The organism is Actinoplanes auranticolor (assembly GCF_018332655.1).
GTDB classification, from domain to species: Bacteria; Actinomycetota; Actinomycetes; order Mycobacteriales; family Micromonosporaceae; genus Actinoplanes; species Actinoplanes auranticolor.
Genome location: NZ_BOQL01000063.1, coordinates 54,350 through 109,287, shown reverse-complemented (window position 1 = coordinate 109,287; position 54,938 = coordinate 54,350). Strand labels below are relative to the sequence as shown.

At 71.4% G+C, this 54,938-nt stretch carries 55 protein-coding genes (2 of these 55 running past the window's edge); 36 read left to right on the top strand and 19 right to left on the bottom strand.

What is annotated here, in order from left to right:
• Positions 1-270 carry the end of a cysteine hydrolase family protein gene (locus Aau02nite_RS35910; RefSeq protein WP_212993073.1) on the top strand. 345 nt of this gene lie to the left of the window's left edge, so only the last 270 of its 615 coding nucleotides appear in the window; the start codon falls outside the window, past its left edge; it ends in the stop codon at positions 268-270.
• 3 nt (positions 271-273) lie between these two features.
• On the opposite strand, the gene Aau02nite_RS35905 is transcribed toward Aau02nite_RS35910, so the two are convergent.
• Together Aau02nite_RS35905 and Aau02nite_RS35900 are read right to left on the bottom strand one after the other, a co-directional pair.
• Positions 274-927 (bottom strand): MBL fold metallo-hydrolase, encoded by a 654-nt coding sequence (locus Aau02nite_RS35905; RefSeq protein WP_212993072.1) that lies wholly within the window; start codon positions 925-927, stop codon positions 274-276.
• A 1-nt stretch (position 928) separates the two neighbouring features.
• Positions 929-1,627 carry a maleylpyruvate isomerase family mycothiol-dependent enzyme gene (locus Aau02nite_RS35900; RefSeq protein ID WP_212993071.1) on the bottom strand — a complete coding sequence of 233 codons (699 nt, stop codon included), beginning with the start codon at positions 1,625-1,627 and terminating at the stop codon, positions 929-931.
• Between the two features lie 207 nt (positions 1,628-1,834).
• On the opposite strand from Aau02nite_RS35900, the gene rsgA reads away from it, so the two are divergent.
• From rsgA to whiA, 8 genes are all read left to right on the top strand, one after another.
• Positions 1,835-2,875, top strand: coding sequence for a ribosome small subunit-dependent GTPase A (gene rsgA, locus Aau02nite_RS35895; RefSeq protein ID WP_212993070.1), 1,041 nt, complete (start codon positions 1,835-1,837; stop codon positions 2,873-2,875).
• Positions 2,876-2,897: 22 nt separating this feature from the next.
• On the top strand, positions 2,898-4,694 hold the full coding sequence (locus Aau02nite_RS35890) for a glycosyltransferase 87 family protein (protein WP_212993069.1): 1,797 nt from the start codon (positions 2,898-2,900) through the stop codon (positions 4,692-4,694).
• Positions 4,695-4,804: 110 nt separating this feature from the next.
• Positions 4,805-7,762, top strand: a complete 2,958-nt coding sequence (uvrA, locus tag Aau02nite_RS35885) for an excinuclease ABC subunit UvrA (RefSeq protein WP_212993068.1) — start codon at positions 4,805-4,807, stop codon at positions 7,760-7,762.
• Between the two features lie 220 nt (positions 7,763-7,982).
• Complete coding sequence (locus tag Aau02nite_RS35880) at positions 7,983-8,531, top strand: Rieske (2Fe-2S) protein (protein ID WP_212993067.1); 549 nt, start codon at positions 7,983-7,985, stop codon at positions 8,529-8,531.
• Positions 8,532-8,676: 145 nt separating this feature from the next.
• Positions 8,677-10,998 carry an excinuclease ABC subunit UvrC gene (gene uvrC / locus Aau02nite_RS35875; protein WP_246595684.1) on the top strand — a complete coding sequence of 774 codons (2,322 nt, stop codon included), beginning with the start codon at positions 8,677-8,679 and terminating at the stop codon, positions 10,996-10,998.
• 416 nt (positions 10,999-11,414) lie between these two features.
• Positions 11,415-12,311, top strand: a complete 897-nt coding sequence (gene rapZ / locus Aau02nite_RS35870; RefSeq protein ID WP_212993108.1) for an RNase adapter RapZ — start codon at positions 11,415-11,417, stop codon at positions 12,309-12,311.
• Between the two features lie 50 nt (positions 12,312-12,361).
• Complete coding sequence (locus tag Aau02nite_RS35865; protein ID WP_281421111.1) at positions 12,362-13,525, top strand: gluconeogenesis factor YvcK family protein; 1,164 nt, start codon at positions 12,362-12,364, stop codon at positions 13,523-13,525.
• A 42-nt stretch (positions 13,526-13,567) separates the two neighbouring features.
• On the top strand, positions 13,568-14,548 hold the full coding sequence (gene whiA / locus Aau02nite_RS35860; protein WP_184996434.1) for a DNA-binding protein WhiA: 981 nt from the start codon (positions 13,568-13,570) through the stop codon (positions 14,546-14,548).
• A 4-nt stretch (positions 14,549-14,552) separates the two neighbouring features.
• Here the strand turns inward: whiA and Aau02nite_RS35855 are convergent, their stop codons facing one another.
• Positions 14,553-15,458 carry an aminoglycoside phosphotransferase family protein gene (locus Aau02nite_RS35855; protein ID WP_212993066.1) on the bottom strand — a complete coding sequence of 302 codons (906 nt, stop codon included), beginning with the start codon at positions 15,456-15,458 and terminating at the stop codon, positions 14,553-14,555.
• A gap of 418 nt (positions 15,459-15,876) precedes the next feature.
• Between Aau02nite_RS35855 and gap the strand changes: the two genes are divergently transcribed.
• From gap to Aau02nite_RS35830, 5 genes are all read left to right on the top strand, one after another.
• Entirely contained in the window at positions 15,877-16,872 is a 996-nt protein-coding gene (gap, locus tag Aau02nite_RS35850; RefSeq protein ID WP_212993065.1) for a type I glyceraldehyde-3-phosphate dehydrogenase, read from the top strand.
• A gap of 5 nt (positions 16,873-16,877) precedes the next feature.
• Positions 16,878-18,074 (top strand): phosphoglycerate kinase, encoded by a 1,197-nt coding sequence (locus Aau02nite_RS35845; protein WP_212993064.1) that lies wholly within the window; start codon positions 16,878-16,880, stop codon positions 18,072-18,074.
• On the top strand, positions 18,074-18,865 hold the full coding sequence (gene tpiA, locus Aau02nite_RS35840; RefSeq protein WP_212993063.1) for a triose-phosphate isomerase: 792 nt from the start codon (positions 18,074-18,076) through the stop codon (positions 18,863-18,865). The genes Aau02nite_RS35845 and tpiA overlap by 1 nt, the downstream gene beginning before the upstream one ends.
• A gap of 87 nt (positions 18,866-18,952) precedes the next feature.
• Positions 18,953-19,207, top strand: coding sequence for a preprotein translocase subunit SecG (gene secG, locus Aau02nite_RS35835; RefSeq protein ID WP_212993062.1), 255 nt, complete (start codon positions 18,953-18,955; stop codon positions 19,205-19,207).
• A 178-nt stretch (positions 19,208-19,385) separates the two neighbouring features.
• Positions 19,386-19,733, top strand: a complete 348-nt coding sequence (locus Aau02nite_RS35830) for an RNA polymerase-binding protein RbpA (RefSeq protein ID WP_203763021.1) — start codon at positions 19,386-19,388, stop codon at positions 19,731-19,733.
• A gap of 6 nt (positions 19,734-19,739) precedes the next feature.
• Here the strand turns inward: Aau02nite_RS35830 and Aau02nite_RS35825 are convergent, their stop codons facing one another.
• Positions 19,740-20,354, bottom strand: a complete 615-nt coding sequence (locus Aau02nite_RS35825; RefSeq protein ID WP_246595683.1) for a GNAT family N-acetyltransferase — start codon at positions 20,352-20,354, stop codon at positions 19,740-19,742.
• Positions 20,355-20,473: 119 nt separating this feature from the next.
• Here Aau02nite_RS35825 and Aau02nite_RS35820 point away from each other — a divergent pair, with 119 nt between their 5' ends.
• From Aau02nite_RS35820 to Aau02nite_RS35810, 3 genes are read left to right on the top strand one after another with little or no spacing between them, the layout of a single operon-like run.
• Positions 20,474-20,884 carry a hypothetical protein gene (locus tag Aau02nite_RS35820; protein WP_212993060.1) on the top strand — a complete coding sequence of 137 codons (411 nt, stop codon included), beginning with the start codon at positions 20,474-20,476 and terminating at the stop codon, positions 20,882-20,884.
• A 14-nt stretch (positions 20,885-20,898) separates the two neighbouring features.
• Positions 20,899-21,483 (top strand): RNA polymerase sigma factor, encoded by a 585-nt coding sequence (locus Aau02nite_RS35815; RefSeq protein WP_212993059.1) that lies wholly within the window; start codon positions 20,899-20,901, stop codon positions 21,481-21,483.
• Positions 21,480-21,956 (top strand): hypothetical protein, encoded by a 477-nt coding sequence (locus tag Aau02nite_RS35810; protein WP_212993058.1) that lies wholly within the window; start codon positions 21,480-21,482, stop codon positions 21,954-21,956. Before Aau02nite_RS35815 ends, Aau02nite_RS35810 begins: the two co-directional genes overlap by 4 nt.
• A 9-nt stretch (positions 21,957-21,965) precedes the next feature.
• Here Aau02nite_RS35810 and pgl read toward each other — a convergent pair whose 3' ends face one another.
• The 5 genes from pgl to tkt form a co-directional block, all read right to left on the bottom strand.
• On the bottom strand, positions 21,966-22,736 hold the full coding sequence (gene pgl, locus Aau02nite_RS35805) for a 6-phosphogluconolactonase (RefSeq protein ID WP_212993057.1): 771 nt from the start codon (positions 22,734-22,736) through the stop codon (positions 21,966-21,968).
• 69 nt (positions 22,737-22,805) lie between these two features.
• A complete protein-coding gene (locus tag Aau02nite_RS35800; RefSeq protein WP_212993056.1) occupies positions 22,806-23,822 on the bottom strand; it encodes a glucose-6-phosphate dehydrogenase assembly protein OpcA in 1,017 nt (338 codons plus the stop codon).
• The gene (gene zwf / locus Aau02nite_RS35795; RefSeq protein WP_212993106.1) at positions 23,819-25,336 is read right to left on the bottom strand and encodes a glucose-6-phosphate dehydrogenase; all 1,518 of its coding nucleotides are present in this window, start codon (positions 25,334-25,336) and stop codon (positions 23,819-23,821) included. The genes Aau02nite_RS35800 and zwf overlap by 4 nt, the downstream gene beginning before the upstream one ends.
• A 168-nt stretch (positions 25,337-25,504) precedes the next feature.
• Entirely contained in the window at positions 25,505-26,647 is a 1,143-nt protein-coding gene (gene tal, locus Aau02nite_RS35790) for a transaldolase (RefSeq protein WP_212993055.1), read from the bottom strand.
• A 9-nt stretch (positions 26,648-26,656) separates the two neighbouring features.
• Complete coding sequence (tkt, locus tag Aau02nite_RS35785; protein ID WP_212993054.1) at positions 26,657-28,840, bottom strand: transketolase; 2,184 nt, start codon at positions 28,838-28,840, stop codon at positions 26,657-26,659.
• Positions 28,841-29,046: 206 nt separating this feature from the next.
• On the opposite strand from tkt, the gene Aau02nite_RS35780 reads away from it, so the two are divergent.
• The 3 genes from Aau02nite_RS35780 (at position 29,047) to Aau02nite_RS35770 (ending at position 31,834) form a co-directional block, all read left to right on the top strand.
• The gene (locus Aau02nite_RS35780) at positions 29,047-30,009 is read left to right on the top strand and encodes a heme o synthase (protein ID WP_438841206.1); all 963 of its coding nucleotides are present in this window, start codon (positions 29,047-29,049) and stop codon (positions 30,007-30,009) included.
• A gap of 228 nt (positions 30,010-30,237) precedes the next feature.
• Positions 30,238-30,534, top strand: coding sequence for a hypothetical protein (locus Aau02nite_RS35775; protein ID WP_203763057.1), 297 nt, complete (start codon positions 30,238-30,240; stop codon positions 30,532-30,534).
• 391 nt (positions 30,535-30,925) lie between these two features.
• Positions 30,926-31,834, top strand: coding sequence for a helix-turn-helix domain-containing protein (locus Aau02nite_RS35770; RefSeq protein ID WP_212993053.1), 909 nt, complete (start codon positions 30,926-30,928; stop codon positions 31,832-31,834).
• A 4-nt stretch (positions 31,835-31,838) separates the two neighbouring features.
• Here the strand turns inward: Aau02nite_RS35770 and Aau02nite_RS35765 are convergent, their stop codons facing one another.
• Positions 31,839-32,777 carry a COX15/CtaA family protein gene (locus Aau02nite_RS35765; protein WP_212993052.1) on the bottom strand — a complete coding sequence of 313 codons (939 nt, stop codon included), beginning with the start codon at positions 32,775-32,777 and terminating at the stop codon, positions 31,839-31,841.
• A gap of 107 nt (positions 32,778-32,884) precedes the next feature.
• On the opposite strand from Aau02nite_RS35765, the gene Aau02nite_RS35760 reads away from it, so the two are divergent.
• From Aau02nite_RS35760 to Aau02nite_RS35725, 8 genes are read left to right on the top strand one after another with little or no spacing between them, the layout of a single operon-like run.
• Positions 32,885-33,625, top strand: coding sequence for a helix-turn-helix transcriptional regulator (locus tag Aau02nite_RS35760; protein WP_212993051.1), 741 nt, complete (start codon positions 32,885-32,887; stop codon positions 33,623-33,625).
• Positions 33,622-35,055, top strand: a complete 1,434-nt coding sequence (sufB, locus tag Aau02nite_RS35755; RefSeq protein ID WP_212993050.1) for a Fe-S cluster assembly protein SufB — start codon at positions 33,622-33,624, stop codon at positions 35,053-35,055. The genes Aau02nite_RS35760 and sufB overlap by 4 nt, the downstream gene beginning before the upstream one ends.
• 40 nt (positions 35,056-35,095) lie before the next feature.
• Entirely contained in the window at positions 35,096-36,229 is a 1,134-nt protein-coding gene (sufD, locus tag Aau02nite_RS35750; protein WP_212993049.1) for a Fe-S cluster assembly protein SufD, read from the top strand.
• Positions 36,226-36,558, top strand: a complete 333-nt coding sequence (locus Aau02nite_RS35745; RefSeq protein WP_212993048.1) for a non-heme iron oxygenase ferredoxin subunit — start codon at positions 36,226-36,228, stop codon at positions 36,556-36,558. The genes sufD and Aau02nite_RS35745 overlap by 4 nt, the downstream gene beginning before the upstream one ends.
• Positions 36,555-37,319, top strand: coding sequence for a Fe-S cluster assembly ATPase SufC (sufC, locus tag Aau02nite_RS35740; protein ID WP_212993047.1), 765 nt, complete (start codon positions 36,555-36,557; stop codon positions 37,317-37,319). Before Aau02nite_RS35745 ends, sufC begins: the two co-directional genes overlap by 4 nt.
• Positions 37,320-37,333: 14 nt before the next feature.
• Positions 37,334-38,563 (top strand): cysteine desulfurase, encoded by a 1,230-nt coding sequence (locus tag Aau02nite_RS35735; protein ID WP_212993046.1) that lies wholly within the window; start codon positions 37,334-37,336, stop codon positions 38,561-38,563.
• Positions 38,560-39,021 carry a Fe-S cluster assembly sulfur transfer protein SufU gene (sufU, locus tag Aau02nite_RS35730; RefSeq protein WP_212993104.1) on the top strand — a complete coding sequence of 154 codons (462 nt, stop codon included), beginning with the start codon at positions 38,560-38,562 and terminating at the stop codon, positions 39,019-39,021. The genes Aau02nite_RS35735 and sufU overlap by 4 nt, the downstream gene beginning before the upstream one ends.
• Positions 39,018-39,458, top strand: a complete 441-nt coding sequence (locus Aau02nite_RS35725) for a metal-sulfur cluster assembly factor (protein WP_212993045.1) — start codon at positions 39,018-39,020, stop codon at positions 39,456-39,458. Before sufU ends, Aau02nite_RS35725 begins: the two co-directional genes overlap by 4 nt.
• Before the next feature lie 58 nt (positions 39,459-39,516).
• Here the strand turns inward: Aau02nite_RS35725 and Aau02nite_RS35720 are convergent, their stop codons facing one another.
• The 6 genes from Aau02nite_RS35720 to Aau02nite_RS35695 form a co-directional block, all read right to left on the bottom strand.
• A complete protein-coding gene (locus Aau02nite_RS35720; protein WP_212993044.1) occupies positions 39,517-39,981 on the bottom strand; it encodes a hypothetical protein in 465 nt (154 codons plus the stop codon).
• A gap of 80 nt (positions 39,982-40,061) precedes the next feature.
• On the bottom strand, positions 40,062-40,799 hold the full coding sequence (locus Aau02nite_RS35715) for an SDR family NAD(P)-dependent oxidoreductase (RefSeq protein WP_212993043.1): 738 nt from the start codon (positions 40,797-40,799) through the stop codon (positions 40,062-40,064).
• 42 nt (positions 40,800-40,841) lie between these two features.
• Positions 40,842-41,861: a zinc-dependent alcohol dehydrogenase gene (locus tag Aau02nite_RS35710; RefSeq protein WP_212993042.1), complete on the bottom strand. Its 1,020-nt coding sequence runs from the start codon at positions 41,859-41,861 to the stop codon at positions 40,842-40,844.
• The gene (locus tag Aau02nite_RS35705) at positions 41,861-42,703 is read right to left on the bottom strand and encodes a fumarylacetoacetate hydrolase family protein (RefSeq protein ID WP_212993041.1); all 843 of its coding nucleotides are present in this window, start codon (positions 42,701-42,703) and stop codon (positions 41,861-41,863) included. Before Aau02nite_RS35705 ends, Aau02nite_RS35710 begins: the two co-directional genes overlap by 1 nt.
• On the bottom strand, positions 42,700-43,572 hold the full coding sequence (locus Aau02nite_RS35700) for an SMP-30/gluconolactonase/LRE family protein (protein WP_212993040.1): 873 nt from the start codon (positions 43,570-43,572) through the stop codon (positions 42,700-42,702). The genes Aau02nite_RS35705 and Aau02nite_RS35700 overlap by 4 nt, the downstream gene beginning before the upstream one ends.
• On the bottom strand, positions 43,569-44,330 hold the full coding sequence (locus Aau02nite_RS35695) for an IclR family transcriptional regulator (RefSeq protein WP_246595680.1): 762 nt from the start codon (positions 44,328-44,330) through the stop codon (positions 43,569-43,571). Before Aau02nite_RS35695 ends, Aau02nite_RS35700 begins: the two co-directional genes overlap by 4 nt.
• Positions 44,331-44,389: 59 nt before the next feature.
• Here Aau02nite_RS35695 and Aau02nite_RS35690 point away from each other — a divergent pair, with 59 nt between their 5' ends.
• Positions 44,390-46,108, top strand: coding sequence for an IlvD/Edd family dehydratase (locus tag Aau02nite_RS35690; protein ID WP_212993038.1), 1,719 nt, complete (start codon positions 44,390-44,392; stop codon positions 46,106-46,108).
• A gap of 40 nt (positions 46,109-46,148) precedes the next feature.
• Positions 46,149-46,889 carry a maleylpyruvate isomerase family mycothiol-dependent enzyme gene (locus Aau02nite_RS35685; protein ID WP_212993037.1) on the top strand — a complete coding sequence of 247 codons (741 nt, stop codon included), beginning with the start codon at positions 46,149-46,151 and terminating at the stop codon, positions 46,887-46,889.
• Positions 46,890-46,892: 3 nt separating this feature from the next.
• Here Aau02nite_RS35685 and Aau02nite_RS35680 read toward each other — a convergent pair whose 3' ends face one another.
• The gene (locus Aau02nite_RS35680; RefSeq protein ID WP_212993036.1) at positions 46,893-47,585 is read right to left on the bottom strand and encodes a histidine phosphatase family protein; all 693 of its coding nucleotides are present in this window, start codon (positions 47,583-47,585) and stop codon (positions 46,893-46,895) included.
• Positions 47,586-47,898: 313 nt separating this feature from the next.
• Between Aau02nite_RS35680 and Aau02nite_RS35675 the strand changes: the two genes are divergently transcribed.
• Positions 47,899-48,600 carry a LysE family transporter gene (locus tag Aau02nite_RS35675; protein WP_212993035.1) on the top strand — a complete coding sequence of 234 codons (702 nt, stop codon included), beginning with the start codon at positions 47,899-47,901 and terminating at the stop codon, positions 48,598-48,600.
• 11 nt (positions 48,601-48,611) lie between these two features.
• Here Aau02nite_RS35675 and Aau02nite_RS35670 read toward each other — a convergent pair whose 3' ends face one another.
• Positions 48,612-49,295, bottom strand: coding sequence for a DNA alkylation repair protein (locus Aau02nite_RS35670; RefSeq protein WP_212993034.1), 684 nt, complete (start codon positions 49,293-49,295; stop codon positions 48,612-48,614).
• Positions 49,296-49,326: 31 nt separating this feature from the next.
• On the opposite strand from Aau02nite_RS35670, the gene Aau02nite_RS35665 reads away from it, so the two are divergent.
• Entirely contained in the window at positions 49,327-49,962 is a 636-nt protein-coding gene (locus Aau02nite_RS35665; protein WP_212993033.1) for an acVLRF1 family peptidyl-tRNA hydrolase, read from the top strand.
• Positions 49,963-49,974: 12 nt separating this feature from the next.
• Here the strand turns inward: Aau02nite_RS35665 and ypfJ are convergent, their stop codons facing one another.
• Positions 49,975-50,889, bottom strand: a complete 915-nt coding sequence (gene ypfJ / locus Aau02nite_RS35660; RefSeq protein WP_212993032.1) for a KPN_02809 family neutral zinc metallopeptidase — start codon at positions 50,887-50,889, stop codon at positions 49,975-49,977.
• A gap of 215 nt (positions 50,890-51,104) precedes the next feature.
• On the opposite strand from ypfJ, the gene Aau02nite_RS35655 reads away from it, so the two are divergent.
• The 4 genes from Aau02nite_RS35655 to Aau02nite_RS35640 form a co-directional block, all read left to right on the top strand.
• Positions 51,105-52,709 carry an ABC-F family ATP-binding cassette domain-containing protein gene (locus Aau02nite_RS35655; RefSeq protein ID WP_212993031.1) on the top strand — a complete coding sequence of 535 codons (1,605 nt, stop codon included), beginning with the start codon at positions 51,105-51,107 and terminating at the stop codon, positions 52,707-52,709.
• Between the two features lie 488 nt (positions 52,710-53,197).
• Positions 53,198-53,425: a helix-turn-helix domain-containing protein gene (locus Aau02nite_RS35650; RefSeq protein WP_015620263.1), complete on the top strand. Its 228-nt coding sequence runs from the start codon at positions 53,198-53,200 to the stop codon at positions 53,423-53,425.
• Complete coding sequence (locus tag Aau02nite_RS35645; RefSeq protein ID WP_212993030.1) at positions 53,422-54,201, top strand: enoyl-CoA hydratase/isomerase family protein; 780 nt, start codon at positions 53,422-53,424, stop codon at positions 54,199-54,201. Before Aau02nite_RS35650 ends, Aau02nite_RS35645 begins: the two co-directional genes overlap by 4 nt.
• 89 nt (positions 54,202-54,290) lie before the next feature.
• On the top strand, positions 54,291-54,938 hold the beginning of the coding sequence (locus Aau02nite_RS35640) for an ABC transporter ATP-binding protein (RefSeq protein WP_212993029.1). It continues 1,302 nt past the right edge of the window; 648 of the gene's 1,950 nt are visible here — the first part of the coding sequence; the start codon lies at positions 54,291-54,293; its stop codon lies beyond the right edge, outside the window.

Below are 54,938 nucleotides of genomic sequence, written 5' to 3'. Positions count from 1 at the left end.
GGCAAGCGCGGCCTGGACACCTTCGCCAGCACGAACCTCGACTTCATCCTGCGCTCGCGGGGCATCACCACGGTGATCCTGGCCGGTTTCCTGACCAACTGCTGCGTGGAGTCGACGATGCGCAGCGCGTACGAGAACGGCTACCGGGTCATCACACTGACCGACTGTACGGCGGCGACCTCGGCCGAGGAGCACGACAACGCGATCGCGTACGACTACCCGATGTTCTCCCTGCCGATGGAGTCGACCAAGGTCACCGCCGCCCTCTGAGCTTCACCAGCCGCGCTCGCGCCATTCCGGCAGGTGGGGGCGTTCCGTGCCCAGCGTCGAGTCCTTGCCGTGGCCCGGGTAGAACCAGGTGTCGTCGCCGAGGCGGCCGAAGAGCTTGCTCTCCACGTCGCCGATCAGCGAGGCGAAGTTCGTCTTGTCGCCGCGGGTGTTACCCACGCCGCCCGGGAACAGGCTGTCGCCGGTCCACAGGTGCGCCGTGCCGCCGGGGTCGTGGTGGAGCAGCACGATCGAGCCCGGGGTGTGCCCGACCACGTGGATCACCTCGAGGGTGCAGTCGCCGACCGCGATGGTGTCGCCGTCGCCGACTGTCCGGGTCACCACCGGGATCGCGTCGGCGTCGTCGGCGCCCGCGATCGACTCCGCGCCGGTGGCCTTGACGACCTGGGCCAGGGCGCCGGTGTGGTCCGGGTGGCGGTGGGTGGTGACGACCGCCGACAGGCCGGCCGGGCCGATCAGCTCCAGTAGGGTGTCCGCGTCATTCGCGGCGTCGATCAGCACCTGGGTGCCGTCCGCGCGGCAGATCAGCAGGTACGCGTTGTTGTCCATCGGGCCCACCGACACCTTGCGCACGGTCAGGCCGGTGAGCTCGCGGACGGCCGGCGCGCCGCCACGGGTCACGTCTCCGGTGTAGGTCATGTCACTTCCACCTCGGGGGCTCGGGCAGCACGCCGTCCGGTGACACCGTGAGGTCACCGCCGTCGGCGCGGCCGGCCAGCCAGGCCGCGATCGAGCGGGTCGGGCCGCTGATCTCCGGTGCCCCTTCCGGGTTGCCGATGGTCAGCGTGTGCTCGACGCCCTGCGGGCGCAGCACCAGGTCGAGGTCCGGCATGTTGGTGACGATCTCGCGCAGCAGCCGCAGCGCGAAGGCGTCCGACCAGTCCTCGGGGCTGTAGCCGCGGCCCAGGTCGACGTGGTGCACCTCCACCTCGCGCAGCCGGGCCCACGGCACCGCGGCCGCGGACGCGCCGGTCGGTGCCAGGAAGAACGTCCACGCCTCGGCCAGCATCGCGGCCGCCGCGTCGGCGAGGCGTTCGTGCGCCTCGCGCAGGTCGGCGATCTGCTCGGCCACCGGCCGTTCCGCACCGGCGTCGATACCGTCCATGCGGGCCGTCGGCGACGCGTAGGCCGGCGTCTCCACGCCGGTACGGGCCCAGGTCAGCAGGTTGGTGTAGGCGTCGGCGTTGCGGGCCACGTGGGTCAGGACGTGTCCGACGGTCCAGCCGGGGAGCGCGGACGGCGCGGTCATCGCGCTGTCGTCCAGCCCCTCGGCGGTACGGATCAGGCGCTCGGTGGCCTCGTCGACATCGGTCATCAGCACAAGCGGGTCAACCGTCACGAGACGACCCTAGTTGGTGGCCCGGGCGCGGGCGCCACGGAATTCGCTTTCGTGGCCGTAGCGGCGTCCGTACCGTCGGTGCAGACGCGCCAGACGATCGCGGAGGGGGTGGGAATCGTGCTGTTCGTCGTTCGTGCGTTCCGGCTTCGCCCGGAGGCTGCCGCCTGACGCCGGTCGGCGCGGCCTCCCCTTCACCTAAGGGTTCTCATGTCTGACCTGTCCGCGCTGGGCTGGGACGAGACACTCGCGTCCGCCTATCGTCCCTTCGACCGTCCCGACGCCACCGCGGCCCGCGTGCTGCGGGCCGACCGCGGCGTCTGCACCGTTCTCGATGCGTCCGGGGTGACCCGGGCCAGCCTGGCCGGCAGCGTGCTGCTCGGCGCCGCGCACGATCCGGCCAACCTGCCGTGTGCCGGTGACTGGGTGGTGCTGCGGCGCTGGCCCGACCGGCGTACCACCGTCGACTGTGTGCTCCCGCGGCGCACTGCGCTGATCCGCCGTACCTCGGACAAGGACTCCGCCGGCCAGGTCCTGGCGGCCAACATGGATGCCGTCGCGGTCGTCGAGCCGATGCACCCGGCACCCGACGACGCCCGCCTGGAACGGCTGCTCGCGCTGGCCTGGGAGTCCGGCGCGCAGCCGGTGATCGTGCTTTCCAAGAGCGACACCGCGCGTGATCCGCAGGCGGTCGCGCGCCAGCTCGGCGAGCTGGCGCCCGGGGTACGCGTCCTGCCGGTCAGCGTGCACCGCGGCACCGGCCTCCACGAGTTACGCCCCTACGTCACCCCGGGCCGCACCCTGGCTCTGCTCGGCCGCTCCGGCGCGGGCAAGTCGTCGCTGGTCAACGCCCTCGCCGGGACCGAGGTGATGGGCATCCAGGAGATCCGGCGCGCCGACGGCAAGGGCCGCCACACCACCGCGTACCGCAATCTCGTGGTGATCCCCGGAGGGGGAGCGGTCCTGGACACGCCGGGCATCCGCGGGGTGGGTCTGCTCGATACCGCCGCGGGCCTCGACCGGGCCTTCGCCGATGTGACGGCGCTGGCCGGGCGATGCCGCTTCGGTGATTGTGGTCACGACGGCGAGCCTGGTTGCGCGGTCGCGGCGGCGCTGGCCGACGGGACGCTGCCACCGCGGCGCCTGGAGAGCTGGCGCAAGCTGCACCGCGAGGTCGCCGTCGAGAGCAGCCGGCGGGCCGCCCGGCTGGCCCAGGCCGCGGGGTCGTCACGGCGCAGGCCGCGCCGCTGAGCGGCTCTGGCACAATTCACCGGTGCCCGCGGTGGAAGAGGTCCTGGACGAGCGCGGCCTCCCGGCCGCGGCGGTGCCCGCGCCCGCCCGGCGCCGCCGCTCCGATCTCGGGGCGCTGACCAGCTACCTCGCGCTCGCCGTACTGGTGCTGATCCAGCTCTGGATCGACCCGGCCGGCCGGGTGCTCTCGCACAACGACGACGACCACGGCTTCTTCGCCTTCGCCATGGCGCACGGCGAGCGGGTCCTCTTCCACGGGGCGAACCCGCTGTTCAGCGACCGGATGAACGTGCCCGGCGGCGTCAACATGATGGCCAACACCTCGGAGCTGGCGCTCAGCGTGCCGATGGCCCCGGTCACCCACTGGCTGGGCGTGGGCGTCACGGTGGTGCTGCTGCTCACTCTGGGCCTCGCCGGTACGGCCTTCGCCTGGTACTGGGTGCTGTCGCGGCACCTGGTCGAGAGCCGCCGCGCCGCCTGGATCGGCGGCCTGTGGTGCGGGTTCGCGCCGGCGATGGTGTCGCACGCCAACGGGCACATCAACTTCGTCTCGCAGTTCGTGGTGCCGTTCATCGTCTGGCAGGTGCTGCGGCTGCGCGAGCCCGGCCGGGCGGTCCGCGGCGGGGTCGTGCTCGGGCTGCTGGTGGTGCTGCAGGTCTTCATCAACGAGGAAGTCCTGCTGTTCACGGCGCTGACGCTGGGTGCGTTCGTGATCGCGTACGCGGCGCTGGCGTGGGCGGAGGTGAAGGGCTACTGGCGGCGGTTCGTGGCCGGGCTCGGTGTGGGGGTCGTCACCGCGGTGGTGCCGCTGGCGTACCCGCTGTGGTTCCAGTTCACCGGGCCGCAGAGTTACAGCGGGCAGCCGTTCGAGCCGGGCAAGTTCGTCACCGACCTGCTTTCCCTGGGCGCGTACGCGCGTCAGTCGCTGGCCGGCAACGCGGCGATCGCCCGGGAGCTGAGCGTCAGCCCGACCGAGGAGAACACGTTCTACGGCGTACCGCTGCTGGTGCTGCTCGTGGTCTCGCTCGTGCTGGTGTGGCGCAACCTGGCCGCCCGGGCCGCCGCGATCGCCGGCCTGGTCCTGCTGATCATGTCGATGGGCCCGGAGCTGCGGGTCGGCGGCTACGACACCGGCATCCCGCTGCCGTTCGCGCTGATCGCCCACGTACCGGTGATCGACCTGGTCAGCGTCACCCGCTTCGCGATGGTCACGACCACGATCATCGGCCTGCTGCTGGCGCTGGCCGCCGACCGGGTGCCCACGCTGAGCCGGCGCCGGCAGACCGCGTTCTGGGTCGGCCTGGCCCTGGCGATCGTGCCGGTGCTGCCCAAGCCGCTGCCGGTGGTCACGGCCGACCCGCTGCCGCCGTTCATCGCCCAGCAGATGTGGCGCGACTACGTCAGCGAGGGCCGCACTCTGGTGACCGTGCCGTTGCCGGAGGTCACCACCGGCCGCGCCGGGATGCGCTGGTTCGCCCTGTCCGGCCTGGATTACGCCGTCCCGCGTGGGTACTTCATGGGTCCGGCCGACCCGCCGCTGAACAACACCGGCTCCTGGAACGCCGCACCCCGGCGTACCTCCGACCTGTTACGCGTCGCGGGGGCGTACGGTCGGATGCCGGTGGTCACGGTGTCCGACCGGATGGCCGCCCGCAACGACCTGAGCTACTGGCGGGCCGCGGTGGTGGTGCTCGTGCCGGGCACCCCGCACCACGACCTGCTCGAAACGATCCTGACCGACCTGCTCGGGAAGGCTCCGCAGCAGGTCGGCGGGGTTCAGCTGTGGGACGTCCGGGACATCGTTCGCCCGTCCGGGTGACGGGAATGCCGATCCGGCCCACGGCGCTGTAGTTCGCTGGCGGAAAACTTGTCGTACCCCGTGGCTAGGGTGGCGGCGCCCATTGTCTTGACGTTACGGAGTGGCTGGCTGTGGCCGACCGACTGATCATTCGCGGCGCGCGGGAGCACAACCTGCGCGACGTCAACCTCGACCTGCCCCGCGACGCGATGATCGTGTTCACCGGTCTCAGCGGCTCGGGCAAGTCCAGCCTCGCCTTCGACACGATCTTCGCGGAGGGCCAGCGTCGTTACGTGGAGTCGCTGTCGTCGTACGCACGGCAGTTCCTCGGGCAGATGGACAAACCCGACGTGGACTTCATCGAGGGCCTGTCCCCGGCTGTCTCGATCGACCAGAAGTCGACCTCACGCAACCCCCGGTCGACCGTCGGCACGATCACCGAGGTGTACGACTACCTGCGGTTGCTCTACGCCCGTACCGGAATCCCGCACTGCCCGATCTGCGGTGAGCGGATCAGCAAGCAGTCGCCGCAGCAGATCGTCGACCGGGTCCTGGCGATGAAGGAGGGCACCCGGTTCATGGTGCTCGCGCCGGTCATCCGTGGCCGCAAGGGCGAGTACGTCGACCTCTTCGCCGAGCTGCAGTCCAAGGGCTACGCCCGGGCCCGGGTCGACGGCGTGGTGCACACCCTGGCCGAGCCGCCGAAGCTCAAGAAGCAGGAGAAGCACACCATCGAGGTGGTCGTCGACCGGCTCTCGGTGAAGGCGAGCAGCAAGCAGCGCCTCACCGACTCGGTCGAGGCGACCCTGGCGCTGTCCGGCGGCATCGTCCTGCTCGACTTCGTCGACCTGCCCGAGGACGACCCCCACCGCGAGCGCCGCTTCTCCGAGCACCTGGCCTGCCCGAACGACCACCCGCTGGCGATCGAGGACCTCGAGCCCCGGGTCTTCTCCTTCAACGCGCCCTACGGCGCCTGCCCGGAATGCACCGGCCTGGGCACCAAGAAGGAGGTCGACCCGGAGCTGATCGTCCCGGACGAGGAGCGCAGCCTGCGCGAGGGCGCGATCCAGCCCTGGTCCGGCGGCTCCACCCTGGAGTACTTCCTGCGGCTGCTGGAGGCCCTGGCCAAGGCCGAGAAGTTCAGCATCGACACCCCGTGGCGGCAGCTGCCGAGCCGGGCGCAGAAGACGATCCTGTACGGCTCCGAGGACCAGGTCCACGTCCGCTACCGCAACAAGTACGGCCGTGAGCGCTCCTACTACACCGGCTTCGAGGGCGTGGTGCAGTGGATCGAGCGCCGGCACAGCGACACGGAGAGTGACTGGTCGCGCGACAAGTACGAGGGCTACATGCGCGAGGTGCCCTGCCCGACCTGCGCCGGCGCCCGGCTCAAGCCCGAGGTGCTGGCGGTCACGATCGCCGGCAAGAGCATCGCCGAGGTCTGCAACCTGTCCGTCGGCGAGTGCGCCGAGCTGCTGGCCACCATCGAGCTGACCGACCGCGAGAAGATGATCGCCGAGCGGGTGCTCAAGGAGATCAACGCCCGGCTGCGCTTCCTGGTCGACGTCGGCCTGGACTACCTGTCGCTGGACCGCGGGGCCGGCACCCTCTCCGGTGGTGAGGCGCAGCGCATCCGGCTGGCCACCCAGATCGGCTCCGGCCTGGTCGGCGTGCTGTACGTGCTGGACGAGCCGTCGATCGGCCTGCACCAGCGTGACAACCACCGGCTCATCGAGACGCTGGTACGGCTCAAGAAGCTCGGCAACACGCTGATCGTGGTCGAGCACGACGAGGACACCATCCGGACCGCCGACTGGATCGTCGACATCGGCCCCGGCGCCGGTGAGCACGGCGGCAACATCGTGCACAGCGGCTCGGTCAAGGGTCTGCTGGCCAACAAGGAGTCCCCGACGGGGGCGTATCTCTCCGGCCGCAAGAAGATCCCCATGCCGGCCACCCGCCGCCCGCACACGCCGGGCCGGGAGCTGGTCGTGCAGGGTGCCCGCGAGCACAACCTGCGCGACATCTCGGTCGGCTTCCCGCTGGGGCAGTTCATCGCGGTCACCGGGGTCAGCGGCTCGGGCAAGTCGACCCTGGTCAACGACATCCTCTACACCGTGCTGGCCAACCAGATCAACGGCGCCCGGATGGTGCCGGGCCGGCACACCCGGGTCACCGGCCTGGAGCACGTCGACAAGGTCGTGGGCGTGGACCAGTCGCCGATCGGGCGGACCCCGCGCTCCAACCCCGCCACCTACACCGGCGTGTTCGACAACATCCGCAAGCTGTTCGCGGAGACCGTCGAGGCCAAGGTGCGCGGCTACGGTCCCGGCCGGTTCTCGTTCAACGTCAAGGGCGGCCGCTGCGAGAACTGCTCGGGCGACGGCACGATCAAGATCGAGATGAACTTCCTGCCGGACGTCTACGTCCCCTGCGAGGTGTGCAAGGGCGCCCGGTACAACCGGGAGACCCTCGAGGTGCACTACAAGGGCAAGACGATCTCCGAGGTGCTGGAGATGCCGATCGAGGAGGCCGCGACCTTCTTCGAGCCCATCACCTCGATCCACCGCCACCTCAAGACGCTGGTCGACGTGGGCCTGGGCTACGTGCGGCTGGGCCAGCCCGCGCCGACCCTGTCCGGTGGCGAGGCGCAGCGCGTCAAGCTCGCCTCCGAGCTGCAGAAGCGCTCCACCGGCCGCACGGTCTACGTGCTCGACGAGCCGACCACCGGCCTGCACTTCGAGGACATCCGCAAGCTGCTGCTGGTGCTCAACGGCCTGGTCGACAAGGGCAACACGGTCATCACCATCGAGCACAACCTCGACGTGATCAAGAACGCCGACTGGCTGATCGACATGGGTCCCGAAGGCGGCAACAAGGGCGGTCTGGTGCTGGCCACCGGCACCCCCGAGGAGCTGGCCGACGTGCCGGACAGCCACACCGGGCAGTTCCTGCGCCCGATGCTCGGCCTCACCGGCGAGCCGGCCGGTGCGGCCGCCGCGCTGGCCCGCGCCGCGAAGGCCAACGGTGCCCCGAAGGCCGTGACCAAGCCGCGGGCCACCCGGTCCCGGGCCAAGGCCGCCGTCTGATCCACAGGTAACACACAGCTACGCCGCCCGCCCGCCCCGCCACCTGGGGCGGGCGCCGCGTGGTGGCCCGCGGTGCGCCCGAAAACACCGCGAAACGCGGCATCCGGGCCGACATTTTTCCTCCCGGCCCATGAACCACATCGCGGATGGCAGCGTATGTACAAGCAACGCCGCGTGACGCAAGCGCGCGGATCAGGGGTACGGGAAGGGTTCGGAACAGATGACTGACGTGCAGACGAGGCCCGACGCCGAGATCACCGCCGCCCAGCCGGCCTGTGGGGGAGCGGGTTCGTCGCGCCGCGTCGTGCTGGCCGGGGCCACCGCGCTCGGCGCCGGCTGCCTGCTGGCCGCCTGTGGCACCGACACCGGCGGCGCCGGCAGCAACGGCTCCAGCGGCGGCGACTTCAGCAACAACCCCGCGCCGGCCGGCAGCAAGGGCGCCGACACCGGCTCCACCTCCGGCGGCGACTCGGGCGGCGACTCCGGGGGCGCGGCGCTCGCGCTGGTGGCCGACATCCCCGAGGGTGGCGGCATCATCAAGGGCGACTACGTCATCACCCAGCCCGCCTCGGGCACCTTCAAGGCGTTCAGCAAGGTCTGCACCCACCAGGGCTGCGACGTGACCAAGGTCGACGGTGGCGTGATCACCTGCGCGTGCCACAACAGCACCTTCTCCATCGAGGACGGCGCGCCGACCGGCGGCCCGGCCAAGAAGCCGCTGTCCGAGACCCAGGTCAAGGTGGACGGCGACAACATCGTCGCGGCCTGACGGCGGCGACCCGGCAGCTGGGGCCGGCGTGATCCTGCCGACACCGCCGGCCCCGACACACTCCGGCCGGAGGCCCGACGCCGTGGCGGCGGCAACGGGCCTCCGGTCGGATAATCATGTCAGGGGTCCGCACTAGTGTTGAGTCGTGCCTGACCCGTCCAGCTACCGGCCGGCGCCCGGGACCATTCCGGACGCCCCCGGTGTCTACCGCTTCCGTGACCCCACCGGCCGCGTCATCTACGTGGGCAAGGCGAAGAGCCTGCGCAGCCGGCTGAATTCGTACTTCGCCGACACCTTCGGCCTGCACGCGCGCACCCAGCAGATGGTCACCACCGCGGCCGCCGTCGACTGGGTCACCGTGAGCAGCGAGGTCGAGGCGCTGCAGCTGGAGTTCTCCTGGATCAAGGAGTTCGACCCGCGCTTCAACGTGAAGTACCGCGACGACAAGTCGTATCCGTTCCTCGCCGTCACGCTCAACGAGGAATACCCCCGCCTGCAGGTCATGCGCGGCGCCAAACGCAAGGGCGTGCGGTACTTCGGGCCGTACTCCCACGCCTGGGCCATCCGCGAGACCCTCGACCTGCTGCTGCGCGTCTTCCCGGCCCGCACCTGCTCCACCGGCGTGTTCAAGCGCGCCGGCCAGATCGGCCGCCCCTGCCTGCTGGGCTACATCGGCAAGTGCTCGGCGCCGTGCGTCGGCACCGTCTCCGCCGAGGAGCACCGGGCCATCGTCGACGACTTCTGCGACTTCATGGCCGGGCGCACCGACACCTTCGTCAAGCGCCTCGAACGCGACATGATGCAGATGTCCGAGCAGCTCGAATTCGAGAAGGCGGCCCGGCTGCGCGACGACATCGCCGCCCTGCGCAAGGCGATGGAGAAGCAGACCGTCGTGCTCGGCGACGGCACCGACGCCGACGTCGTCGCGTTCGCCGAGGACCCGCTCGAAGCGGCGGTGCAGGTCTTCCACGTCCGCGACGGCCGCGTGCGCGGCCAGCGCGGCTGGGTCGTGGAGAAGGTCGAGGACCTGACCACGGGAGACCTCGTGCACCACTTCTGCACCCAGGTGTACGGCGACGAGCACGGCGAGAACGACGTCCCCCGCGAGCTGCTGGTGCCCGCCCTGCCCCCGGACGCCGAAGCGCTGGAGAATTGGCTCACCGAGCACCGCGGCAGCCGGGTCAGCCTGCGCGTGCCCCAGCGCGGCGACAAGCGGTCCCTGCTGGAGACGGTGGCCCGCAACGCCGGCGAGTCCCTGGCCCGGCACAAGCTGCGCCGCGCCGGCGATCTGACCACCCGCAGCAAGGCCCTCGACGAGATCGCCGAGGCGCTGGGCATGGAGACGGCGCCGCTGCGCATCGAATGCTTCGACGTGTCCCAGATCCAGGGCACGGACGTGGTGGCCAGCATGGTGGTCTTCGAGGACGGCCTGGCCCGCAAGAGTGAGTACCGGCGCTTCGCGGTCCGGGGAAATCCCGACGGCTCGGGCACCGACGACCTCGCGGCGATGAGCGAGGTGATGCGGCGGCGGTTCGCCCGCTACCGCGCCGAGGCCGCGCCGGGCGCTTCCGCACCACCGCCCGACGCCCTGGCCGACGGCCCAGCCGAGGTCCTGGCCGAGGGACCAGCCGATCGCCTGGCCGAGGGACCAGCCGATCGCCTGGCCGAGGGACCAGCCGATCGCCTGGCCGGTGGTCCGGCTGATGGTTCGGCGGATCGCCTGGGTGGTGGTCCGGCTGATGTCGCTGCCGGGGCTGACGGTTTGGAGCCGGTGCCCAGCGAGCTGCCTGGCATCGACCCGCTGACCGGGCGGCCGCGCCGCTTCGCGTATCCGCCCAACCTGGTCGTCGTCGACGGCGGTCAGCCGCAGGTCAATGCTGTGGCCGCGGTCCTGTCCGACCTCGGCATCACCGACGTGGCCCTCTGCGGCCTGGCCAAGCGCCTCGAGGAGGTGTGGCTGCCGGGCGAGGACTTCCCGGTGATCCTGCCCCGCACCTCCGAAGCGCTGTATCTGCTCCAGCGGGTACGCGACGAGGCCCACCGCTTCGCCATCACGTTCCACCGGCAGCGGCGCTCCAAGCGCATGACGGCCTCGGCGCTGGACAACATCCCCGGGCTGGGAGAGACGCGGCGCAAGGCACTGTTGCGGCATTTCGGGTCGCTGAAGCGGCTGGGGCAGGCGACGCCGGAGGAGGTCACCGAGGTCCCGGGGATCGGCCGCCGGACGGCGGAGGCGGTCCTCGCAGCCCTGGCCGACACCACGAAGGCCGGCGACACCGCACCGGAACCGGCCACACCGGCGACCGGCGGGGCGGGAAGAACGAAGGCGGGAGCCAATCGCAACAGGGCGGCGCGGCCGCTCATCCCGACCCCCGACACCGTGGACCCGGGAGATCCACCGGCCGATCCCGGGGAGCCGGGGCCGGAGGCCTCATCCTCGTCGGTCGCAGCGCTGGACCGGCCCTGACGCGACCGCCACGTGATCAGCCGGCCCGGCAGCATGCTCACCGGCCGCTGCGGGTGCGCTGCTTGTCGGGGCCGGGCTCAAGGTTGTGACCGTCGTAGCGCGAGGGCGTCCCCGACCCCGGGCTGAAGGTAGTGACCGTCGTAGCGCGAGGGCGTCCCGACCCCGGGCTGAAGGTTGTGACGGTCGTAGCGCGAGGGCGTCGCCGGCCCCGGGGCGGCGGTCGTGGAATACGGGCGGTGGGGACGCCGTTCACCGGGTGGGTTGATCGGGGCGGCTTGCGGGACCCTTCGGGCACCGGATCGGGTAATGGACACCAGGTCCGGCGGTGCCGGGTCGGTGCTTCGGCCTAGGATGCAGTGTCCGCCCGGAGGGGGCGCAGGCGCAGTGCGGTTCAGGAGGAGTGCGTGACCGAGTCGATGCCGGAGTTCGTTCCGGAGCTCACACCCGACGAGGCCGGTACCGACCTCGTGGTGGTGACCGGCGTTTCCGGTGGTGGCCGCAGCACAGTGGCCCGTGCGCTGGAGAACGTCGGCTTCTACGTCGTCGACAATCTGCCGCAGGCGCTCATGCTGGACATGGCGCAGCTCGCGTTCGAGGCGGGCGGGGCGGCCCGGCGTACCGCCATGGTTCTGGATGTTCGCAGCCGGGCCTTCTCCACCGACCTCGCCGGGGCCGTCCGCGCGCTCAAGGAGCGCGGTTTCTCGCCGCGCGTCGTGTTCGTCGACGCCGACGACGAGGTGCTGATCCGGCGCTTCGAGTCCGTCCGGCGCTCGCACCCGCTGCAGGGTGACGGCCGTCTGGCCGACGGCATCGCCGCCGAGCGCAAGCTGCTCGAGGAGGCCCGCGAGCAGTCCGACGTGATCATCGACACCAGTCATCTGAACGTGAACCAGCTCCGGCGCCGCGTCGAGGAGCTGTTCGGCGGCGAGGACGCCCGGCGGCTGCGCATCACCGTGCTGTCGTTCGGGTTCAAGTACGGCCTGCCGCCCGACGCCGACTACGTGATGGACGCCCGCTTCCTGCCGAACCCGTTCTGGGTGCCGGAGCTGCGCGAGCACACCGGCCTGGAAGAAGGCGTCAGCAGCTACGTGCTCGGCCAGGAGGGCGCCCACGACTTCGTCGGCACCTACGCGAGCCTGATCGCCGCGACGGCGCCCGGCTTCGAGCGCGAGGGCAAGCGCTACCTGACCGTGGCGGTCGGCTGCACCGGCGGCAAGCACCGCAGCGTCGCGATCGCCGAGGAGCTCACCGCCCAGCTGCGCGACATCCGCCTGTCCGCCCATTCCTCGCACCGCGACCTGGGGCGGGAGTGACGGCGGCGCAGCCGGCGGGGCCGGGCAGCAGCCCGGCGGAGCGACGCGGTGTGACCGCCGGTTCCAGCGACGAGCACACGCAGCGGATCAGGGTCGTCGCGTTCGGGGGCGGGCACGGGCTCGCGGCGTCCCTGCGGGGGCTGCTGAGCTGTGCGCCCGAGCTGGACCTCGACATCACCGCCGTGGTCACGGTGGGTGACAACGGCGGTTCGAGCGGCCGGCTGCGGGCCGAACGGGATGCGCAGCTGCCGCCGGGTGACCTGCGGATGGCGCTCGCGGCGCTGGCCGGTGACGATCCCGGCCACCAGCGCACGGTGGCGCTCATGCAGCACCGGTTCGCCCTGGTCGGCAAGCCCGACCGCCGCGGCTCCGTCACCGGCGGCTCGAAAGCGGAAACCGGCCCGGAAGCCGGGAGCGGTGAGAAGGCCGAATGCAGCGGGGAGGCCGGAAGCAGCGGCGAAGCGGGCGACAAGGCCGGCTGGGGCAGCGTCGACCGCCGGATCGCCTCGGTGGGTGGCAAGCACGATCCGCTCGCCGGGCACGCCGTCGGCAACCTGCTGCTGCTCGGCCTGTTAGAGCTGCTCGGCGACCCCGTCGCCGCCCTGGAGCACGCCGCCGCCATGGTCGGCGCCCGTGGGCGGGTCCTGCCCATGGCCTCGCACGCCGTGGGGATCGAGGCCGACGTGCGCGGCGGGGACCCCGACCGGCCCGGCGAGGTTGTCACCGTCCGCGGGCAGCATGCCGTCGCCGTCGCCACCGGGCACATCGAGGCCCTGCGGATCGTGCCGTCCTCCCCGCCGGCCTGTCCGCCCGCGCTGGCCGCCATCGCCGAGGCCGACTGGCTGATCTTCGGGCCCGGCAGCTGGTACACGAGTGTGCTGCCGCACCTGCTGGTGCCCGAGCTGGCCGAGGCGATCGTCGCCAGCCCCGCCCGGCGGCTGGTGACCCTCAACCTCGGCGCCGACAACGAGACCTCCGGGCTCTCCGTGGCCGACCACCTGGCCGCCCTGCACTGGTATCTGCCGCAGCTGCGCGTGGACACCGTGCTGGCCGACGCGAAATGGGTCGGCGAGCCCAATCCGGTGCACCGGGCCGCCCGGGCCCTGGGTGCACGCCTGGTACTGGCCCCACTGGCCGTTGCGGACGGCAGTCCCAAGCATGATCCTGAGTCGTTGGGCACAGCACTGGTGCCCGTCCTCGGCTCCGATCGTTAAGCAACTGGCGTACCGCGAAACAAGCATGAGGTGACTTCGAAGATGGCGATGACGGCAGCGGTCAAGGACGAGCTGAGCCGGGTCGACGTGCCCAAGCCGTGCTGCCGCCGTGCGGAGATGGCCGCCCTGCTGCGCTTCGCCGGTGGGCTGCACATCGTGTCCGGGCGGGTGGTCGTCGAGGCCGAGCTGGACACCGGCGCGGTGGCCCGGCGGCTGCGGCGGGAGATCGCCGAGGTGTACGGCTACCCGAGCGAGGTGCACGTGCTCGCCTCCGGTGGCCTGCGCAAGGGCAGCCACTACATCGTGCGGATCGTCAAGGACGGCGAGGCGCTGGCCCGGCAGACCGGTCTGCTGGACGTCCGTGGCCGTCCGGTGCGGGGCCTGCCTCCGCACGTCGTCTCGGCCAACGTCTGCTGCGCGGTCGCGGCCTGGCGGGGCGCGTTCATGGCGCACGGGTCGCTGACCGAGCCGGGCCGCTCCAGCGCGCTGGAGATCACCTGCCCCGGCCCGGAGGCGGCGCTGGCCCTGCGCGGCGCCGCGCGCCGTATCGGCATCACCGCCAAGGAGCGGGAGGTGCGCGGCGTCGACCGCGTGGTGATCAAGGACGGGGACGCGATCGCGGCGCTGCTCACCCGGATCGGGGCGCACTCCAGCGTGCTGGCCTGGGAGGAGCGCCGGGTACGCCGGGAGGTCCGCGCGACCGCGAACCGCCTGGCCAACTTCGACGACGCCAACCTGCGCCGCTCCGCTCGCGCGGCCGTGGCGGCGGCAGCGCGGGTGACCCGGGCGCTGGAGATCCTCGCGGACGAGGCGCCCAATCATCTGACCTCGGCCGGCCGGCTGCGGCTGGAGCACCGGCAGGCCTCGCTGGAGGAGCTGGGGGCGCTGGCCGATCCGCCGCTGACCAAGGATGCGATCGCCGGTCGTATAAGGCGTCTGCTCGCCCTCGCCGACAAGCGCGCCCGCGACCTGGGCATCCCGGACACCGAGGCGGCGGTCACCCCGGAGATGATGGCCTGCTGATCCGTCAGCCGGCGGCAGCGGTCAGGCGTTGCAGGGAGATCCGGGCCGGCGGGCCCCAGCTCGGTCTGCCGCCGGGACCGTCGTCGTCGCTGATGAGCAGGCAGGCGACCGCGCGGCCGAGGGCCCACCCGCGGGCCCGTCGCAGGGTCGCGGGGTCCGGGGCCGGCCGGTAGGCCGCGTGGAAGGCGTCGTTGACGCCGTCCGGCAGCAGGATCCAGGCCGCGGCCAGGTCACATGCCGGGTCGCCCGCGCCGAGGGCACCGAAGTCCACTACGCCGCTCAGCCGCCCTTCCGTGGTCAGGACGTTGGCCGGGTGCAGGTCGGCGTGGATCCAGACGTCCGGGCCCGGCCAGACGGGTGCGGTGGCCGCGTCGTGCCAGACGGCGGTGGCGGCGTCCACGTCGGGGATGAGTCCTCGTGACGCCGCGGCGGCGAGGCCTGCCATGAACCTGTCGGTGTGGTCGGCCAGCGGACCGTTGCGATCCGGGCTGACGGGTGCGCCGTCGGGGACGGGCCGGTGCAGCGCCGTCAGGAACGCGGCCAGCGACACGGCCGCGTCCGCCGCGCGTGTGACGGGAGCCTGGTCGGCGGGTGCGCCCGGGAGCCACGTGGTGATCAGCCACGGCCGGGGGAACCGGGCCGAGGGCTCGCCCCAGCGTTGCGGGACGGGGACCGGCAGTGGCAGGTCCGGGGCCAGCTCCGGCACCCAGGTGTGTTCCTTGTGCAGCAGGACGTCCGCGTCGCCGGGGGCCCAGGGCAGCCGGACCGCCAGGTCGTCGCCGAGGCGCCACAGCTGGTTCGACCAGCCGCGCGCGCCCAGCCGGACCGGCCGGTCAGCCAGGTCGGGGTGCTGGTCGCGGACCAGGTCACGGACGAGTTCAGCGGTGATCTCGATGTCAACCCCGGGCATGCCGACGCACTGTAGCTGCCAGCTGCACGCGCGGCCGGGCGACGGGCTCTCCGCCCGGCGGTGCATCGCCCGGCCGGGGTCGCGCCTGGCCGGGCGGTGGGGGCGGGACGGGTGTCTGCGGTTGTCGATGGGTGTGCGCGTACCGGAAAGGGTCAAGCACCTGAGGTCACGATCAGGTCGCGCCCCCGGTCCAGGGGCGAAAGGCTTCTCGGATAGGGTGGCCTCGACGGCGACGGTGCCGGCAAGCATGGCCGCCCGCGCCGGGCGCCGCCGGCAGCGCCAGCTCCGACCTGGCCGCGGCGGACTCGACCTTCGAGGCGCGGTGGCCAGATGAAGCAACTGCCGGCCCTCGATCAGGTCGGCACGCAGACCTCCGCCGGTCCTAGATCCCGGCGGACCGAAACGAGGAGATCCACCTGTGACCATCCGGGTTGGCATCAACGGCTTCGGCCGTATCGGCCGCAACTTCTTCCGGGCGGTTTCCGCCTCCGGCGCGGACATCGAGATTGTCGGTGTCAACGACCTGACCGACAACGCGACGCTCGCCCACCTGCTCAAGTACGACAGCATCCTGGGCCGCCTGCCGCACGAGGTGAAGGCCACCGCCGACGAGATCACCGTCGCCGGCAAGACCTTCAAGGCGTTCGCCGAGCGCGACCCGGCCAACCTGCACTGGGGTGACCTGGGTGCCGACGTCGTCATCGAGTCGACCGGCTTCTTCACCGACGCCACCAAGGCCAAGGCGCACGTCGACAACGGCGCCAAGAAGGTCATCATCTCGGCGCCGGCCAAGAACGAGGACATCACGATCGTGATGGGCGTCAACGACAACCTGTACGACGCCGCGAAGCACACGATCATCTCCAACGCCTCGTGCACCACCAACTGCCTGGCGCCGATGGCGAAGGTGCTGAACGACACCATCGGGATCGACAAGGGTCTGATGACCACGATCCACGCGTACACGCAGGACCAGAACCTGCAGGACGGCCCGCACAAGGACCTGCGCCGGGCCCGCGCCGCCGCGCTGAACATCGTGCCGACCTCGACCGGTGCCGCCAAGGCCGTCAGCCTGGTGCTGCCCGAGCTCAAGGGCAAGCTCGACGGCTTCGCGCTGCGGGTGCCGATCCCGACCGGCTCGGCCACCGACCTGACCTTCACCGCGACCCGGGAGACCTCGGTCGACGAGGTCAACGCCGCGATCAAGGCCGCCGCGGACGGCCCGCTCAAGGGCATCCTGGTCTACACCGAGGACCCGATCGTGTCCTCGGACATCGTCACCGACCCGGCCTCCTGCATCTTCGACGCCGGCCTGACCAAGGTCATCGGCAACCAGGTCAAGGTCGTCGGCTGGTACGACAACGAGTGGGGCTACTCCAACCGCCTCGTCGACCTGGTCAAGCTGGTCGGCTGAGCCAGTTGAAGACTCTCGACGACCTGCTCGGCGAGGGTGTCTCGGGTCGGCGCGTGCTCGTGCGCGCCGACCTGAACGTCCCGTTCGACAAGGCTGACCCAAGCCGGATCACTGACGACGGCCGCATCCGTGCGGTGCTGCCGACCCTGATCACTCTGCGTGACGCGGGTGCCCGCGTGATCGTGTGCTCGCACCTCGGCCGCCCCAAGGGCGCGCCGGACCCGAAGTACACGCTCGCCCCGGTCGCCACCCGCCTCGGTGAGCTGCTCGGCAACCCGGTCGTCTTCGCCGAGGACACCGTGGGCCCGTCCGCCAAGGCGGCCGCCGACGCGCTGCTCGACGGCCAGGTGCTGCTGCTGGAGAACCTGCGGTTCAACGCCGGCGAGACCAGCAAGGACGACGCCGAGCGGGGCGCGTTCGCCGACGAGCTGGCCGGGCTGGCGGAGTTCTACGTCGACGACGCGTTCGGCGCGGTGCACCGCAAGCACGCCTCGGTCTACGACGTCGCGGCCCGGCTGCCGCACTACGCCGGCGGCCTGGTCCTCACCGAGGTCGAGGTCCTGCGCAAGGTGACCGAGACCCCGGAGCAGCCGTACGTGGTCGTGCTCGGCGGCTCGAAGGTCTCCGACAAGCTCGCCGTCATCCAGGCGCTGCTGCCCAAGGTCGACAAGCTGCTCGTCGGTGGCGGCATGTGCTTCACCTTCCTCAAGGCCCAGGGCCACGAGGTCGGCAAGTCGCTGCTCGAGGCCGAGATGATCGACACCTGCGCCGACCTGCTCTCGCAAGCTGACGGCCGGATCGTGCTCCCGGTGGACGTCGTGGCCGCTGACGCCTTCGCCGCTGATGCCGCCCATGACGTGGTCGCCGCCGACGCGATCCCGGCCGACCGGCTGGGCCTGGACATCGGCCCGGCGTCGGTCGCGCTGTTCGCCGAGGCGATCGGCTCGGCGAAGACGGTGTTCTGGAACGGCCCGATGGGCGTCTTCGAGCTGGCGCCGTTCGCGGCCGGCACCCGGGGCGTCGCCGAGGCCATCACCAAGATCGACGGCTTCTCGGTGGTCGGCGGGGGTGACTCGGCCGCGGCCGTGCGCACCCTGGGCATCGACGAGTCCGGCTTCGGCCACATCTCGACCGGTGGCGGCGCGTCCCTGGAATACCTCGAGGGCAAGTCCCTGCCCGGCGTCTCGGCACTGGAGTCCTGATGGCAGACGTGACCCGCCGGCCGATCATGGCCGGCAACTGGAAGATGAACCTCAACCACTTCGAGGCCATCCTCCTGGTGCAGAAGCTCGCCGCGAGCCTCACCGAGCAGCAGCTGACCGACGTCGAGGCGGTCGTGCTGCCGCCGTACACCGATCTGCGCAGCGTGCAGACGGCGATCGACGGCGACAAGGTGCCGATCCGCTACGGCGCGCAGGACCTGTCCCCGCACAAGGGCGGCGCGTACACCGGGGACATTTCCGGGGCGATGCTGGCCAAGCTGGGCTGCACCTACGTGGTGATCGGGCACTCCGAGCGCCGCGAGTACCACCTCGAGGACGACGCGCTGGTCAACGCCAAGGTGAAGGCCGCCCTGGCGAACGACCTGACGCCGATCCTGTGCGTGGGTGAGGGCCTGGAGATCCGCGAGGCCGGCAATCACGTGCCGCACTGCTGCTCGCAGCTGGACGGCGCGCTCGACGGGCTCAAGGCCGAGCAGGTGAAGAACATCGTGATCGCGTACGAGCCGGTGTGGGCGATCGGCACCGGCAAGACGGCGACCCCCGACGACGCGCAGGAGGTGTGCGGCGCCATCCGGGCGCGGCTCGCCGAGAAGTACGGCGCGGAGACGGCGGACGCGGTGCGCATCCAGTACGGCGGCTCGGTGAAGGCGGCCAACATCGCCGCCATCATGGCGCAGCCCGACGTGGACGGCGCGCTGATCGGCGGCGCGAGCCTGGACGCCGAGGAGTTCGCGTCGATCGTCCGGTTCCGCGAGCACGTGCAGCGCTGAGTCGTAGGCCCGGCCGCCGCGATGCGGTGGCCGGGCACCCGCTATTGTGGTGGCGCTGCTGTGCCCTTCGAGAGGAATGACCCGACCATGCCGATCGCGTTCGCGTACACGTTGATCGTGTTGCTGCTCGTCTCCAGCATCCTGCTGACCCTGCTCGTCCTGCTGCACCGCGGCAAGGGCGGCGGCATGTCCAGCATGTTCGGTGGCGGTGTGACTTCCAGCCTGGCCGGCTCCTCGGTCGCGGAGAAGAACCTGGACCGCTACACGGTTCTCGTGGGCGTCATCTGGTTCGCCTGCATCGTCGGCCTGGGCCTGTGGCTCAAGGTCGCGCAGGCCGGCTGAAACACATCGTTAACGTCCGCTTCCCAAGCGTTCGTTGTCAGGTCTTCCTCCAGATGCTCCGCGAGTCGTAGACTCTGCCGCGCGGTCCGGTCCGTCCGGGCCGCGCGGTTGTTTTCCACCGCTTTTATACCGCCGCTTTCCCCGGCGATGAAACGCCCTCGAGACAGGAGTGACTTCCGTGTCCAGTGGCAGTGCGATCCGTGGCAGCCGTGTCGGCTCCAGCCCGATGCGCCCTGACGAGCGCAGCGAGCCCGCCCCGCGGCGGGAGGTGACTTACTGGTGCGCCGCCGGACACCCGGTGGAGGTCCGCTTCGCGGCCGATGTGGTGCCCCCGGAGACCTGGGACTGCACCCGGTGCGGTCAGCCCGGCGGTCTCGACCGGGAGAAGCCTCCCGGCCGGATGCGCAGCGAGCCCTACAAGTCGCACCTCGCCTACGTCAAGGAGCGGCGCTCCGACGAGGACGGGGCGGCCATCCTGGCCGAGGCGCTGGCCAAGGTCCGGCAGCGCCGCGGCCGCAGCGAGTAATCGCCGCTACTCGGCCGTGCCGCGGCCGAGGTAGGTGACGGCGGTGGCGCCGGGCACCGGGATCTCGGTGAAGCCCAGCCGGTCGTAGAAGGCCCGGGCGCTGACGTTGGTCACCGCCATGCCCAGATGCACCCGCGGCACGCCGGCGGCCCGCAGCCCGGCCAGGAACGCGCTGATCAGGCCGCGGCCCCAGCCGCTGCCCTGCCACTCGGGCAGCAGGTCGATGTGCAGGTGGGCGGGATAGTCCGCCAGCTCCGGCACGAGCATGCGCTCCGGGTGCTCGTGCAGCCACAGCATGCTGTCCTCCCGGGTCACCGGCGGCTCAGCCGGGCGCGGGTACCGGCCGGCGGTCGCGGGCAGCCACTCGTCGCGGTAGCGCTGCGCGAAGCGTGCCGTGTCCGCGGTGCCGAGCACGTAGCCGACGGCGTTGCCGGTGCCGTCGTCGAGCAGGTGCGCGTGTTCCGGCTCCAGCGTCACGTACGGCGCCGCGAAGATGTCGCCCATCAGCGTGTCGGACGAGTACTGACCCCGGGCGTCACCTCCGGCGTCGGCGGTACGCACGCAGATGTCGTAGACGGCGTCGAGGTCGGCGGGACGGTACGCGCGGATCGAGGGCTGCACAGCCGCGAGTCTAGGTAACGGCGACCTGTGACGCGCGTCACCGTGGCACAGCCAACCCATCCCGGCGCCGCGCGTCTACTCCTGCGAAGGATCACCCCCGACCGCACAGGAGTTCCGCGATGCGCCTGAACCGCCGTACCGCCTCGATCGCCACCGCCGCCACTGTTGTCGTCCTGGCCGGCGTGGTGACCGCCACCAGGGCTTTCGCGGACGAGGCGCCGGCGCCGGCGCCGGCGGTGACGAGCCCGGCCCCCGAGACGTCGCCCGCCGCGCCGCCCGCCGCGCCGGCTGAGTCGCCGGCCCCGACCTCCAGCACCGCGCCGGACGAGTCGGCCACCCCGGCAGAGCCCCCGGCCGCGAGCCCGGTCCCGGCGGAGGAGTCGCCGGAGCCGCCCGCCGAGGCCGCGCCGGCCCCCTCGCCGACGCGGGTCGGCGGCAAGCCCCCCGTCTCCACGGTGCCGTCGCCGACGCGGGCGGGCGACAAGCCGGACGCCACCCCGGTACCCTCACCCACCCGTACCCGGCGCTGACCCTCAGGACTGCCATGACCTTCGTCGTAGCGCTGCCGGCGCTGGTACCGCGCTGGCTGCGCTCGATGCTGTCCGGACGGTCGGCGGCGGTACGCGGCGGCGGTGCGGACGGGCCGCCGGCGATCAACGAGCTGTACCACGCCCGCCGGCTCAGCCTGGTGCGGCTGGCGGTGCTGATGGTCGACGACCTGCCCACCGCCGAGGACATCGTGCAGGACGTGTTCGCCGCCCTGTACCGGCGGCACGGGGCTGACCTGCGTACCGTGGCCGACCCGCACGCGTACCTCACGACCGGGGTGATGAACGCCGCGCGCTCGGCGCTGCGGCGCCGGCGCACCGCCCGCGCCTACATTCCGCCGCGGCCCGGGCTCGCGCCGGCCGCCGAGGACGAGGTGATGCTCGGCCAGGGCGACCGGGAGGTGCTGGCCGCGCTGGCGCAGCTCACCGTGCGGCAGCGGCAGGTGGTGGTGCTGCGGTACTGGTCGGAGCTGTCCGAGCAGGAGATCGCCGAGGTGCTGCGGGTGTCCCGCGGCACGGTGAAGTCGACCGCGAGCCGGGCGCTGGGCATCCTGCGCGGTCTGCTGGGGGAGAAGCGATGAGCACGCAGACAGAGGACCGGGTGCGCCGGGCGTTGTCCGCCCGGGCCGGTCAGATCACCCCGGCCAGTCTGCAGCCCGCGGTGCCGCCGACCGCGGCGCCGGTACGGCGGTCGTGGCGTCCCTGGTGGCGCTCGCTGCTGGTGGTCACAGCCGTCGTGGTGGCGGTGGTGTTCGCGGTACGCCAGCCGGCCGGTGATCCGCCGCTGCCGGTCCCGAACGCCCCGGCGGCCACGGTGCCCACGCCTTCCGTCACGCCTTCCGTCGCGCTCTCGCCCAGCCCGACGTCGGCCTCCGAACCGGTCCCGTCGACCGTCGGTACCGGCGAATCGCCTGAGCCGCCGGCGGCCACGACAGCCCCGAGGAGCTCTCCGGACGAGGACCCGGCCGCCCCTCCGGCCGGAGCCCCGGACGCCTCCCCGGCCAGGGACCCGGGCGTCGAGGCCACGCCGGGTAAGCCCGGCGAGACGCCCTGACCCGGCTGATCAGCGCAGGCTGCGGGCCTTCGGCGGGACGTTGGCCGCCGCGGCGCGGTCCAGCAGCCACAGCGTCCGGTCGGTGCCGACCGCGCCCGCCGCCGGCAGCTGCTGGGGTCCGGCGCCCTCGATCGCCATGCCGACCGGGGCTGCCTTGTCCTTGCCCGCGGCGATCAGCCAGACCTCCTCGGCCGTACGGATCGTGGGCATGGTCAGCGAGATCCGGGTCGGCGGCGGCTTCGGGCTGTTGTGCACCGCCGCGACCGTGCCGGTCTCGTAGCCGCCCGGGTGCTCGGGGAAGATCGACGCCACGTGCCCGTCCTCGCCGACGCCGAGCATCAGCACGTCGAAGTGCGGCAGCTCGGAGCTGCCCGGCTTGGCCGCCGCGGCCAGCTCGCGGGCGTAGCGGGCGGCGGCCGCCTTGGCGTCGTCGCCGTCCGGGCCGTCGGACGGGGGCATGGCGTGCACGCGGGCGGGATCCAGCGGCAGCGCGTCCAGCAGCGCCTCGCGGGCCTGGGTCTCGTTGCGGTCCTGGTCGCCCGCGGGCAGGAAGCGCTCGTCGCCCCACCACAGGTCGACCCGGGACCAGTCGACCGCGTCCGCGGCCGGCAGCTCCTTGACCGAGCGCAGCACCTTGGCCGCCACCCGGCCGCCGGTCAGCACGACACTGGCCCAGCCGCGCCCGGCCTGCGCGTCGATGATCTTGATGACCAGCCGCGCCGCCACCGTCGACGCCAGGATGTCGGCGTCGGGAACCACCACCACAACGGTCTCGCTCATGAAGCCCCTCGTCACCGGAGAAAGGGGCCACCCGCCGAGTCGGCGAGCGGCCCCCACGATCTTAGAGCGTCAGGCGGCGGAGCCACCCGGGCCCGCGAAGGCGCCGGCCCCGTCGCCCGCCCGCTCGGCCTGCATCGGGTCCTTCCAGACGTGGACGCGCATCGCCGGCTTGCTGTCCAGCCCCGCGATACCGGCCATGGCCCCCAGCGCCTCGCCGTAGATCTGGTCGGCGTCGAGCCGGCGCAGCTCCTCGGCCAGCTCGTCCCCGACGGGACGCTTCGGCAACGGCATGTACCGGTCTTCCTGGCCGGTGCGGCTGAACAGCGCCGTGCCCTCGTCCCGGGTGACCCGGACGCAGTCGCCGTTGGCGCACTGCAGCTCCACCGAGTGCATCCGCGGCGACCGGTCGGTGTGCTCCCAGACCGGGTCGATGCCCAGCCGCGACTTCAGCCAGCCCTGCATCAGCGCGGCGGTCGGGTCGTTGAGCGGCGCCACGATGGTGGCGCCGACGACCCGCTCGTCGGTGGTGTCGAACGCGCCGGCCACCAGGGTGCGCCACAGCGTGATCCGGGTCCAGGTGAGGTCGGTGTCGCCGGGGGCGTAGTCCCTCGCCCGCTGGCGCAGCGCGGCCACCGGGTCCGCGTCCAGCTTGCAGTCGGTGATGCGCCGGTCGGCGACCACGCCCAGGAAGTCGTTCGCGATGACGTCCGGCGGCTCGCTGTGCCACCAGGTCACCACGGGCACGTCCGGGGCGAGCAGGGGCATGACGACCGACTCGGCGTGCAGGGCCAGGCGGCCGTACATGCGCATCACGACGGCTTCGGCCGGGCCCAGCCGGCCGCCGACCACGATCTCCGCGTCCAGCCGGCTGCGGCCCTCGAGGTCCGAGCGGACCACGATGAGCAGGCGGCAGGGGTGCGCGGACGCCGCGATGGTCGCGGCCGCCTCGGCCTCGCGGACCTTCTTCTCCTCCACCACGGCGACCAGCGTCAGGGCGAGGCCACTGGCCACACCGCCCGCGCTGCGCCGTTCGGCCGCCAGCGCCTTGACGACCTCGTTACCCGTGGTGTCCCACAGCCCGATCATGCTCGCCTCCACGCGCGGCCCTCGCGGGCCAGCATCTCGTCCGAGGCCCGGGGCCCCCACTCACCGGAACGGTACGGCTCCGGCTTGGTCCCGGCCCAGGCCGCCTCCAGCGGGTCGATGACCTTCCAGCTCTGCTCGATCTCGGCCGCGTCCGGGAACAGCGTCCGGTCACCGACGAGCACGTCGAGCACGAGCCGCTCGTACGCCTCCGGGCTGGACTCGGTGAACGCCTCGCCGTACTGGAAGTCCATCGCGATGTCGCGGACCTCCATCGTGGTGCCCGGCACCTTGGAGCCGAACTTCAGCACCACGCCCTCGTCCGGCTGCACCCGGATGACCAGCTGGTTGTTGCCCAGCATCTCCACGTCGGCCGGGTCGAACGGCAGGTGCGGCGCCTTCTTGAACATGATGGCGATCTCGGTGACCCGCCGCGGCATCCGCTTGCCGACGCGGACGTAGAACGGCACCTCGGCCCAGCGTCTGTTCTGGATGCCGAGCCGCACGGCCACGTACGTCTCCGTGGTCGACTCCGGCGGGATGTTGGCTTCCTCGAGGTAACCGACCGCGCGCTCGCCGGCGACCCAGCCCGGCAGGTACTGCCCGCGGACCGAGCCCTTGGCGATGTCGACGGGCAGGCTGATGGCCTTGAGGACCTTCAGCTTCTCGGCCCGTACGTCGTTGGGGTCGAAGCTCGTCGGCTCCTCCATGCCCACCAGCGCGAGCAGCTGGAGCAGGTGGTTCTGCAGCACGTCGCGGGCCGCGCCGGAGGCGTCGTAGAACGCCGCGCGGGTGCCGATGCCGACGTCCTCGGCCATGGTGATCTGCACCGAGTCGACGTACTTGGAATTCCACACCGGCTCGAACAGGTTGTTGGCGAAGCGCAGGGCCAGGATGTTCTGGACCGTCTCCTTGCCGAGGTAGTGGTCGATGCGGAACACGTCGGCCGGGGTGAAGACCTCGTCGACCAGCTTGTTCAGCGCCATCGCGGTCTTCAGGTCGTTGCCGAACGGCTTCTCGACCACCACCCGGCGCCAGCCGCCGGACTTGGCGTTGTCGGCCATCCCGGTGCGGGCCAGCTGGTTGAGCACCAGCGGGAACGCGGCCGGCGGGATGGAGAAGTAGAAGGCGGCGTTGCCCGCGATGCCGTTGCGCTCACGCAGGTCGTCCAGCGTGGTCGCGAGCTGGTCGAAGGCGGCGTCGTCGTCGAACGAGCCCGGCACGAACTGAAACTGGCTGGCCAGCCTGGTCCAGACGTCCTCACGCCACGGGGTCCGGGCGCCCTTCTTGGCCGCCTCGTAGGCCAGCGACTCGAAGTCGCCGTCGCCCCAGTCGCGGCGGGCGAAGCCCAGGACCACGAAGCCGGGCGGCAGCAGACCCCGGTTGGCCAGGTCGTAGACCGCCGGGATGAGTTTCTTTCGGGACAGGTCGCCCGTGACTCCGAAGATCACCAGAGCGCAGGGCTCGGGGATCCTGGGAAGCCGTCGGTCCTGTGCGGTACGCAGCGGATTACCCACGTGTGCCATCCTGCCAGCTTTTCGGTGTCCCGCAGCGTTACAGCCAAGGGTCGGTGCCGCAACATCTCGGCTGCGGCGAGGACTTGCCACGAGCGGAGGCCGCCGCTGGGACGCCGCGAACGGCGAACCCCGCGACGGCCTCCACGCCCGCGAGCAACTGATCGGTCCCTAGGACTTGGCGGCGTCGCTCGGGTTGTCCGAACCCTTGGCCGCGGCCTTGAGCGACTTCTTCACGTCCTCGAGCAGCTCGGCCCAGCTGGCCTCGAACTTCTCGACGCCCTCGTCCTCCAGGACCCGGAACACGTCGGTCAGGTCGACGCCGGCCGCGGCCACGTCGTCCATGACCTTCTGCGCCTGCGCGTACGAGCCGGTGACCGTGTCGCCACGGGTCTCACCGTGGTCCTCGAACGCCTTGATGACCGCTTCCGGCATGGTGTTCACCGTGCCGGGGGCGATCAGCTCCTCGACGTAGATGGTGTCCTTGTAGTCCGGGTTCTTGGTGCCGGTCGAGGCCCAGAGCGGCCGCTGCGGGAGGGCACCCGCGTCGGCCAGCGCCTGCCAGCGGTCCGAGCTGAAGACCTCGGCGTACGCCTGGTACGCGAGCTGGGCGTTGGCGACCGCGGCCTTGCCCCGCAGCGCCTTGGCCTCCTCGCTGCCGATCTTGTCGAGCCGCTTGTCGATCTCGGTGTCCACCCGGGACACGAAGAAGGAGGCGACCGAGCCGATCCTGGCCAGGTCGTGGCCGTTGGCCTTGGCCTGCTCCAGGCCCGCGAGGAACGCGTCCATGACGGCCCGGTAGCGCTCCAGCGAGAAGATCAGCGTCACGTTGACACTGATGCCCGCGGCCAGCGTCGCGGTGATCGCCGGCAGGCCCTTCTCGGTCGCCGGGATCTTGATGTAAAGGTTCGGGCGGTCGACCAGCCACCACAGCGTCTTGGCCTCGGAGGCGGTCTTCTCGGTCAGGTGTGCGCTGCGCGGGTCGACCTCGATGGACACCCGGCCGTCCACGCCGTTCGACGCGTCGTAGGCCGGCTTCATCACGTCACACGCCCAGCGCACGTCGTACGCCGTCAGCAGCCGCACGGCCTCCTCGACCGTGACCTCCTGCGCAGCCAGATCCTTCAGCTGCTTGTCGTACGCCTCCGCGTCGGCCAGCGCCTTCGCGAAGATGGACGGGTTGGTGGTCACGCCGACCACGTGCTGCTCGCGCCGCATCTTGTCGAGCGAGCCGGTCTCGAGCCGGACCCGGGAGAGATCGTCGAGCCACACCGCTACACCAGCGGCGGAAAGCTCTGCCAGCCTGTCAACCATCGCTACTCCTCAGTTTCCGGTCTTGTGACCGGTGATTTCGCCGACCTTGGCGAGGGCGGCGTTGGCCTTGGCCACCACGTTGTCCGCGGTGAACCCGAACTGCTCGAACAGGACCTTGGCCGGGGCGCTGGCGCCGTAGTGCTCGATGCTGACCGCCTCGCCGGCCTCGCCCAGCAGGCGGTCCCAGCTCATCCGGATGCCGGCCTCGACCGACACCCGCGCCTTGACGCCACGCGGCAGCACCCGCTGCTGGTACGCCGTGTCCTGCTCGAAGAACCACTCCTGGCAGGGCATGGACACGACCCGCGTCGGGGTGCCCTCGGCCTCCAGCCGCTCCTGGGCCGTCAGGCAGATCGACAGCTCGGAGCCGGTGCCGATGAGGATGACCTTCGGTTCGCCACCGGTCGCCTCGGAGATGATGTAGCCGCCCTTGAGGGTGCCCTCGGCCGAGGCGTACTTGCTGCGGTCGATGGTGGGGAGATTCTGCCGGGACAGCGCCAGCGCGGTCGGCCGGTCGGTGTGCTCCAGGGCGCCGCGCCAGGCCCACGCGGTCTCGTTGGCGTCGGCCGGGCGGACCACGTCGAGGCCGACGATGGCGCGCAGCGCGGTCAGCGTCTCGATCGGCTGGTGCGTCGGGCCGTCCTCGCCCAGGCCGATGGAGTCGTGCGTCCACACGTAGGTGACCGGCAGCTTCATCAGCGCGGACAGCCGTACGGCGCCGCGCATGTAGTCGCTGAAGACCAGGAACGTGCCGCCGTACGGGCGGGTGCCGCCGTGCGCCACGATGCCGTTGAGGATCGAGCCCATGCCGTGCTCGCGGATGCCGAAGTGCAGGGTGCGGCCGTACTCGTGACCCGGGAACGCCTTGGTGGCGTACTCGCTCGGGATGAACGAGGGCTCGCCCTTCATGGTGGTGTTGTTGCTCTCGGCCAGGTCGGCCGAGCCGCCCCACAGCTCCGGCAGCACCGGCGCGAGCGCGTCGAGGACCTTGCCGGAGGCGGCGCGGGTGGCGATGCCCTTCTCATCGGCGGGGAACTCGGGCAGCGCCTCGTGCCAGCCCTGGGGCAGCGTGCGGGTCGACAGCCGGTCGAACAGGGCCTTGCCCTCGGCGTTGCTCGCGGCCCAGGCCTCGAAGGACTTGGTCCACTCGGCGTGCACGGCGCGGCCGCGCTCGACGACCTGGCGGGTGTGCTGCAGCACCTCGTCGGCGACGTCGAACGTCTTGTTCGGGTCGAAGCCGAGGATCTCCTTGGTCGCGCGGACCTCGTCCTCGCCCAGCGCGGAGCCGTGGATCTTGCCGGTGTTCTGCTTGTTCGGCGCGGGCCAGCCGATGATCGTCTTGAGCACGATGAAGGTGGGCCGGTCGGTGACCTGCTGGCCCGCCTTGATCGCCGCGTACAGCGCCTCGACGTCCTCCTGGTACTCGGTGCCCTTGTCCGGGTCGCCCTTGCGCCAGTCGACGTGCCGTACGTCCCAGCCGTAGGCCGCGTACCGGGCGCCGACGTCCTCGTTCTTGGCGATCCGGGTGTCGTCCTCGATGGAGATCTCGTTGTCGTCGTAGATCAGCGTGAGGTTGCCGAGCTTCTGCACGCCGGCGATGGCGCTCGACTCGTGGCTGACGCCCTCCTCGATGTCGCCGTCGGAGCACAGCGCGTAGACGTGGTGGTCGAACAGCGAGTCACCCTCGGCGGCCGGGTCGAACAGGCCGCGCTCGCGGCGGGCGGCCATCGCCATGCCCACCGCGTTGCCGATGCCCTGCCCGAGCGGGCCGGTGGTGACCTCGACGCCGGGGGTGTGGCCGTACTCCGGGTGCCCGGGGGTCAGCGAGCCCCACTGGCGCAGCGCGGCCAGGTCGTCCAGGGCCAGGCCGTAGCCGTTGAGGTACAGCTGGATGTAGAGGGTGAGGCTGGAGTGGCCACAGGAGAGAACGAAGCGGTCCCGGCCGGCCCAGAGCGGATCCGTCGGGTCATGGCGCATGACCCGGTTGAAGAGCAGGTAGGCGGCGGGCGCGAGGCTCATCGCCGTGCCGGGGTGGCCGTTACCGGATTTCTCGACGGCGTCCATGGCCAGCACCCGGACGGTGTCGACCGCCCGGCGGTCTAGGTCGGACCAGTTCAAATCGTCTTTGGCAGCCACGTCGGTTGCGCTCCTCGGGCATGGTGTGTCGAATCCTTTTGACTTGACCCTATCCATTCCCGGTAAACCCCCGCCCGGGGAACGGCACAGGCCCATACGCTGAGAGCGGACAGTGAACCTTGCGGGCTGTGACGCCGTACACCCGTGCCGGGCCGACCGGAGGGCGCCCCGGGCTGCGCGTAGTCTGATCGAACGTGCCGGCCGGTCCCCATCGGCCACGGCTGTAGTTCCACGCCCTCGCCGATGCCGGAAGGTGGCTGTCCGTGAGCATGATCACCGAGCGTCCCGACCAGGGGCGGTCGCCCGGTCTTCTCGAGGCGGTCCCGCCCCCGGCGGGTCGGCCGGAGGGTCGCCGCGACATCGGCGCCGTCGTCAAGGCGTACGTCTCGCTGACCAAGCCGCGCATCGTCGAGCTGCTGCTGGTGACGACGATCCCGGCGATGATGCTCGCGGCCGGCGGCTGGCCCAGCCTGTGGCTGATGGCGGTCGTGCTGGTCGGCGGGTCGCTGGCGGCCGGCGCGGCGAGCGCGCTGAACTGCTACATCGACCGCGACATCGACCAGTTGATGCGGCGCACCAAGCGGCGCCCGCTGCCGGCGCATACGGTCACCCCGCGCTCGGCCCTCATCTTCGGCCTGGTCCTGGCCGTCGTGTCGGTCGTGCTGATGGCCGCGTTCACCAACTGGCTCGCCACCGCGATGACGGCGGCGTCCATCTTCTACTACGACGTGGTCTACACGCTGTGGCTGAAGCGGCGGACTCCGGCGAACACCTTCTGGGGCGGAATCTGCGGGGCGGCCCCGGTGCTGATCGGCTGGGCCGCGGTGACGGGCTCCGTCGGCCCGCTGGGCTGGGCGCTTTTTGCGGTTGTGTTCTTTTGGCAGATGCCGCACTTCTATGCCCTGGCCATCAAGTACAAGGACGACTACGCCCGCGCCGGCATCCCGATGCTGCCCGTGGTGCGCTCGGCCGGCCGGGTCAACGCCGAGATCCTGATCTTCACGGTGCTGATGCTGGTGGCGTCGCTGGCGGCGTGGCCGCTGGGGCTGGGCCCGATCTACGGCGTCACGGCCGTGCTGTCGGGCGCGATCTTCCTGTCCGAGGCGGTGCGGCTGGTGCTGCGCTCGCGCCGCGGGGAGCCGCTCAAGCCGATGCGGCTGTTCCACTGGTCGTACACGTACCTGACGATTCTCTTCATCGCGGTGGCGGTCGACGCACTCGTCTAGGTTGGTGGCAATGCGTGATGACATTCACGCACGTCTCCCAGAATGCCCGATGTTCGGGTTAGCGACGTCACGCTGCGTACCCCCTTGGGAGGAACCTGAACGGGGGTGCAATTCGGGCAATATCGGTCGAAAACAATGTCCGTAGCGCCTAAACCCGCAGGTAATTGCCATCACAAAAACGCACTGGTTGTGCTTGCCAGGGCCGGAAGTCTGCCTAGGCTGCGAGTCATGGCAGAAGGTTCCGATACGACACTGACCGCCGACATCAAGTCGTTCGCCGTCGGCCACGGCGGCGCGAAGGCGGTCATCGAGTACGTCGGCAAGCGGGGCGCCCGCATCGTCCTGGTCGGCGAGGACGGCGAGTGGACCGACCAGTTCGCCGCCGACGGCACCGACGTCGCCCGCAAGGCATGCGAGACGGCCGGCGTCGAAGTGGAAAACGCATGGGAGCGCGAGCTCATGGAGCAGATGCGCCCGAGCAACGACCTGTGGCGCTCGATGTCACGTCGAAGCATGGCGCGCTGAGCCGGTACTCCGCCCTTACATACAGCCCCTGTCCGTCACAGCGACCCGGGATATCCCGGGTCGCTTTCGTATGTGCCGGAGGTCGATCAAGATCGAATTCAAGGGCCGGATGTCGTAGCTGGGTGGGGCGTACGGACCGTCGCTCCCGCCGAGACCGGTCGCTTCGCTCCCTGCCATGTCGGTGAGCGGCTGGGCTTCGTCCGCGTCCGCACGGACAACCCCCGCTCAACCGCTTCGCGGCACGCCGCTTCGCCGGGTCACCGCTTCGGGCGACCGCCGCCGCTGCTCGGCTCGCGTGCCTGCGGGACGGCGCCGGCGTCGTTCCAGCGGGGTCCGAGCCTGGCGGAAACGGTCAAGCGGGCGTCCGTCCCGCGCTGGCAGGCTCAGGGGCGTGAACTCGTCCGATGCCTTCGCGGTCTTCCTCCCCGGTGTGGCCGGCTGTCTCGACGACCCCGCGGTCGACAGCGACGCCCCCGCCGCGCGGCTGCACCTGTCGCGTTCCCATCTCGATCGGCTGGTTGCCGCGACCGCGGGGGAGACTCCGGCCCGGTTGCGGCGGCGGGTGCTGCTGGAGCGGGCCGCCTTCCGGCTGCTCGGCAGCGACGCCGGGATCCTCGACGTCGCCCTCGAGGCCGGCTACGGGTCCCACGCGGCGTTCACCAGGGCTTTCACCCGGGCGTACGGCCTCGCGCCGCAGGCGTGGCGGCTGACTCCTTCCGCCGTGCTGCTGGCGGCGCCGAGCGGGGTGCATTTCCACCCACCGGCGGGCCTGCGGGTGCCCGTCCGTCCTCAGGGAGGCGCCATGGACCTGGCCAGCAAGATGGTCGAACACCATGTGTGGCTGCTCGGGGAGCTGGTGCGCCGGGCCGGCCCGCTCGGCGACGAGGTGCTGGACCGGCCGGTGCCGGCGGCCGGTCGGGTCGACGACGATCCCACCGTGCGGTCGCTGCTGTCGCGGCTCATCGGTCAGATGGACATGTGGAACCGGGCGCTCGCGCTGCGCGACTACGACTGGTCGGTCGAGCGCGGCGAGAGCGTGGCCGGCATGCGGGACCGGCTCGGTGAGGCCGGACCGCTGTTCCTGGCCCAGGTGCGCCACGCCGTCGCCGAGGGGCGGCTCGACGACACTTTCGTGCATGCGCAGTGCGGTCCGCCGCAGGTCTACACGTACGGCGGGCTCATCGCCCACGTGCTGACCTTCGCCGCGTACCGGCGGACGCTGGTGGTCGGGGCACTGGCGGACGCGGGCGTGGACGACCTGAACTTCGGCGACCCGCGGGACCGGGTCGCCGAGCATTGAGCGCTCAGGCCACGGGCGCGGGAATCGAGACCGGTGCCGGCGGGGCGTTCTGCGGGGACTGGTGGACCGGGCGCTCGCGCAGGCTCCACAGCATGCTCAGCGTCGCCACCCAGACCAGGCAGGCGCCGAGCATGTGGGCGCCGACCAGGATCACCGGCAGGTGGGTGAAGTACTGGACGAAGCCGATCAGTCCCTGGGCCAGCTCCACCAGGACCAGCAGCCCGGCCGCCCGGATCGCCGGGGCGGGGGCCTTCACCGCGCGCAGGGCGAACCACAGGCCGAGCGACAGGCCGATCAGCAGGAAGACCAGGTCGGCGTGGGCCTGGGAGATCGTTGCCGGGTCCAGTCCGTTGCGCTTGGCGTCCTCGTCACCGGCGTGCGGGCCGCTGCCCGTCACCACCACGCCGAGGACGATCACGGCCCCGCTGACCAGGGCGGTCAGGCGGGCCAGGGTGGGCAGCGGGGTCGGGACCAGGGTGCGGCGCGGGCGGTCGCCCTCCGTGGTGCGCTTCCACAGGGCGTACGTCACCGCGATCAGCGCCATCGAGAGCAGGAAGTGCAGGCCGACCACCCACGGGTTCAGGTCGGTCAGCACCGTGATGCCGCCGATCACGCCCTGGCCCGGGATGCCCAGGCCCGCCGCCAGCGCCAGCAGGACCAGCGATCGGCGCCGGGGCTTGCGCAGCAGGGCCGCGATGAAGCAGGCCAGGGCGATCAGGCCCAGCACGATGCCGAGGACCCGGTTGCCGAATTCGATGACGCCGTGGACGCCCATCTCGGCGGTCGTCGTGTACGACTCCTCGGTGCACTTGGGCCAGGTGGGGCAGCCGAGGCCGGAGCTGGTCAGGCGGACCGCCGCGCCCGTGACCACCAGGCCGATGTTGGCGATCAACGAGGCCAGGGCCAGCCGGCGCAGCAGGGTGCCATTGCTCACCCCCGGCATCGTACGCCCGGATTTGATCTTGGTTGAGCGTGCCCGGGGCACGCGGTGTCCTGGATCACCAGGGTGCCGGTTTGCAGGGACTCCCTGAAATACGTAACGTTGGCGTAGTGAAAAACGGAGTGTTGGCGCGGAGCAGGGGAGTGGCCGTCGTGGCCCCTTCCGCCGACGCGCGCACCCGTGACCGGGTCGCCCAGTTGCTCTTCGAGAGCGGGGCGGCCACCGCGGCCGAGCTCGGCGCCCAGCTCGGGCTCAGCCCCGCCGCCATCCGCAAGCACCTGGACGCCATGCTGGCCGACCAACTCGTCGAGGTCCGCGAGACCCGCCCGCGGGGCCCGCGCGGCCGGGGCCGGCCCGCCAAGGCGTTCGTGCTCACCGCGGCGGCCCGGGAGGGCTTCCCGCACTTCTACGACGGCATCGCCACCGCCGCCCTGCGGTGGATTGCCGAGCACGGCGGCCCGGAGGCGGTCACCGCCTTCGCCACCGCTCAGGTCTCGGCCCTGGAGGAGCGCTGCCGGGCCGCGTTGCTCGAGGCCGGCGACGACCCGATCGCGCGGGCGGAGGCGCTCGCGGAGGCCCTGACCGCCGAGGGTTACGCTGCCAACGCGACGACGATCGCGTCCGGCGGGCAGCTGTGCCAGCACCACTGCCCGGTGGCGCACGTCGCCGCCGAGTTCCCCCAGCTGTGCGACGCCGAGACCGCGGTCATCTCGCGGCTCATCGGCACCCACGTGCAGCGCCTGGCCACCATCGCGCACGGCGACGGGGTGTGCACCACGCACATCCCCACCCCGCCGCGCGTGATCAGCACAACCGATGCAACCGCCACCACTGTGAGGACAGATAAATGACCGAGCAGATCGTCCAGCCCGTCGTCACTCAGGAAGAGCACCTCGCCGCCCTGGGCAAGTACGAATACGGCTGGGCCGACATCGACACCGCCGGGGCGACCGCCCAGCGCGGCCTGTCCGAAGCGGTGGTGCGCAACATCTCCGCGCTCAAGAACGAACCGCAGTGGATGCTCGACCTGCGGCTCAAGGGCCTGCGCCTGTTCGACCGCAAGCCCATGCCGAACTGGGGCGCCGACCTGACCGGCATCGACTTCCAGAACATCAAGTACTTCGTGCGCTCGACCGAGAAGCAGGCGGCCTCCTGGGACGACCTGCCCGCGGACATCAAGAACACGTACGACAAGCTCGGCATCCCCGAGGCGGAGAAGCAGCGCCTCGTCTCCGGTGTCGCGGCCCAGTACGAGTCCGAGGTCGTCTACCACAAGATTCGTGAGGACCTCGAGCAGCAGGGCGTGCTGTTCCTCGACACCGACACGGCGCTGCGCGAGCACGAGGACATCTTCAAGGAGTACTTCGGCACGGTCATCCCGGTCGGCGACAACAAGTTCGCCGCGCTGAACACCAGCGTGTGGTCGGGTGGCTCGTTCATCTACGTGCCGAAGGGTGTGCACGTCGACATCCCGCTGCAGGCCTACTTCCGGATCAACACCGAGAACATGGGCCAGTTCGAGCGGACGCTGATCATCGTCGACGAGGGCGCCTACATCCACTACGTCGAGGGCTGCACCGCCCCGATCTACTCCTCGGACTCGCTGCACAGCGCGGTCGTGGAGATCATCGTCAAGAAGAACGCCCGGTGCCGGTACACGACCATCCAGAACTGGTCGAACAACGTGTACAACCTGGTCACCAAGCGCGCCACCTGCGAAGAGGGCGCGACCATGGAGTGGGTCGACGGCAACATCGGCTCCAAGGTGACGATGAAGTACCCGGCCGTCTACATGACCGGCCCGCACGCCAAGGGCGAGGTCCTGAGCGTCGCGATGGCCGGCGAGGGCCAGCACCAGGACGCCGGCGCCAAGATGGTGCACGCCGCGCCGCACACCTCCTCGTCGATCATCAGCAAGTCGATCGCCCGGGGCGGCGGCCGTACCTCGTACCGCGGCCTCGTGCAGGTCATGGAGGGCTCGCACCACAGCGCCAGCACGGTCAAGTGCGACGCGCTGCTGGTCGACACGATCTCCCGTTCGGACACGTACCCGTACGTGGACATCCGCGAGGACGACGTGTCGATGGGCCACGAGGCGACCGTCTCCAAGATCAGCGACGACCAGCTCTTCTACCTGATGAGCCGGGGCCTGACCGAGGACGAGGCCATGGCGATGATCGTGCGCGGCTTCATCGAGCCGATCGCCAAGGAGCTCCCGATGGAGTACGCCCTCGAGCTCAACCGCCTGATCGAGCTCCAGATGGAAGGGGCTGTGGGCTAAAAAAGCCCCCGGCCGACGCAACGCAGACGCAAAGGACGAGATGACTACCGAGGCCATGGCCCCGCCGAGCACCAAGTCGCAGGTGCTGCGCTCCTTCGACGTCACCGACTTCCCGGCCGTCAACGGCCTGGAGGAGGAGTGGCGGTTCACCCCGATCAAGCGGCTCGGTGAGCTGATCACCGCGACCGCGCTGACCGGTGCGGCGCCGGGCTTCGCGCCCGGCGACCTGCCGGCCGGGGTGTCCGTGACCCAGGTCGACGCGGGCAAGGTCGAGCCGGTGCTGACGCCGTTCGACCGGGTCAGCGCGCTGGCCTACGGCTCGGCGGCCTCGGTGACCCTGATCGACGTGGCGGCCGAGACCGTCGCGGCCGAGCCGGTGGTGATCCGGGTCGTCGGCCAGGGCACGGCGGCCGCGGCGGCCCGCACCTACGTCAAGGTGGGCAACTTCGCCAAGGTCACTGTGGTGCTGGAGCAGGTCGGCCCGGCCACGCTGGCCGACAACGTCGAGGTCGTCCTCGGTGACAGCGCCCAGCTCACCTTCGTCACGCTCACCGAGTGGGACGCCGAGGCGGTGCAGGCCCAGCACCTCAAGTTCAAGGTGGGCCGGGACGCTCGGGTCACCCACGTGCAGGTCAGCCTGGGCGGCAGCCTGCTGCGGCAGTTCGCCAGCGTCGAGTACGCCGGCCGCGGCGGGGAGGCCGAGCTCTACGGCGTGTACTTCGCCGACGCCGGCCAGCACGTCGAGCACCGCCAGCTGGTCGACCACAGCGTGCCCGACTGCCGCAGCGACGTCGGCTACCGCGGCGCCCTGCAGGGCCGGTCGGCGCACACCGTCTGGGTCGGCGACGTGGTCATCCGCGCGGCGGCCACCGGCACGGAGACGTACGAGATCAACCGGAACCTGCTGCTCACCGACGGCGCCCGGGCCGACTCCGTGCCGAACCTCGAGATCGAGACCGGCGAGGTGGTCAGCGCCGGGCATGCCAGCGCGACCGGCCGCTTCGACGACGAGCAGCTCTTCTACCTGATGGCCCGCGGCATCCCGGAGCCCGAGGCCCGCAAGCTCGTGGTCCGCGGTTTCTTCGCCGAGCTGATCAACAAGATCCCGGTCGAGGAGCTGCGCGAGCGCCTGGGCGACGCCATCGAGGCGAGGCTGGCGAAGGCGGGTTCATGAGTTTCGAGCTAGTGGGCCCGGCCGCGGATGTCGCCAAGGGCTCCGTCATCACCACGGAGATCGACGGCGTGGAGATCGCCGTCGTGCACGCCGACGACGACCAGTTCTACGCCGTCCGGGACGAGTGCAGCCACGCTGCCGTCGCGCTCTCCGAGGGGGAGGTCGACGGCTGCACGCTCGAGTGCTGGCTGCACGGCTCCCGCTTCGACCTGCGTACCGGTGAGCCCAGCGGCCTGCCCGCCACCGAGCCGGTGGCGACCTTCCCCGTCGAGATCCGCGACGGCGACATCTACATTTCGACCACGCCGAGTAATGGAGTCACACCGTGAGCACCCTCGAGATCCGCGACCTGCAGGTGTCGGTCAAGCTGCCCGAGGGCGAGCTGAAGCCGATCCTGGCCGGCGTCGACCTGACCGTGAAGTCGGGTGAGACGCACGCCATCATGGGCCCGAACGGCTCCGGCAAGTCGACCCTGGCCTACTCCATCGCCGGCCACCCGAAGTACGAGATCACCGGCGGCACGGTCACCCTCGACGGCGAGGACGTCCTCGCGATGACCGTCGACGAGCGCGCCCGCGCCGGCCTCTTCCTGGCCATGCAGTACCCGGTCGAGGTCCCCGGCGTCTCGGTGGCCAACTTCCTGCGCACCGCCAAGACCGCGATCGACGGCGAGGCGCCGAAGCTGCGCACCTGGGCAGGGGAGCTGCGCGGCGCCATGGAGAAGCTGCAGATGGACCCGGCGTTCGCCCAGCGCAACGTCAACGAGGGCTTCTCCGGCGGTGAGAAGAAGCGGCACGAGATCATGCAGCTCGAGCTGCTCAAGCCGAAGATGGCGATCCTCGACGAGACCGACTCCGGCCTCGACATCGACGCGCTGCGCGTGGTCAGCGAGGGCGTCAACCGGGTCCGCGCCTCCGGCGAGGCCGGCCTGCTGCTGATCACCCACTACACCCGCATCCTGCGCTACATCAAGCCGGACTACGTGCACGTCTTCGTCGCCGGCAAGATCGTCCAGCAGGGCGGCCCGGAGCTCGCCGAGCAGCTCGAGGCCGAAGGTTACGAGCGTTACGTGGCCGGCGCGCGGGCCTGAGGATCGGGACGATCATGACCTTCGACGTGGCGCGGGTGCGTGCCGACTTCCCGATCCTGAGCCGGGAGGTCAACGGGCACCCGCTCGTCTACCTCGACAGCGCGAACACCTCGCAGAAGCCGCGTCAGGTGCTCGACGCCATGCGGGCGCATCAGGAGCAGTACAACGGCAACGTGTCCCGCTCCGTGCACACGCTCGGCACCGAGTCCACCACGGCGTACGAGGATGCCCGCGCGAAGATCGCCGCCTTCATCGGGGCGCCCAGTCCCGACGAGGTCGTGTTCACCAAGAACTCGACCGAGGCGATCAACCTGGTGGCGTACACGTCGGCGGATTTCCTGAAGCTGGGCCCCGGTGACGAGATCGTGGTCTCCGAGATGGAGCACCACTCCAATCTCGTGCCGTGGCAGCTGCTCTGCCAGCGCACCGGGGCGACCCTGCGCTGGTTCGGCGTCACCGACGAGGGCCGGCTCGACGAGTCGAGCCTCGGCGAGCTGGTCAACGAGCGCACCAAGCTGGTCTCGATCGTGCACATGTCCAACATCCTGGGCACGATCAACGACCCGGCGCGGATCATCGCCCGGGCCCACGAGGTCGGCGCGCTGGTCATGCTGGACTGCTCGCAGTCGGTGCCGCACCTGCCGCTCGACGTGGTCGAGCTGGGCGCGGACTTCATCGCGTTCACCGGGCACAAGATGCTCGGCCCGACCGGCATCGGGGTGCTCTGGGGGCGCGCCGCACTGCTGGAGGCCATGCCGCCGTTCCTGGCCGGCGGGTCGACGATCGAGACGGTGACGATGGGCGGCACGACCTTCGCGCCGCCGCCGGCGCGTTTCGAGGGCGGCACCCCGCCGATCACCGAGGCGATCGGCCTGGGCGCGGCGGTGGACTACCTGACGGCGCTGGGCATGGAGAACATCCACCGGCACGAGCAGGAGATCACCGCGTACGCGTTGAAGGCCCTCGCGGACGTGCCGGGCTTGCGGGTCTTCGGCCCGGGCACCCCGGAGGGCCGCGGCGGCACGGTCTCGTTCGAGGTCGAAGGTGTGCACCCGCACGATGTCGGGCAGATTCTCGACGACCTCGGTGTTGAGGTGAGGGTGGGGCACCACTGCGCGCGCCCGGTGTGCGCGCGGTTCGGGGTCCCGGCGATGACCCGGGCCTCGTTCTACCTCTATACGACGACCGACGAGATCGACGCCCTGGCGCGCGGTCTGGAGCAGGTGCGGAAGGTGTTCGCCTGATGATCGACCAGCTGTACCAGGAGATCATCCTGGACCACTACAAGCATCCGCACGGCAAGGGCCTGCGGGCGCCGTTCGGTGGCGAGGCGCACCACGTCAACCCCACCTGCGGCGACGAGGTCACCTTCCGGGTCGCCGTGGACGGCGTCACCCTGAAGGACATCTCGTACGACGGGGTCGGCTGCTCGATCAGCCAGGCGTCGGCGTCGGTGCTGTACGAACTGCTCCAGGGCCGGACCGTGGAGGAAGCGGCCCCGGTGCAGGAGGCCTTCGTGGCGCTCATGCAGAGCCGCGGTCAGATCGAGCCCGACGAGGAAGTGCTCGGGGACGGGGTGGCGTTCGCCGGCGTGGCGCGTTATCCGGCCCGGGTCAAGTGTGCGCTGCTGCCGTGGATGGCGTTCAAGGACGCCGCGGCGCGCGCCGGTGTGGGCGTGAGCCCGGAGGTGAAGACAGCATGACGGACAGGACGCTGGAAGAGATCGCCTCGGACGCGGCCGACACGGCGGGTCCCGACGACGCGACGGCCCCCGTGGTGGCGGACGCGGAGCCGGCAGCCGGCACGGTCGTCTCGAAGCCGACCATCGCCGACATCGAGGAGGCGATGAAGGATGTCGTCGACCCCGAGCTCGGCATCAACGTCGTCGACCTCGGCCTGGTCTACGACGCCCACGTCGACGACGACAACGTGGTGACCCTGGACATGACGCTGACCTCGGCGGCCTGCCCGCTGACCGACGTCATCGAGGACCAGACCCGCCAGGCGCTGACCACCGGGCCGGGCGGTGGCCTGGTCAAGGACTTCCGGATCAACTGGGTGTGGCTGCCGCCGTGGGGCCCCGACAAGATCACCGACGACGGGCGCGAGCAGCTGCGCGCGCTGGGCTTCAACGTCTGAGGTCGCACAGTTTCACCAAGAACGCCGGGTCAGCTCGCTGACCCGGCGTTCTTCGCGTTTACGCCGCCGGCGGCACCGACTTGTCGAAGAGCGTGCACCGGGCGGTGCCCCACCCGACGATGGCGCCGTAGGTGTCGAAGACGCCGACGGTCAGCTCCTCGGCGTAGTAGTACGGGTCGCTGGCGATCGTCGAGCGGACGAAGGCGGGATCGGACCAGGTGCCGTCGGCCGCCTGGGTGATCCGTCGTTCGGTGTCCCAGCCCGGACCGAGCAGTTCGCCGCGGAAGCGGGGATCGTGCTGCCCGTGCTGGACGGTCTGCACGTGGCGCAGGCCGATGCGCGCCGGGCGTCCGGCGCCGTCCGCGGCCCCGGCCTTCCCGTTGACGCCCGCGATGGCGATGGTCACCGTGCCCGCGGCCGGTCGCGTTGACCTCGCCGGAACTGGCTGGGCTGTGGTGGGTGCGACCAGCACTCCGGTGGTGGCCGGCACGACCAGGCCGGCAAGGGTGCGCAATCTCGACATGGGTCCCTCGGGTGATGTCGCCGACGATGCGCCGGACGCTGACAATGATCGACGCGCGCTGCTGTCCCCGGTGGACGGTCTCAGCTGGGCAGGCGTATCCCGGTCATGCCGCCGTCGACCGTCAGCAGCGTGCCCGTCGTCGCGGACGCCAGCGGACTCGCCAGATAGGCGATCGCGTGGGCTACCTCCGCTGCGGTGACGAGCCGCCCGGTCGGCTGCCGCCCGCGTAACGCCGCCGCGGCCGCCGCGGGATCCTCGGCGGCGTCCAGCAGCCGGCCCACCCACGGGGTGTCGGCCGTGCCGGGCACCACCGCGTTGACCCGCACCCCCTGCCGGACGTGATCGGCGGCCATGGCCAGGGTCAGCGAGGCCACCGCACCCTTGCTGGCCGAGTACAGCGCGCGCTGCGGCAGGCCGATCGGCGCCGCGATCGAGCACGTGTTGACGATCGCGCCGCTGGGCGAGGCGAGCAGGTACGGCAGCGCCGCCCGCGACATCCGCGCGATGCCGACCACGTTGATGTTCAGCACGTGGTGCCACTCGTCGTCGGTGTTCGCGGTGACGTCGCCGACCGCACCGATGCCGGCGTTGTTGATCAGGATGTCGATGCGGCCGAAGCGCTCGGCGACCGTGGCGACGGCCGCGTCGACCGACGCACTGTTGCCGACGTCACAGACCACCGACAGGTCGGCGTCCTGCGCGACCAGGTCCAGGCCGGCCACCCGGGCGCCGCGTTCGCGCAGCAGGGTGGCGGTCGCGGCCCCGATACCGCTGGCGGCGCCGGTGACTATCGCGGTGAGTCCGGCGAACTCAGTCATGGCTGGGCCTCCTTCGGCCGGGCGGTGATCCGGTGCTGCCGGTCATGACCGGGTTCGGGGATCAACGTGGATCTTGGGTCCGGCGCCCCAGCCGGGACGGCGCTCGCCGGCCAGCACGGCGGCCACGTCGTCGAGCCCGACCGTGGCGGCGACCAGCGGGCGCGGGTCGACCTCGCCCGAGGCGAACAGCTCCACCGTCCCGGCGAAGCCGCCCGAGGCGCTGAGCACGCCGACGGCGGTGACGTCCTTGAGCGCCAGCGTCCGCGAGTCGATCAGGCTGGGCTCGGCGGCGAGCCCGACGTAGACCACCCGCCGGCCCGGCTCGACCAGCTCGACGGCGAGGGCGGGCAGCTCCGGGCCGTTGGAGGCGTCGATGACCGCGTCCCAGGTCAGATCCGGCAGGGTCGCGGTGGTCCAGCCCTGCGGGAAGCCCACCGAGGCGGCGAAGGCCAGCGACTCCGCGCTGCGCCCGAGCAGGTGCACGTCGGCACCCTGGGCCAGGGCGATCTGGGCGGTCAGCAGGCCGATCGCGCCGGGGCCGAGAATCAGCAGCCGCCCGCCCGGCGGCAGCGCCGCCCCGCGAACCGCGCGCAGGGCGTTGCCGCCGGGCTCGACGAGCGCGCCGAGCGCCGCGTCGACCTGCTCCGGCAGGACCTGCAGAGCCTTCACCGGTACGGGCACCTGCTCGGCCAGCGCCCCGGGCCACCCGTTGCGCACGCCGATCTCGTACCGGTCGGCGCAGACGTGCTGGCGTCCGGACCGGCACCGCGCGCAGCGCCCGCAGCCCAGCATGGTGTCACCGGTGACCCGCCGCCCGAGCCACGTCTCGGCGACCCCCGGCCCGACGGCGCTGACCGTGCCGGACCATTCGTGGCCGATCCGCATCGGGTACTTCGCCTGGCCGGTGTGCAGGTACGACATCGCGCCGCTGAAGAACTCCATGTCGGTGCCGCAGACGCCGGCCCGTTCCACGTCCACCACGACCTCGCCGGGACCGGCCGCCGGCGGCTCGACCTCCTGGACCTCGGCGCGGCCCGGCCCGGTGATCACGAAGGCGCGCATCAGCGGGCGGCCACCACGGTCTGCCGCTGGCTGCCCAGTCCGTCGATGCCCAGCTCCATGACGTCGCCGGGGGCCAGCCAGACCGGCGGGTCGAAGCCCATGCCGACGCCGGGCGGGGTGCCGGTGTTGATCAGGTCGCCCGGCTCCAGCACCAGGAACTGGCTCAGGTAGCGCACGATCTCGTACGGGTCGAAGACCATCGTGGCGGTGCTGCCGGTCTGCCGCCGGACGCCGTTGACGTCCAGCCAGAGGCCCAGCGCGCTGACGTCCGCGATCTCGTCCGGGGTGACCAGCCACGGCCCGGCCGGGTTGAACGTCTCGGCGGACTTGCCCTTCGACCACTGCCCGCCGCGTTCCATCTGGAACGCCCGCTCGCTGATGTCGTTGCTGACCAGGTAACCGGCGATGGCCTCGCGGGCGGCGTCGTGGTCGTCGAGGTAGCCCGCCCGCCGGCCGATCACGATGCCCAGCTCGACCTCCCAGTCCAGCTTGGTCGACCCGCGCGGCTGCCGCACGTCGTCGTACGGCCCGACCAGCGTGTTGGGCGGCTTGGTGAACAGGATCGGCTCGGCCGGCACGGCCTGCCCGGTCTCGGCCGCGTGGTCGCGGTAGTTGAGCCCGATGCAGAGGATCTGGTGCGGGCGGGGGATCGGCGCGCCGACCCGTTCGCCGGCGAACCGGCGTACCTGGCCGGCGGTGATCCGCGCCTGGACGGCCTGCCGGAACTCCTGCGGCGCGGCGAAGAACAGCGCCTCCAGGTCGGCGGCGTCGACGTAGGTCTCCTCGTCGACGCGGACGACGGTGCGCTCGAGCCCGGCGTCGCCGAGGCGCATCAGTTTCATGTCTCTCCAGGGTTGGGTCCGGCCCAGGGGGTCACCGGCAGCCCGGTGATCCCGACGTCGGCGAGGAAGAGCCGGCCGGACAACGGGTACGCGGCCAGCTGCTCCGCGCTCAGGTGGGCGGTGGCGGTGGTGATCAGCAACCGGTCCAGCCCGGCGCCGACGAACGCGACGCTGGTGGTGTGCGGGGCCGGCACGGTGACGACCCCGGCCGGACGGGCGTCCGGGGTGTAGCGGCGCACCTCACCGGCGCCCCAGATCGCGATCCACAGGTGCCCGTCCGCGTCGGCGCACAGGCCGTCGGGCAGCCCGTCGGTGATCCGCAGCCACTCCCGGCGCGGCCCGGTGGCACCGGTGGCCGCGTCGTACGAGCGGACCCAGACGATGCCCGGGACGCTGTCGATGCTGTAGAGCAGGCTGCCGTCGGGGCTCCAGCACAGGCCGTTCGACAGGTTGAGGTCGTCGTCGAGCACGGTCAGCGAGCCGTCGCGCTCCAGGCGTACCAGGGTCTCCTCGCCCTCGGTGTCGCCCAGGGCGAGCGTGCCGACCAGGAAGGCGCCCGCCGGATCGCAGGCGCCGTCGTTCAGTCGGTGGCCTGAGCCGGCGGCGACGACCCGGGTCGGTGGCGTGGTGAGCAGTGTTTCCGCGCCCGCCACCAGCAGCTCCCCGGCCGCCGAGCAGACCACCGCGCCGACCGTGCGGTCCCGCTTGTCGGTGCCGGTGACGATCACCTGGTCGCCGTCGAACCGGCCCTCGTGCACCGAGCCCGCGTCGATGTCGACCCAGAGCAGCCGGTCGCGCGGGGCGTCCCACACCGGTCCCTCGCCGAGCAGGAAGCTCTGCGCGGAGGCGACCTCGGCGGTGCGGCTCATCGGGCCTCCACCGTCGCGCGGATGGCCCGGACCTCGGCGACCAGGGTCGCCAGCGGGGTGCGGGAGACCGGCGCGGAGACACTGACGGCACCGCTGGGCCGGGTCGGCGACGTGAGGAAGACGGGTACGGCGAGACAGACGATGCCCGGCTCGTTCTCCTGGTCGTCGACGGCGTACCCGTGGGCGCGGATGGTCCGCAGCTCGGCGGCGAGGGCCTCGGCGCTGGTGAGCGTGTGCGGCGTGCGCTGGGGCAGGGGCCGGTCGCCGACCCAGGCGGTGACCGCGGCGTCGTCGTCCGGGAGCGCGTACGCCAGCAGCAGCTTGCCGACCGCCGTGCTGTGCACCGGGTTGCGGCCGCCGACCGTGGAGCTCAGCCGCAGCGCCCCGGCGGCCGGGTCGACCTTGGCCCGGTAGACCACCGTGTGGCCGTCGAGCACCGCGTAGTGGGCGGTCTCGCCGTAGCGCTCGGTCAGCGCGGTCAGCACCGGGGCGATCCGCAGATGGTCGGGGCGGGCCTCGTGGTGAGCGAACGCCAGCCGCAGGAACTCGTCGCCGAGCACGTACCGGCCGTGGCCGTTGCGGGCGGCCAGGCCGAAGCGGCACAAGGAGGCCAGGGCCCGGTGCACAGTGGGCTTGGGGCTGGCCACCGCCCGGGTCAACTCCTCCAGCGAGGCGCCGTCGGCGTGGCCCGCCAGCTCGGTGAGAACGGCGAGCACCCGGTCCGTGCCGACCAAGGGGGGTGCGGTGTCGGGGGGCACTGGCGTACCGTACCGGATATTCCAGATAGGCACCCAGCGTTCCGATTATTGGAAGTTATATGCCTGAACTGCGCAGCGCCCAGTGGTACGCCGGCCAGGACCGCAACTCCTACATCCACCGCGCCTGGATGCGCCGGGGATCGCCGAACTCGGCCTTCGAAGGCCGCCGGCCCCAGATCGCCATCGCCAACACGGCCTCGGACCTGACCCCCTGCAACAGCCACCTCGACGAGGTCGCCGAGCACGTCAAGCGGGGGATCTGGGAGGCCGGCGGCGTCCCGCTCAACCTGCCCGTCGTGTCGATTGGCGAGACCCAGGTCCGCCCGACCGCGATGCTCTGGCGCAACATGGCCGCGATGGCGACCGAGGAGATGCTGCGGGCCAACCCGATCGACGGCGTGGTGCTGCTCGGCGGCTGCGACAAGACCATCCCGTCGCTGCTCATGGCCGCGGCGTCGGTCGACCTACCGGCCGTCGTGGTCCCGGGCGGGCCGATGCTCACCGGTACGTTCCGCGGCACCCCGCTGGGCTGCGGCACCGACGTGTGGCGGCTCTCCGAGGAGGTACGCGCGGGCACGCTGAGCCGGGCCGCCTTCCTCGAGTCCGAGTCGTCGATGATCCGTAGCCGCGGCCACTGCAACACCATGGGCACCGCCTCGACCATGGGGCTGCTCGCCGAGGCGCTCGGCACGGTGCTGCCCGGCACCGCGGGCACCCCGGCACCGGACAGCCGGCTGCTGGCCCGCTCGCACGAGACCGGTCGGCTGATCGTGGAGATGATCGCCGCGGATCGCCGGCCCAGCCGGCTGTTGACGGCCGGCTCGTTCCACAACGCGATCGTCGCGCTGGCCGCGCTGGGCGGCTCCACCAACGCCGTCGTGCACCTGCTGGCCATCGCCGGCCGGCTGGGCGTGCCGCTCACGCTGGCCGACTTCGACCGGATCGCCGCCGACGTACCGCTGCTGGTCGACCTGCAGCCCGCCGGCAAGTACCTGATGGAGGACCTGCACCGGGCCGGCGGCCTGGCCGCGGTGCTGCGTGAGGTGGCCGACCTGCTCGACCCGGACGCGATCGACGTGACCGGCCGGCCCTTCGTCGAGTCCCTGGCCGAGGCTCAGATCTGGGATCAGGACGTCATCCGCAGCCGCGACAAGCCGCTGCTGCCGCACGCCGGCATCGCCGTGCTGCACGGCAACCTGGCCCCCGCGGGCGCGATCATCAAGCCCGCCGCGGCCAGCCCGCACCTGCTGCGGCACCGCGGCCGGGCGCTGGTCTTCGACTCGGTGGAGGACTTCAACGCCCGCATCGACGCGCCGGACCTCGACGTCGACGCGGACTCCGTGCTGGTGCTGCGCGGCTGCGGGCCGCGCGGCTACCCGGGCATGCCCGAGGTGGCGAACATGCCGCTGCCGACCAAGCTGCTGCACCAGGGCGTGCGGGACATGGTCCGGGTCTGCGACGGGCGGATGAGCGGTACGGCGTACGGGACGGTCGTGCTGCACGTGGCCCCGGAGGCCGCCGCCGGGGGACCGCTGGACCGGGTCCGCGACGGCGACTGGATCATCCTCGACGTGGAGAACCGGCAGCTCTCGGTGGACATACCGGACGAGGAACTGGCCGCGCGCGAGCCGTCCGCCGCCCTGCTGGCCGCGCTGGCCCGTCCCGACCGCGGCTGGCAGAAGTTGTACGTGGACACCGTCCTGGGCGCCGAAGTGGGCGCCGACCTGGACTTCCTCGTCGGCTCCAGCGGCGACGAGGTGAGCCGGGAATCGCATTGAGCCCAAAGATGTCGCAGGCCGGTGGTAGACCATCGGGATGATGCAGTTGCTGCCCTTCCCCGAACTGCTGGACCTGATCGCCGAGCGCTCGGCCGCCCTCCGCCAGGCGGTGGCCACGGGCGACACCCAGGCCCCCGTGCCCGGCTGCCCCGACTGGTCCCTGCGGGACTTGGTGGCTCACCTGGGCTCCGTCCAACGTTTCTGGGCCGAGGTCATCGCGGCCGGCCCGGCCGACAGCGCACCCGAGTTCGTCACCGGCGACCCCACCGGTGACCTGGTCGAGTGGTCGGCCGAGTCGACCCGGGTGCTGATCGACGCGCTGCGGGTGGCCGGCCCGGACCGCGACTGCTGGACGTGGTGGGGCGCCTCAGAAGCGCCGATGACCTCCAGTGCGGTGGCCCGCCACCAGGTCCAGGAAGCAGCGGTGCACGCCTGGGACGCCCAGGAGACCGTCGGCAAGCCGGAGCCGATCCCGGCCGGGGTCGCGGTCGACACGATCGACGAGCTGCTGGTGGTCACGCTGGGCTCGATCGGCGCCTGGCCGCACCGCCCGTCCCGGATCGCGCTGTCGGCGGTGGAGGGCCCGACCTGGCTGGTCGACCTCACCCCGTCCGGGGCCAAGTCCGGCCCGGCGGCCAGCGGCGAGCCGCTCGCGACGATGCGCGGCTCGGCCAGCGACCTGGTGCTCGCGGTCTACAAGCGGATCCCGCTGGAGAGCATCGAGGTCGACGGCGACCGCGAGGCCGTCGAGGAGTTCCTGGCCTGGACCGACACGGAGTAGGGGTCAGGGCCGGAGGTGGTCGACCGTGTTGTAGCGGTCCAGCACGAGACGGCCCGACGACTCCCGGAAGCTGGTGATCGAGGCGTTGCCGATCGGGCCGTGCTCCGCCACGATCCCCGGCAGCGCCGCGAGCTCTAGGCCCTCGATGACGAAGCGCATCATCAGCACCACCGAGTCGTGCGCCACCACCACGACCCGCCGGCCGGCCTGCTTGCCGTTCAGGTCGTCGAGAAATGAGGTGAGCCGGTCGGCGATGTCACTGAAGGTCTCGCCGCCCGGTGGGCGGTAGGCGTACTCACCGGCCTGCTCGAAGCGGGCCGGCTCGTCCGGGAAACGCTGCCGGATCGCGGCGTCGGTCAGCAACTCCAGCTCCCCGGTCAGCCGGTCCACGAGCCGGTCGTCGGTGCCCGGCGCCGGCAGCGACAGCCCGGAGGTCTCGGCGGCGATCCGCCACGTCTCCCGCGCCCGCAGGTACGGCGACGTGATCACCACCTCGGGCAGCCCACCGGGGGCCGGCGTGGCCAGCCACCGCCCGACCGCGCGCGCCTGCTCCACCCCGAGCTCGGTCAGCTCCACATCGGTGTCCCGGCCACTCAGGCCGGATTCCAGCAGTCCCCGCTGGTTGGCGAGCGGGAAGGCGACGTTCGCCGCGCTCTGCCCGTGCCGGATCAGGATCAGCTCCGCGACCACACCCATCTCCGGACCCTAACGTGTCCGCATCCGCCGCAGCGGCCCGCCCGAAACGCGCCGGCGTACACGGCGGCCGGCGCATCCCGGCGGGCTGAGCGTATGGCGGGCTGAGCGCATAGCGGCCGGCGCATCCCGGTGGCCGGCGCGTCTCGGCGGCCGGCGCATCCCGGCAAAATCGGTGGCCTCCGCCGCGGCGCCGCGGCCATCATGGCGGCGTGAAGAAGCCGAGCCCGCACCCGACCCTGTCTGCCGCCGCGCCCGGCCGGGCCACGCGACAGCAGCGCGTCGCCGCCGGCCCGGCCACGCACCCACCCGCGCCATGACCGCGGCGTTCCTGGCCGGCGCGATCGCCGGCTACGGCGTCGCCGTGCCCGTCGGTGCCATCGCGGTCCTGATCGCCGGCCTGACCGCCCGCACCTCTCTGCGGGTCGGTGCGGCAGCTGGGCTGGGCGCGGCCACCGCCGACGGGGTGTATGCGCTGATCGCGGTGCTGGGCGGGGCGGCGCTGGCGGCGGCGATCACGCCGATCGCGACGCCGCTGCGCTGGGTCGCAGCGGTGGTCCTGCTGCTCCTGGCGGCCCACACCGCCTGGTCGGCCCTGCGCAAGCGCGCGGCCGGGTCTGACCCGGCGCGATTCGGGCCGGATGCGGCGGGACGAGCCGCAGGGCCGGGCGCGGACCGGGAGGGTGTGGACCCGGGTGCTGCCGCGCTGCGCGGGCCTCCGCCAGTTGCATCGGACACCACCACGGCCGGCCGTGCGTACCTCGGTGTGCTCGGGCTGACCCTGCTCAACCCCGCCACCATCGTCTACTTCGCCGCGCTGGTCATGGGGCGCGGCGGCACGGGCGGCGGGGTGTGGTTCGTGCTCGGCGCCTTTGTCGCCTCGGCGAGCTGGCAACTGCTCATCGCCGGCGGTGGTGCCCTGGTCGGCCGCCTGCTCACCGGCGACCGCGGCCGCCTGATCACCGCCATGGTCTCCAGCGTCGTGATCGCCGTGCTCGCCGTCGGCCTGGTCACCTGACCGCCGAGGCGTCACAGATGCTTGGTGGCCTCGCGCACCGACAGCGGCGACAGCCGGTCCTGGTGATCGGCCACGTAGCGCTGCACCGCCGCCGGATCGGTACGGGCGTACTGCCGCAGCGCCCAGCCGATCGCCTTGCGGACGAAGAAGTCGCGGTGGCCCGCCTGCCGGGTGCAGTAGCCGAACAGGCGGTCCACGTCCGTGTCCGCGCCGTAGTGCAGCTGGTGCAGGATCGCCGTACGGATAAGCCACATGTCCCGCTCGGCCGACCAGGCGTCCATCTCCGCGCGGAGCTCGGGGTGCCGGCGCACCAGCCCGCCCACGACCCGGGTGGCCAGCGGGTCGATCGTGTCCCACCACGATTTGGTCGTGATCAGGGTGCGCAGGGTGACCAGGAAGCCGGGCCCGGGCACCGCCACGTGCCGGCGCAGCCAGTCGCACGCGAAATACTGATACTCCCGTTCGTCCAGCTCCCAGCACGCCAGCGCCACCGCGTGCAGGTCGCCCTCGGCCGGCGCGGGCAGCCCGGCGACCACCGTGCGGGCCAGCGCCCGCTGCGTCGGCGCCGGGATGCCCAGGAACGCGAACTGGTCGCGCATGTACGCCGCGGCCTGCCCGGCGCGTTCCGGGTCCCGGACTGCTCCGTAGCTGCGTACCAGCCGGTCCAGCAGTTCCTCCGCGGGCGGTCGGGTCATGCCGGGATCATCCCACCGTAGGGTGGCAGGCATGAGCGCGAAACCGGCGGCAGGCGGCGGACGGTGGGTGGATGTCGCCCCCGAGCGGCTGGCCCGCTGGCTGGAGAACTTCGCCGGCCGGCACGGGCCGTGGACGGCCGACGGGCTGGTGCTGACCGCCGAGGACGGCGCGACCGCCGAGCTGGCGCCGCCGCCCGGGGCGCCGGAGACGAAGGACGTGGCGGAGCTGGGCCGGGTGGCGGGGGAGCCGCGACGGATCGGTCTGCTGCTGGCCCGCAAGGGCGCCGTGGCGGTCGGAGTGGCCGAGGGCACCAAGCTGGTCGTGTCCAAGGTCGACACCCACTACGTGCAGGGCCGCACGGCAGCGGGCGGCTGGTCCCAGCAGCGCTTCGCCCGCCGGCGGGACAACCAGGCCAAGGCGGCGGCCGCGGACGGCGCCGGCATCGCGGCCCGCTTGCTCCTTCCGGAGGTACGCACCTTGAGCGCCCTGGTCACCGGCGGCGACCACACGGCGGTGGACACGATTCTGGCCGCCGTACCGCTGCGACCCCTCGCCGCGCTGCGCAGCGACCGCTTCCTCGAGGTCCCGGAGCCCCGCAAGACCGTCCTGCAGGACGCGATAGCCCAGGCCCGAGCCATCCGCATCCTGGTCCGGGACCCGGTCTGAGGCTGCCGTCCGTTACTTGACCGCGCCCGCGGCGAACGTGTCGCAGCTCTTCGGGGAGCCGGTGTCGAATCCGCGCTTGAACCACTCCTGCCGCTGGGCGCTGGTGCCGTGGGTGAACTCCGCCGGGTTCACCTGGCCGCCGCTGCGCTGCTGAAGGTAGTCGTCACCGATCTTGGCCGCGGTGTCCAGGCCCTCCTGGATGTCCTGCTCGGTGATGCTGGTGAAGATCTTCTGGCCGGAGGCGTCGTCCGTGCCGGTTGCGTTCTTCGCCCAGGCGCCCGCGTAGCAGTCCGCCTGCAGCTCCAGCTTCACCGACTGCTCGTTCGCCCCGGTGGGGTTGCGCTCCTGCTCACGGCGCATCGCGCCCTCGGTGCCGAGCAGGTCCTGCACGTGGTGGCCGTACTCGTGGGCCAGCACGTAGGGCTGGGCGAACTCGCCCGGCGCACCCAGCTGCTTGCCCAGCACGTCGTAGAAAGTGAGGTCGATGTAAACCTGGTCGTCGGCCGGGCAGTAGAACGGGCCGACGCCCGAGTCGGCGCTGCCGCACTTGGTGCTGACCCGCTGCGAGAAGATCACCGTCTTGGCCGGCTTGTACTGCTCGCCGAAGTTGGCCGGCAGCGCGTCGACCCAGTAGTCCTGGATCGAGTTCACGAAGAGGACGTTGCGGCAGGTCAGTTGCTTGGTCGCCTGCTCCTGGGAGCACTCCTGGGCCAGCGAGGTGTTGTCGCCGGTCTGGGCGGCGCCGTCACCGCCGAGGCTGTTGATGCCGAAGTAGCCGCCGACCAGGGCGAGCAGGACCGTGACGACGATGCCGGTGAGACCTCCGCCACCGATGGGCAGGCCACCGAGGCCACCGCCACCGCCGCCGGAGGAACGCCGGTCATCGATCTGACTGGTGTCGATCCTGGCGTTCTCATTGAGTTCCATCGCATCCTCGCTCGTGCCGCAGCCTCGTGTGGCGCTCTCGTACCCGGTCGCCCGGTGCACTAATCGGTTGGGAGGTCCGAGCGGACGCCCGGTACAATTGCCGGGTGCTGCTCTGCGAAGGCTGACCTGCCCCGCGCCGACCGCGATCGTCCATGATCCCGGCGGCGCTTCCGTGTGCCCGAGCCAGCCTTACTTCGAGAGCGAGACGCCTCCTCATGATTACCGCCACCGGACTCGAACTGCGCGCCGGCTCCCGGATCCTCATCTCCCCGACGACGCTGCGGGTGCAGCCCGGCGACCGGATCGGCCTGGTCGGCCGCAACGGCGCCGGCAAGACCACGACGCTGAAGGTCCTGGCCGGCGAGGGCACCCCGTACGCGGGTGAGGTGACCCGCACGAGCGAGGTCGGCTACCTACCGCAGGACCCGCGCACCGGCGACCTGAACGTCACCGCCCGCGACCGCGTGCTGTCCGCTCGCGGCCTGGATGTCCTGTTGTCGCAGATGCAGAAGCTCGAGGTCGAGCTCGAGGAGAGCGCCGACGAGAAGCTGATCCGCCGCTACGGCCAGCTGGAGGACCAGTTCGCCAGCCTGGGCGGGTACGCCGCCGAGGCCGAGGCCGCCCGGATCTGCTCCAACCTGGGCCTGCCCGACCGTGCGCTGGCCCAGACGATCGGCACGCTGTCCGGCGGTCAGCGTCGGCGCATCGAGCTGGCCCGCATCCTGTTCCAGAATTCCGGCCAGAACGGCAAGGGCATCCTGCTGCTCGACGAGCCCACCAACCACCTGGACCAGGACTCGATCACCTGGCTGCGCGGCTACATCGCCAACCACAAGGGCGGCCTGATCGTGATCAGCCACGACGTCGACCTGCTGGAGGCCGTGGTCAACCGGGTCTGGTACCTGGACGCCAACCGCGCCGAGGTCGACATGTACAACGTCGGCTGGAAGACGTACCTGACCCAGCGCGAGACCGATGAGCGCCGCCGCCGCCGCGAGCGGGCCAACGCGGAGAAGAAGGCCGGCGCCCTGCTGGCGCAGGCCGACAAGATGCGGGCGAAGGCCACCAAGACCGTCGCGGCGCAGAACATGGCCAAGCGCGCCAACAAGCTGCTCGACGGCCTGGAGGACGTGCGCACCTCGGACAAGGTGGCCAAGGTCCGCTTCCCGAGCCCGGCGCCCTGCGGCAAGACGCCGCTGACCGCGCACGGCCTGTCCAAGTCCTACGGCTCGCTGGAGATCTTCGCCGACGTGGACGTGGCGGTGGACCGCGGTTCCCGGGTCGCCATCCTCGGCCTCAACGGCGCGGGCAAGACCACCCTGCTGCGGATCCTCGGCGGGCACCTGCAGTCCGACACCGGTGAGGTACGGGCCGGGCACGGGCTGCGGCTGGGTTACTACGCCCAGGAGCACGAGACGCTGGACGTGGACCGCACGATCCTGGAGCACATGCGCAGCGCCGGGGCCGAGCAGACCGACACCGAGCTCCGGAAGATCCTGGGTGCGTTCCTCTTCTCGGGTGACGACGTCGACAAGCCGGCCGGGGTGCTCTCCGGCGGGGAGAAGACCCGGCTGGCGCTGGCCACCCTGGTCTGCTCGGGCGCCAACGTGCTGCTGCTGGACGAGCCGACGAACAACCTCGACCCGGTCAGCCGCGAGCAGGTGCTGGACGCCATCGCCAACTATCCGGGCGCGATCGTGCTGGTCACCCACGATGCCGGGGCCGTGCAGGCGCTGAAGCCGGACCGGGCCATCCTGCTGCCCGACGGCGACGAGGACGCGTGGAGCGACGATCTGCTGGAGCTCGTCGAGCTGGCATGATCGCCGTCGCTTGATCGAGGATCAACGGCATCGTCGGTTGTCAACTGGTGCCCACACAGACAGTGCGACTCCTGCCCGGCTCCGGTCATCGCTCGACCGGCTCCGGGCACCCTCCGCCGGGGACCCGCTGCCCGTTCGGGCGGCCATCCACATCTCTTCGTGCATGCTCCGTCGACGCTGCGTGACATCGTTGTCCGTCCACCATGTAGTTGATGTTTGTGCAGCTCAGCGGGTGGTCTTGGGGCGATGTCGGGCGGCCCGGCACCCTCGCGGCGGGTCGTCGGCAAACGCTCTCCGGGGTCCGATTCCCGACCCGATCCGGCCCCCGGCGCAACGGTCTGACATTGATGCGCATGGTCACCGTCGGGTTCCTGACAGTGGTAATTGGGCACGTTGGCTAAGCCGAGATACCTAGCGCATGATCGTTGGAGGCGGTCTAATAGGTGGGACCGTATCGAACCGCACAGTCTGGGACGTGAGGATTCAACATGGCAGCCACCGGCACAGCCACCAGCACTGAGAAGGGTCGTCGAATCGTCGGGAGCGAGCGACAGACGCTCGCCAAAGACCTGGTGAAGCGATACACCTCCGGCGAGAGCATTCGCGCGTTGGCCGCCTCCACCGGGCGGTCCTACGGATTCGTGCACCGGGTGCTCACCGAGTCGGGTGTCCAGCTTCGCCAGCGCGGCGGCGCCCGTCGTCGCAAGAAGGCGTGACGACCAGCGCATCACCCGGGACCGAAGCAGGCGTTCGGTATGACCAGGACGGGCCGGTCGCGACGGTGACGTTGTGCCGGCCCGATGTGCTCAATGCACAGACACCGGCCATGTGGTCCGAGCTCACCGACATTTCCCGGAAAATGCCGGGAGACGTGCGAGTCGTCATTGTCCGCGGCGAAGGGCGTGCCTTTTCCGCCGGACTCGACTTGTCGGTTGCCCGGGGCGGCGGCGATTCTTCGTTGCCGGAACTGGCCGCGTTGTCCCCGCAAGAGTGCGCGGAACGGATTGCCGGCTTCCAGGAAGCGTTCACCTGGTTACGCCGGCCCTCGCTGGTCACCATCGCCGCCGTGCAGGGCCACGCGATCGGGGCCGGATTTCAGCTCGCGCTCAACTGCGACTTGCGGATCCTGGCCGACGACGCCCGTTTCTCGATGGCCGAAGTCACCCTCGGCCTGGTGCCGGATCTGGGCGGCACCAAACGACTGACCGAGCTCGTCGGGCCGTCCCGCGCGCTGGAGATCTGCGTCACCGGCCGGCGCATCTCGGCGCAGGAGGCGGACCGGATCGGCCTGGCCACTGCCGTCGTGCCCGGGGCCGACCTCTCCGGAGCGGTGTCGGACCTGGCTGCGGCCGTGCTGGCCGCCGACCAGGGCGCCGTCGCAGAGATCAAGGCCCTGCTGGCCGGGGCGACCGACCGTTCGTACGCCGAGCAGGACCGGGCCGAGCGGGAGGCGCAGACCCGCCGCCTGCGCGATCTCCTGGGTGCCGAGTAAGGACCGTTCCGGAAGAAACCGGTTACCTCTCGGGTTGTCATACCCAGCGGGCAGACTGTGCCCTGCCACAGACGCCCGGGAGGTGACGCATGGGTCCGAACTCCAGCGGCTCCAGTTGGATGATGCTGCGCTCGATCCAGAATTCCGAGCGCGTCTCGAAGCATCAGCTCAGCCGGGGGACGACCAAGCGCATCCTGCGCTTCGCCCGGCCCTACCGGCGCGACATCATCGTCTTCCTCATCACCGTGGTCTTCGCCGCGGGCATCGGCGTCGCCACCCCGGTGCTGGCCGGTCACGTGATCAACGCCATCACCGCCGGGGGCGCCGACGCCGCCGCGACGGTGGTCAAGCTCGCCTTCATGATCGCCGGGCTGGCCGTCGTCGACGCGTTCCTGTCCCTGGCCCAGCGGTGGTATTCCGCCCGCATCGGCGAGGGCATCATCCTCGACCTGCGCACCAAGGTGTACGACCACGTCCAGCGCATGCCGCTGCAGTTCTTCACCCGCACGCAGACCGGCGCGCTGGTCAGCCGGCTCAACAACGACGTCACCGGCGCCCAGCGGGCGTTCACCTCCACCCTGTCCGGTGTGGTCAGCAACGTGATCCAGCTCGTGCTGACCGCCGCCGTGATGTTCAGCCTCTCCTGGCAGATCACCGCGCTGTCGCTGGTGATGCTGCCGGTCTTCATCATCCCCGCGCGCCGGGTCGGCAAGAAGCTCGCCGAGATCACCCGCGAG

Excerpts from the sequence above, each read along its gene's own strand:
- Aau02nite_RS35905 (WP_212993072.1), bottom strand. The coding sequence starts at position 927 with ATGACCTACACCGGAGACGTGACCCGTGGCGGCGCGCCGGCCGTCCGC.
- rsgA (WP_212993070.1), top strand. The coding sequence starts at position 1,835 with ATGTCTGACCTGTCCGCGCTGGGCTGGGACGAGACACTCGCGTCCGCC.
- Aau02nite_RS35880 (WP_212993067.1), top strand. The coding sequence starts at position 7,983 with ATGACTGACGTGCAGACGAGGCCCGACGCCGAGATCACCGCCGCCCAG.
- rapZ (WP_212993108.1), top strand. The coding sequence starts at position 11,415 with ATGCCGGAGTTCGTTCCGGAGCTCACACCCGACGAGGCCGGTACCGAC.
- whiA (WP_184996434.1), top strand. The coding sequence starts at position 13,568 with ATGGCGATGACGGCAGCGGTCAAGGACGAGCTGAGCCGGGTCGACGTG.
- Aau02nite_RS35855 (WP_212993066.1), bottom strand. The coding sequence starts at position 15,458 with ATGCCCGGGGTTGACATCGAGATCACCGCTGAACTCGTCCGTGACCTG.
- tpiA (WP_212993063.1), top strand. The coding sequence starts at position 18,074 with ATGGCAGACGTGACCCGCCGGCCGATCATGGCCGGCAACTGGAAGATG.
- secG (WP_212993062.1), top strand. The coding sequence starts at position 18,953 with ATGCCGATCGCGTTCGCGTACACGTTGATCGTGTTGCTGCTCGTCTCC.
- Aau02nite_RS35820 (WP_212993060.1), top strand. The coding sequence starts at position 20,474 with ATGCGCCTGAACCGCCGTACCGCCTCGATCGCCACCGCCGCCACTGTT.
- Aau02nite_RS35815 (WP_212993059.1), top strand. The coding sequence starts at position 20,899 with ATGACCTTCGTCGTAGCGCTGCCGGCGCTGGTACCGCGCTGGCTGCGC.
- Aau02nite_RS35810 (WP_212993058.1), top strand. The coding sequence starts at position 21,480 with ATGAGCACGCAGACAGAGGACCGGGTGCGCCGGGCGTTGTCCGCCCGG.
- pgl (WP_212993057.1), bottom strand. The coding sequence starts at position 22,736 with ATGAGCGAGACCGTTGTGGTGGTGGTTCCCGACGCCGACATCCTGGCG.
- Aau02nite_RS35800 (WP_212993056.1), bottom strand. The coding sequence starts at position 23,822 with ATGATCGGGCTGTGGGACACCACGGGTAACGAGGTCGTCAAGGCGCTG.
- tal (WP_212993055.1), bottom strand. The coding sequence starts at position 26,647 with ATGGTTGACAGGCTGGCAGAGCTTTCCGCCGCTGGTGTAGCGGTGTGG.
- tkt (WP_212993054.1), bottom strand. The coding sequence starts at position 28,840 with ATGGATAGGGTCAAGTCAAAAGGATTCGACACACCATGCCCGAGGAGC.
- Aau02nite_RS35775 (WP_203763057.1), top strand. The coding sequence starts at position 30,238 with ATGGCAGAAGGTTCCGATACGACACTGACCGCCGACATCAAGTCGTTC.
- Aau02nite_RS35765 (WP_212993052.1), bottom strand. The coding sequence starts at position 32,777 with ATGCCGGGGGTGAGCAATGGCACCCTGCTGCGCCGGCTGGCCCTGGCC.
- sufB (WP_212993050.1), top strand. The coding sequence starts at position 33,622 with ATGACCGAGCAGATCGTCCAGCCCGTCGTCACTCAGGAAGAGCACCTC.
- sufD (WP_212993049.1), top strand. The coding sequence starts at position 35,096 with ATGACTACCGAGGCCATGGCCCCGCCGAGCACCAAGTCGCAGGTGCTG.
- Aau02nite_RS35745 (WP_212993048.1), top strand. The coding sequence starts at position 36,226 with ATGAGTTTCGAGCTAGTGGGCCCGGCCGCGGATGTCGCCAAGGGCTCC.
- Aau02nite_RS35735 (WP_212993046.1), top strand. The coding sequence starts at position 37,334 with ATGACCTTCGACGTGGCGCGGGTGCGTGCCGACTTCCCGATCCTGAGC.
- Aau02nite_RS35725 (WP_212993045.1), top strand. The coding sequence starts at position 39,018 with ATGACGGACAGGACGCTGGAAGAGATCGCCTCGGACGCGGCCGACACG.
- Aau02nite_RS35720 (WP_212993044.1), bottom strand. The coding sequence starts at position 39,981 with ATGTCGAGATTGCGCACCCTTGCCGGCCTGGTCGTGCCGGCCACCACC.
- Aau02nite_RS35715 (WP_212993043.1), bottom strand. The coding sequence starts at position 40,799 with ATGACTGAGTTCGCCGGACTCACCGCGATAGTCACCGGCGCCGCCAGC.
- Aau02nite_RS35710 (WP_212993042.1), bottom strand. The coding sequence starts at position 41,861 with ATGCGCGCCTTCGTGATCACCGGGCCGGGCCGCGCCGAGGTCCAGGAG.
- Aau02nite_RS35705 (WP_212993041.1), bottom strand. The coding sequence starts at position 42,703 with ATGAAACTGATGCGCCTCGGCGACGCCGGGCTCGAGCGCACCGTCGTC.
- Aau02nite_RS35700 (WP_212993040.1), bottom strand. The coding sequence starts at position 43,572 with ATGAGCCGCACCGCCGAGGTCGCCTCCGCGCAGAGCTTCCTGCTCGGC.
- Aau02nite_RS35690 (WP_212993038.1), top strand. The coding sequence starts at position 44,390 with ATGCCTGAACTGCGCAGCGCCCAGTGGTACGCCGGCCAGGACCGCAAC.
- Aau02nite_RS35685 (WP_212993037.1), top strand. The coding sequence starts at position 46,149 with ATGCAGTTGCTGCCCTTCCCCGAACTGCTGGACCTGATCGCCGAGCGC.
- Aau02nite_RS35680 (WP_212993036.1), bottom strand. The coding sequence starts at position 47,585 with ATGGGTGTGGTCGCGGAGCTGATCCTGATCCGGCACGGGCAGAGCGCG.
- Aau02nite_RS35675 (WP_212993035.1), top strand. The coding sequence starts at position 47,899 with ATGACCGCGGCGTTCCTGGCCGGCGCGATCGCCGGCTACGGCGTCGCC.
- Aau02nite_RS35670 (WP_212993034.1), bottom strand. The coding sequence starts at position 49,295 with ATGACCCGACCGCCCGCGGAGGAACTGCTGGACCGGCTGGTACGCAGC.
- Aau02nite_RS35665 (WP_212993033.1), top strand. The coding sequence starts at position 49,327 with ATGAGCGCGAAACCGGCGGCAGGCGGCGGACGGTGGGTGGATGTCGCC.
- ypfJ (WP_212993032.1), bottom strand. The coding sequence starts at position 50,889 with ATGGAACTCAATGAGAACGCCAGGATCGACACCAGTCAGATCGATGAC.
- Aau02nite_RS35655 (WP_212993031.1), top strand. The coding sequence starts at position 51,105 with ATGATTACCGCCACCGGACTCGAACTGCGCGCCGGCTCCCGGATCCTC.
- Aau02nite_RS35650 (WP_015620263.1), top strand. The coding sequence starts at position 53,198 with ATGGCAGCCACCGGCACAGCCACCAGCACTGAGAAGGGTCGTCGAATC.